The organism is Sphingomonas kyeonggiensis (genome assembly GCF_030812785.1).
Taxonomy (GTDB): domain Bacteria; phylum Pseudomonadota; class Alphaproteobacteria; order Sphingomonadales; family Sphingomonadaceae; genus Sphingomonas; species Sphingomonas kyeonggiensis_B.
Genome location: NZ_JAUSTJ010000001.1, coordinates 444,875 through 502,545 on the forward strand (window position 1 = coordinate 444,875; position 57,671 = coordinate 502,545).

General features: G+C 65.5%; 49 protein-coding genes and 1 tRNA gene (2 of these 50 running past the window's edge). 22 read left to right on the forward strand and 28 right to left on the reverse strand.

Annotation, left to right across the window (positions count from 1 at the left end; all coding sequences use genetic code 11):
* Together J2W22_RS02170 and J2W22_RS02175 are read right to left on the reverse strand one after the other, a co-directional pair.
* Positions 1-1,921: the 5' portion of a response regulator gene (locus J2W22_RS02170; protein ID WP_307116627.1), read on the reverse strand. It extends 143 nt beyond the left edge of the window; only the first 1,921 of its 2,064 coding nucleotides appear in the window; its start codon is at positions 1,919-1,921; the stop codon falls past the left edge of the window.
* 13 nt (positions 1,922-1,934) lie between these two features.
* A complete protein-coding gene (locus J2W22_RS02175; RefSeq protein ID WP_307116628.1) occupies positions 1,935-7,310 on the reverse strand; it encodes a HAMP domain-containing protein in 5,376 nt (1,791 codons plus the stop codon).
* Between the two features lie 189 nt (positions 7,311-7,499).
* Here J2W22_RS02175 and J2W22_RS02180 point away from each other — a divergent pair, with 189 nt between their 5' ends.
* From J2W22_RS02180 to J2W22_RS02190, 3 genes are read left to right on the forward strand one after another with little or no spacing between them, the layout of a single operon-like run.
* Positions 7,500-7,871 carry a hypothetical protein gene (locus J2W22_RS02180; protein ID WP_307116629.1) on the forward strand — a complete coding sequence of 124 codons (372 nt, stop codon included), beginning with the start codon at positions 7,500-7,502 and terminating at the stop codon, positions 7,869-7,871.
* Positions 7,872-7,875: 4 nt separating this feature from the next.
* Positions 7,876-8,154, forward strand: coding sequence for a DUF5985 family protein (locus tag J2W22_RS02185; protein ID WP_307116630.1), 279 nt, complete (start codon positions 7,876-7,878; stop codon positions 8,152-8,154).
* Positions 8,151-8,414 (forward strand): DUF5985 family protein, encoded by a 264-nt coding sequence (locus J2W22_RS02190; RefSeq protein ID WP_307116631.1) that lies wholly within the window; start codon positions 8,151-8,153, stop codon positions 8,412-8,414. The genes J2W22_RS02185 and J2W22_RS02190 overlap by 4 nt, the downstream gene beginning before the upstream one ends.
* Before the next feature lie 94 nt (positions 8,415-8,508).
* Here J2W22_RS02190 and J2W22_RS02195 read toward each other — a convergent pair whose 3' ends face one another.
* From J2W22_RS02195 to J2W22_RS02215, 5 genes are all read right to left on the reverse strand, one after another.
* The gene (locus J2W22_RS02195) at positions 8,509-9,168 is read right to left on the reverse strand and encodes a hypothetical protein (protein ID WP_307116632.1); all 660 of its coding nucleotides are present in this window, start codon (positions 9,166-9,168) and stop codon (positions 8,509-8,511) included.
* Positions 9,165-10,631 (reverse strand): hypothetical protein, encoded by a 1,467-nt coding sequence (locus tag J2W22_RS02200; protein WP_307116633.1) that lies wholly within the window; start codon positions 10,629-10,631, stop codon positions 9,165-9,167. Before J2W22_RS02200 ends, J2W22_RS02195 begins: the two co-directional genes overlap by 4 nt.
* 5 nt (positions 10,632-10,636) lie before the next feature.
* Complete coding sequence (locus J2W22_RS02205) at positions 10,637-12,001, reverse strand: hypothetical protein (protein ID WP_307116634.1); 1,365 nt, start codon at positions 11,999-12,001, stop codon at positions 10,637-10,639.
* A 22-nt stretch (positions 12,002-12,023) separates the two neighbouring features.
* Positions 12,024-12,944 (reverse strand): ATP-binding protein, encoded by a 921-nt coding sequence (locus J2W22_RS02210; RefSeq protein WP_307116635.1) that lies wholly within the window; start codon positions 12,942-12,944, stop codon positions 12,024-12,026.
* 203 nt (positions 12,945-13,147) lie between these two features.
* Entirely contained in the window at positions 13,148-14,161 is a 1,014-nt protein-coding gene (locus tag J2W22_RS02215) for a hypothetical protein (protein WP_307116636.1), read from the reverse strand.
* A 50-nt stretch (positions 14,162-14,211) separates the two neighbouring features.
* Here J2W22_RS02215 and J2W22_RS02220 point away from each other — a divergent pair, with 50 nt between their 5' ends.
* The 8 genes from J2W22_RS02220 to J2W22_RS02255 all read left to right on the forward strand — a co-directional run bounded on the left by J2W22_RS02220 (position 14,212) and on the right by J2W22_RS02255 (position 22,188).
* Complete coding sequence (locus tag J2W22_RS02220; RefSeq protein WP_307116637.1) at positions 14,212-15,645, forward strand: caspase family protein; 1,434 nt, start codon at positions 14,212-14,214, stop codon at positions 15,643-15,645.
* A 137-nt stretch (positions 15,646-15,782) separates the two neighbouring features.
* Entirely contained in the window at positions 15,783-16,493 is a 711-nt protein-coding gene (locus tag J2W22_RS02225) for a vWA domain-containing protein (protein WP_307116638.1), read from the forward strand.
* A 1-nt stretch (position 16,494) separates the two neighbouring features.
* Entirely contained in the window at positions 16,495-17,448 is a 954-nt protein-coding gene (locus tag J2W22_RS02230; protein ID WP_307116639.1) for a PP2C family serine/threonine-protein phosphatase, read from the forward strand.
* Positions 17,439-18,773, forward strand: coding sequence for a protein kinase domain-containing protein (locus J2W22_RS02235; RefSeq protein ID WP_307116640.1), 1,335 nt, complete (start codon positions 17,439-17,441; stop codon positions 18,771-18,773). The genes J2W22_RS02230 and J2W22_RS02235 overlap by 10 nt, the downstream gene beginning before the upstream one ends.
* Positions 18,766-18,993, forward strand: a complete 228-nt coding sequence (locus J2W22_RS02240) for a hypothetical protein (RefSeq protein WP_307116641.1) — start codon at positions 18,766-18,768, stop codon at positions 18,991-18,993. Before J2W22_RS02235 ends, J2W22_RS02240 begins: the two co-directional genes overlap by 8 nt.
* Positions 18,994-19,024: 31 nt before the next feature.
* Positions 19,025-20,020, forward strand: a complete 996-nt coding sequence (locus tag J2W22_RS02245) for a hypothetical protein (protein WP_307116642.1) — start codon at positions 19,025-19,027, stop codon at positions 20,018-20,020.
* A gap of 15 nt (positions 20,021-20,035) precedes the next feature.
* On the forward strand, positions 20,036-20,806 hold the full coding sequence (locus tag J2W22_RS02250; protein WP_307116643.1) for a hypothetical protein: 771 nt from the start codon (positions 20,036-20,038) through the stop codon (positions 20,804-20,806).
* A 2-nt stretch (positions 20,807-20,808) separates the two neighbouring features.
* A complete protein-coding gene (locus J2W22_RS02255) occupies positions 20,809-22,188 on the forward strand; it encodes a type IV secretory system conjugative DNA transfer family protein (RefSeq protein ID WP_307116644.1) in 1,380 nt (459 codons plus the stop codon).
* A gap of 324 nt (positions 22,189-22,512) precedes the next feature.
* Here J2W22_RS02255 and J2W22_RS02260 read toward each other — a convergent pair whose 3' ends face one another.
* Positions 22,513-22,812 (reverse strand): hypothetical protein, encoded by a 300-nt coding sequence (locus J2W22_RS02260; protein ID WP_307116645.1) that lies wholly within the window; start codon positions 22,810-22,812, stop codon positions 22,513-22,515.
* Here J2W22_RS02260 and J2W22_RS02265 point away from each other — a divergent pair.
* Positions 22,796-26,974, forward strand: a complete 4,179-nt coding sequence (locus J2W22_RS02265; protein ID WP_307116646.1) for an RHS repeat domain-containing protein — start codon at positions 22,796-22,798, stop codon at positions 26,972-26,974. The genes J2W22_RS02260 and J2W22_RS02265 overlap by 17 nt on opposite strands.
* A gap of 348 nt (positions 26,975-27,322) precedes the next feature.
* Here J2W22_RS02265 and J2W22_RS02270 read toward each other — a convergent pair.
* From J2W22_RS02270 to J2W22_RS02285, 4 genes are all read right to left on the reverse strand, one after another.
* Positions 27,323-27,399, reverse strand: a tRNA-Arg gene (locus J2W22_RS02270).
* 52 nt (positions 27,400-27,451) lie between these two features.
* Entirely contained in the window at positions 27,452-28,117 is a 666-nt protein-coding gene (gene nth, locus J2W22_RS02275; protein WP_307116647.1) for an endonuclease III, read from the reverse strand.
* On the reverse strand, positions 28,114-28,842 hold the full coding sequence (gene dapB, locus J2W22_RS02280; protein ID WP_307116648.1) for a 4-hydroxy-tetrahydrodipicolinate reductase: 729 nt from the start codon (positions 28,840-28,842) through the stop codon (positions 28,114-28,116). Before dapB ends, nth begins: the two co-directional genes overlap by 4 nt.
* Before the next feature lie 40 nt (positions 28,843-28,882).
* The gene (locus tag J2W22_RS02285; protein WP_307116649.1) at positions 28,883-29,290 is read right to left on the reverse strand and encodes a hypothetical protein; all 408 of its coding nucleotides are present in this window, start codon (positions 29,288-29,290) and stop codon (positions 28,883-28,885) included.
* A 92-nt stretch (positions 29,291-29,382) separates the two neighbouring features.
* Here J2W22_RS02285 and J2W22_RS02290 point away from each other — a divergent pair, with 92 nt between their 5' ends.
* Positions 29,383-30,090 (forward strand): NAD-dependent deacylase, encoded by a 708-nt coding sequence (locus tag J2W22_RS02290; protein WP_307117972.1) that lies wholly within the window; start codon positions 29,383-29,385, stop codon positions 30,088-30,090.
* On the opposite strand, the gene J2W22_RS02295 is transcribed toward J2W22_RS02290, so the two are convergent.
* Together J2W22_RS02295 and J2W22_RS02300 are read right to left on the reverse strand one after the other, a co-directional pair.
* Positions 30,081-30,548 carry a hypothetical protein gene (locus J2W22_RS02295; RefSeq protein ID WP_307116650.1) on the reverse strand — a complete coding sequence of 156 codons (468 nt, stop codon included), beginning with the start codon at positions 30,546-30,548 and terminating at the stop codon, positions 30,081-30,083. The two genes, J2W22_RS02290 and J2W22_RS02295, sit on opposite strands and share 10 nt — an antisense overlap.
* Before the next feature lie 44 nt (positions 30,549-30,592).
* A complete protein-coding gene (locus tag J2W22_RS02300; RefSeq protein ID WP_307116651.1) occupies positions 30,593-31,231 on the reverse strand; it encodes a TetR/AcrR family transcriptional regulator in 639 nt (212 codons plus the stop codon).
* Positions 31,232-31,361: 130 nt separating this feature from the next.
* Here J2W22_RS02300 and J2W22_RS02305 point away from each other — a divergent pair, with 130 nt between their 5' ends.
* The gene (locus J2W22_RS02305) at positions 31,362-33,710 is read left to right on the forward strand and encodes a TonB-dependent receptor (RefSeq protein ID WP_307116652.1); all 2,349 of its coding nucleotides are present in this window, start codon (positions 31,362-31,364) and stop codon (positions 33,708-33,710) included.
* A gap of 75 nt (positions 33,711-33,785) precedes the next feature.
* Complete coding sequence (locus J2W22_RS02310; protein ID WP_307116653.1) at positions 33,786-35,048, forward strand: spinster family MFS transporter; 1,263 nt, start codon at positions 33,786-33,788, stop codon at positions 35,046-35,048.
* A gap of 154 nt (positions 35,049-35,202) precedes the next feature.
* Here J2W22_RS02310 and J2W22_RS02315 read toward each other — a convergent pair whose 3' ends face one another.
* Complete coding sequence (locus tag J2W22_RS02315; protein WP_307116654.1) at positions 35,203-36,771, reverse strand: peptide chain release factor 3; 1,569 nt, start codon at positions 36,769-36,771, stop codon at positions 35,203-35,205.
* Between the two features lie 80 nt (positions 36,772-36,851).
* Positions 36,852-37,730, reverse strand: a complete 879-nt coding sequence (locus J2W22_RS02320; protein WP_307116655.1) for an aldose 1-epimerase family protein — start codon at positions 37,728-37,730, stop codon at positions 36,852-36,854.
* A gap of 105 nt (positions 37,731-37,835) precedes the next feature.
* Between J2W22_RS02320 and J2W22_RS02325 the strand changes: the two genes are divergently transcribed.
* Positions 37,836-38,708: an NAD(P)-dependent oxidoreductase gene (locus J2W22_RS02325; protein WP_307116656.1), complete on the forward strand. Its 873-nt coding sequence runs from the start codon at positions 37,836-37,838 to the stop codon at positions 38,706-38,708.
* A gap of 70 nt (positions 38,709-38,778) precedes the next feature.
* Here the strand turns inward: J2W22_RS02325 and J2W22_RS02330 are convergent, their stop codons facing one another.
* From J2W22_RS02330 to rpmI, 8 genes are all read right to left on the reverse strand, one after another.
* Positions 38,779-39,513: an SDR family NAD(P)-dependent oxidoreductase gene (locus J2W22_RS02330; RefSeq protein ID WP_307116657.1), complete on the reverse strand. Its 735-nt coding sequence runs from the start codon at positions 39,511-39,513 to the stop codon at positions 38,779-38,781.
* A gap of 131 nt (positions 39,514-39,644) precedes the next feature.
* The gene (locus tag J2W22_RS02335) at positions 39,645-40,076 is read right to left on the reverse strand and encodes a hypothetical protein (protein ID WP_307116658.1); all 432 of its coding nucleotides are present in this window, start codon (positions 40,074-40,076) and stop codon (positions 39,645-39,647) included.
* 4 nt (positions 40,077-40,080) lie between these two features.
* A complete protein-coding gene (gene pheT / locus J2W22_RS02340) occupies positions 40,081-42,492 on the reverse strand; it encodes a phenylalanine--tRNA ligase subunit beta (RefSeq protein WP_307116659.1) in 2,412 nt (803 codons plus the stop codon).
* Positions 42,489-43,589 carry a phenylalanine--tRNA ligase subunit alpha gene (pheS, locus tag J2W22_RS02345; protein ID WP_307116660.1) on the reverse strand — a complete coding sequence of 367 codons (1,101 nt, stop codon included), beginning with the start codon at positions 43,587-43,589 and terminating at the stop codon, positions 42,489-42,491. Before pheS ends, pheT begins: the two co-directional genes overlap by 4 nt.
* A gap of 54 nt (positions 43,590-43,643) precedes the next feature.
* Positions 43,644-44,633 carry a hypothetical protein gene (locus J2W22_RS02350; protein WP_307116661.1) on the reverse strand — a complete coding sequence of 330 codons (990 nt, stop codon included), beginning with the start codon at positions 44,631-44,633 and terminating at the stop codon, positions 43,644-43,646.
* Positions 44,630-46,339, reverse strand: a complete 1,710-nt coding sequence (locus J2W22_RS02355; RefSeq protein ID WP_307116662.1) for an Hsp70 family protein — start codon at positions 46,337-46,339, stop codon at positions 44,630-44,632. The genes J2W22_RS02350 and J2W22_RS02355 overlap by 4 nt, the downstream gene beginning before the upstream one ends.
* A gap of 98 nt (positions 46,340-46,437) precedes the next feature.
* The gene (gene rplT, locus J2W22_RS02360; RefSeq protein ID WP_307116663.1) at positions 46,438-46,803 is read right to left on the reverse strand and encodes a 50S ribosomal protein L20; all 366 of its coding nucleotides are present in this window, start codon (positions 46,801-46,803) and stop codon (positions 46,438-46,440) included.
* Positions 46,804-46,818: 15 nt separating this feature from the next.
* Positions 46,819-47,022 carry a 50S ribosomal protein L35 gene (rpmI, locus tag J2W22_RS02365; RefSeq protein WP_056616276.1) on the reverse strand — a complete coding sequence of 68 codons (204 nt, stop codon included), beginning with the start codon at positions 47,020-47,022 and terminating at the stop codon, positions 46,819-46,821.
* A 264-nt stretch (positions 47,023-47,286) separates the two neighbouring features.
* Between rpmI and J2W22_RS02370 the strand changes: the two genes are divergently transcribed.
* Complete coding sequence (locus J2W22_RS02370; protein ID WP_307116664.1) at positions 47,287-49,395, forward strand: AsmA family protein; 2,109 nt, start codon at positions 47,287-47,289, stop codon at positions 49,393-49,395.
* Between the two features lie 28 nt (positions 49,396-49,423).
* On the opposite strand, the gene J2W22_RS02375 is transcribed toward J2W22_RS02370, so the two are convergent.
* Positions 49,424-50,914, reverse strand: a complete 1,491-nt coding sequence (locus J2W22_RS02375) for an alpha/beta hydrolase family protein (protein WP_307116665.1) — start codon at positions 50,912-50,914, stop codon at positions 49,424-49,426.
* 189 nt (positions 50,915-51,103) lie between these two features.
* Here J2W22_RS02375 and J2W22_RS02380 point away from each other — a divergent pair, with 189 nt between their 5' ends.
* Entirely contained in the window at positions 51,104-51,511 is a 408-nt protein-coding gene (locus tag J2W22_RS02380) for a hypothetical protein (protein ID WP_307116666.1), read from the forward strand.
* 186 nt (positions 51,512-51,697) lie between these two features.
* Here the strand turns inward: J2W22_RS02380 and hisN are convergent, their stop codons facing one another.
* The gene (gene hisN, locus J2W22_RS02385; RefSeq protein ID WP_307116667.1) at positions 51,698-52,495 is read right to left on the reverse strand and encodes a histidinol-phosphatase; all 798 of its coding nucleotides are present in this window, start codon (positions 52,493-52,495) and stop codon (positions 51,698-51,700) included.
* 66 nt (positions 52,496-52,561) lie between these two features.
* Here hisN and J2W22_RS02390 point away from each other — a divergent pair, with 66 nt between their 5' ends.
* The 4 genes from J2W22_RS02390 to J2W22_RS02405 all read left to right on the forward strand — a co-directional run bounded on the left by J2W22_RS02390 (position 52,562) and on the right by J2W22_RS02405 (position 56,718).
* The gene (locus J2W22_RS02390; RefSeq protein WP_307116668.1) at positions 52,562-53,629 is read left to right on the forward strand and encodes a phospholipase A; all 1,068 of its coding nucleotides are present in this window, start codon (positions 52,562-52,564) and stop codon (positions 53,627-53,629) included.
* A 27-nt stretch (positions 53,630-53,656) separates the two neighbouring features.
* Positions 53,657-54,208, forward strand: a complete 552-nt coding sequence (locus J2W22_RS02395; RefSeq protein WP_307116669.1) for a peroxiredoxin — start codon at positions 53,657-53,659, stop codon at positions 54,206-54,208.
* Positions 54,209-54,406: 198 nt separating this feature from the next.
* Positions 54,407-55,336, forward strand: coding sequence for a GGDEF domain-containing protein (locus J2W22_RS02400; RefSeq protein WP_307116670.1), 930 nt, complete (start codon positions 54,407-54,409; stop codon positions 55,334-55,336).
* Positions 55,337-55,866: 530 nt separating this feature from the next.
* On the forward strand, positions 55,867-56,718 hold the full coding sequence (locus tag J2W22_RS02405) for an SDR family oxidoreductase (RefSeq protein ID WP_307116671.1): 852 nt from the start codon (positions 55,867-55,869) through the stop codon (positions 56,716-56,718).
* Between the two features lie 165 nt (positions 56,719-56,883).
* On the opposite strand, the gene J2W22_RS02410 is transcribed toward J2W22_RS02405, so the two are convergent.
* Entirely contained in the window at positions 56,884-57,498 is a 615-nt protein-coding gene (locus J2W22_RS02410; protein ID WP_307116672.1) for a YbhB/YbcL family Raf kinase inhibitor-like protein, read from the reverse strand.
* A 156-nt stretch (positions 57,499-57,654) separates the two neighbouring features.
* Positions 57,655-57,671 carry the end of a glutathione S-transferase family protein gene (locus tag J2W22_RS02415; RefSeq protein WP_307116673.1) on the reverse strand. It continues 655 nt past the right edge of the window, so the window shows 17 of its 672 coding nt (coding positions 656-672); its start codon lies beyond the right edge, outside the window; it ends in the stop codon at positions 57,655-57,657.

Here is a 57,671-nt window from a genome sequence, read left to right on the forward strand (position 1 = left end):
GCACGCGCAACTGGCGCACGAGCTCGGTGCCCGAAAGGCGCGGCATCGCGAAATCGCTGAGCACCAGATCGAAGGCATCGGGGCTCGCCCGCACCATGTCGAGCGCGGCGGCGCCTTCGCAGGCTTCGGAGACGTGGTGGCCCATGTCCTGCAGCATGGCGAGGGTGGTGGCACGCACCCCGTCATGATCGTCGACCAGCAGAATCCGCATGGCGGATTGGGCCGCCACGACGGCGGCCGCCCTGGAGCGCTTCGCGGCGCGATTCGCCACGCGGTCGGCGGCCGGCAGCCAGATCTCGACGCGGGTGCCGACGCCCAGCTCGCTGCTGAGCCGGAGTGCGCCGCCCGATTGCTTGGCGAAGCCATAGACCATGCTGAGGCCCAGGCCGGTGCCCTTGCCCACCGCCTTGGTGGTGAAGAACGGCTCCATGACCTGCTCGATCTGGTCGGCGGCGATGCCGCATCCGGTGTCGGACACGGTCAGCACGACATAGCGCCCCGCCCCCAGCTGGATGCCCGAGACCTCCTCGGATGCGTCGATCCGGCAATTGCGCGCCTCGACGGTGACGGTGCCGCCGTCGGGCATCGCGTCGCGGGCGTTGATGACGAGGTTCATGATCGCCAGCTCGAGCTGGGCGCTGTCGGCGAACACCCGGTCCAGCCCCTTGTCGTGCTGCCAGACCAGCTCGACCAGGCCGCCCAGCGTATGCGCGAGCAGGGTGCCGACCGCCTCGGCCAGATCGGCCACGTCGATCGCCGCGGGCTGGAGCTTCTGGCGCCGCGAGAAGGCGAGCAGATGCCGCACCAGCTCCGCGCCCTGCTCGGCAGCGTGGCGCGCCATCTCGACCAGCTTGCGCTGTTCCGGATCGAGCGGGATCCGCCGCTCGATCATGCCGAGCCCGCCGAGGACGGCGGCGAGCAGGTTGTTGAAGTCGTGCGCGATGCCGCCGGTCAGCTGGCCGATCGCGTCCATCTTGCGGATATGGTCGAGCTGGCTCTCCAGCTCGCGCCGGTCCGAGATGTCGAGCAGGGTGCCGGCATATTCGAGCGGGGCGCCGGCCCCGTCGCGCACCAGCACGGCCTGGTCGAGGAAATGGCGATACTCGTCATTGGCGCAGCGCCAGCGATATTCCACCGAATGCGCCCCGCCCTGGGAACGCATCGCCAGCGCGACCAGCACGCGCTCGCGGTCCTCGGGATGCAGCCGGTCGGCCCAGAGCCCCGGCGTGCTGCGCACCGCGTCGAGCGTATAGCCGGTCAGCGCCTCGAAATTGCCGCTGGCATATTTGGGCACGCGGACATCGGCGCCGACTTCCTCAAGATAGAGGACGATCGGCAGCGAGGCGATGATCGCCGCCTGGCGCTGCTCGGCGACGCGCAGCTGCTGCTCGGCATGGAGCCGCTCGGCATTGGCGCGCAGATTCTCGTCGAGCAGGCGCTGCTGCTGCTCGGCATTGCGCTGCACTTCCTTGCGCATCGCGTACAGGTCGACGAACACCGCGACCTTGGAGCGCAGCACGGTCGGCTCGACCGGCTTGAACACATAGTCGACCGCGCCCATCGCATAGCCGCGCAGCAGATGCTCCATCTCCTTGTTGACTGCGGATAGGAAGACGATCGGCACGCGGCGGGTCTGCTCGCGCTCGCGGATCAGCCGGGCGGTCTCATAGCCGTCGATCCCGGGCATGTAGACATCGAGCAGGATCACCGCGAACTCGGTGCGCAGCAGGTGGCGCAGCGCCTCGTCGCCCGACTTGGCGACGACGATCTCGGCGACGTCCTCGAGCACGTTGGCGATGGCGATCAGGTTGCGCTCGTCGTCGTCGACCACGAGCACCCGCACCGGATCGACCGGCAGCGGATCGGGCATCGGCGCATCCGCGACGGAGCCCATGACGATCGCCGGCGAGATCGGAACCACCCGTGGCGCCATCTCAGCCGCGCTCCACGACGATCAGGTCGGCCGAGTGCTTGGCCTCGCGCGAGCGGGCGATCCACACCCGCAGCAGCGCGAGCAGGAGGTCGATGTCGACCGGCTTGGCGATATAGTCCGAGGCACCGGCATCGAGGCATTTCTGCCGGTCGCCCTTCATCGCCTTGGCAGTGACCGAGATCAGCGGCAGCGCCGCCAGCGCCGGCCGCTGGCGGATCTGGCGCATCGTCTCATAGCCGTCCATCTCGGGCATCATGATGTCGATCAGCGCGATATCGATCCCCGGCGTCTGCTCGAGGATGACGATACCGTCGGCGCCGCGCTCGGCATGGAGGACCTCGACGCCGTAGCTCTCCAGCACGCTGGTCAGCGAGTAGATGTTGCGGATGTCGTCATCGACGATGAGGATCCGCGCGCCGGCCAGCTCGGGCACCGTGCGCAATGCCGCATCGGCCTCGGGCACCAGCTCGACCACCGTCTTGCGGCGCCCCTCGATCGTCGCGGCGAGCTGCTTGAACACCGCCGCCAGCGCCTCGCCCTCGGCCGGCTTCTCGGTGACGCCGGTGGCGCCGAGATCGATCGCCTGGGCGAGCTTGTCGGCGCCCGAGATGACGTGGATCGGCATGTGCCGGGTCTGCGGATCATGCTTGAGCAGGTCGAGCAGCACGAAGCCGTCGATATCGGTCAGGCCCAGGTCGAGCGTGATCGCATCGGGCTGGAGCTTGCGCGCCAGCGACAGCGTGCCCGCGCCCGCCGCCGAGATCACGCCCTTCAGCCCCTGGCCATGCGCGATGTCGAGCAGGATCGAGGCGAAGGTGGGATCGTCCTCGACGATCAGCACGAAGGGCGCGCCCTCCAGTGTGTCGCGATCGTCGCTGAGCTCGAAGGTGGCGGGCAGCGCCGGCGGAGCGAGCGCGCCGCTATTGTCGTAGCGCGGCTGGCTTCCAGGAGCAGGCAGCGTCGCCGGCGCGATCGCCTGGGGTGGCACGAACAGGGTGAAGGTCGAGCCCTTGCCGGGGATCGAGCGCACCTGCAGCTCGCCGCCGAGTAGCCGGGCGATCTCGCGGCTGATCGAAAGGCCGAGGCCGGTGCCGCCATATTTGCGGCTGGTGGTGCCGTCGGCCTGCTGGAAGGCCTCGAAGATCAGCTTCTGCTTGTCCTTCGGAATGCCGATGCCGGTATCGGTGACGGCGATCTCGACCGCGCGGTCCACCCCGCGCAGCACCGGATGGTTGGTGCTCCACCCGCTTTCCACCGTGCGCACCGACAGGGTGACCGAGCCCTGCGAGGTGAACTTGAAAGCGTTGGAGAGCAGGTTCAGCACGATCTGCTGGAGGCGCTTCTCGTCGGTGCGGATCGTGGCGGGCAGGCTGCCGTCGAACTCGACGTTGAAAGCGAGATTCTTGTCGGCGGCGAGCTGGCGGAAGGTCCGCTCCATGTGCTGGCGCAGGGCCTGGAGCGGCATCTCGCCGATCTCGATCGACACCGTGCCCGACTCGATCTTGGACAGGTCGAGGATGTCGTTGATCAGGTTGAGCAGGTCCGATCCGGCCGAGTTGATCGTCCGGGCGAAATCGACCTGCTTCTCGTTGAGATTGCCCTGCGGATTGTCGGTGAGCAGCTTCGACAGGATCAGCAGCGAGTTGAGCGGCGTGCGCAGCTCGTGGCTCATGTTCGCCAGGAACTCGGACTTGTACTTGGAGGTGAGCGCGAGCTGCTCGGCCTTCTCCTCAAGCGCGCGGCGGGCCATCTCGATCTCGAGATTCTTGGCTTCCACCTGCTTCTTCTCGTTCTCGAGCAGCTGGGCCTTCTCCTCCAGCTCCTCATTGGTGTTGTGCAGCTCTTCCTGCTTGGTGGTCAGCTCGGTCTGGCGCGCCTGGAGCTCCTGGGTCAGCAGCTGCGACTGCTTGAGCAGGCCCTCGGTGCGCATCGTCGCGGCGATCGTGTTGAGCACGATGCCGACCGATTCCATCAGCTGGTCGAGGAAGCTCTGGTGCGTCTCGTTGAACTCGCTGAACGAGGCGAGCTCGATCACCGCCTTCACTTCGTCCTCGAACAGGGCCGGGAGGATCGCGACGCTGGCGGGCCGCGCCTCGCCCAGCCCCGATCCGATGCGGATGAAGTCGCTCGGCACGTCCTCGAGCAGGATCGGCCGCTTGTCGGCGGCGGCCTGGCCGATCAGCCCCTCGCGCAGCTCGAAGGCCGGCTTCAGCGCCTCGCGCTTGCTGGCGCCGTAGCTGGCCGCCAGCTCGAGCACAGTATCGTCGCCGTCGCGATTGGTGACGTAGAACACGCCATATTGCGCGTTCACCAGCGGCGCGAGCTCGGACATGATCAGGTTCGACACGGTCGACAGGTCGCGCTCGCCCTGGAGCATGCGGCTGAAGCGCGCGAGATTGGTCTTGAGCCAGTCCTGCTCGGCATTCTTGAGCGTCTGATCCTTCAGGTTGCGGATCATCTCGTTGATGTTGTCCTTGAGCGCCGCCATCTCGCCCGACGCCTCGACGGCGATCGAGCGGGTGAGGTCGCCCTTGGTCACGGCGGTCGCCACGTCGGCGATCGAGCGCACCTGGTTGGTCAGGTTGGCGGCGAGCTCGTTGACGTTGTCGGTAAGGTCGCGCCACAGGCCCGAGGCGCCCGGCACGCGCGCCTGGCCGCCCAGCTTGCCCTCGATGCCGACCTCGCGGGCCATGTTGGTCACCTGGTCGCCGAACGCCGAGAGCGTGTCGATCATGAAGTTGATCGTCTCGGCCAGCGCGGCGATCTCGCCCTTGGCGTCCACGGTCAGCTTGCGCTTGAGATTGCCCTGCGCCACCGCAGTCACCACGTCGGCGATGCCGCGCACCTGGTTGGTGAGGTTGGTCGCCATCAGGTTGACGTTGTCGGTCAGGTCCTTCCAGGTGCCGCCGACGCCTGGCACCTGCGCCTGGCCGCCGAGCTTGCCCTCGGTCCCCACCTCGCGTGCCACGCGCGTCACTTCCGAGGCGAAGGAGTTGAGCTGGTCCACCATCACGTTGATGGTGTCCTTGAGCGCGAGGATTTCGCCCTTCACATCGACGGTGATCTTCTTGGAGAGATCCCCCTTCGCCACCGCCGTCGTCACATCGGCGATGTTGCGCACCTGGCCGGTGAGATTGTCGGCCATCAGGTTGACGTTGTCGGTGAGGTCCTTCCAGGTACCGGCGACGCCGCGCACCTGCGCCTGGCCGCCCAGCTTGCCCTCGGTGCCCACTTCGCGGGCCACACGGGTAACCTCCGAGGCGAAGGAATTGAGCTGATCGACCATGGTGTTGATCGTGTTCTTCAGCTCGAGAATCTCGCCCTTCACGTCGACGGTGATCTTCTTCGACAGGTCGCCCAGCGCCACCGCCGTCGTCACCTCGGCGATGTTGCGGACCTGGCCGGTCAGGTTCGCCGCCATCGCGTTCACATTGTCGGTGAGGTCCTTCCAGGTGCCGCCCACGCCGGGCACCTGCGCCTGGCCGCCGAGCTTGCCGTCCGAGCCCACTTCGCGCGCCACGCGCGTCACTTCCGAGGCGAAGCCGTTGAGCTGGTCCACCATGGTGTTGATCGTGTTCTTCAGCTCGAGGATCTCGCCGCGCACGTCCACGGTGATCTTCTTCGACAAGTCGCCCGAGGCCACCGCGGTGGTCACTTCCGCGATGTTGCGGACCTGACCCGTGAGGTTGGTCGCCATCGCGTTCACATTGTCGGTCAGGTCCTTCCAGGTGCCGGCCACGCCTTCCACCTGCGCCTGGCCGCCCAGCTTGCCCTCCGAGCCGACCTCACGCGCCACGCGCGTCACTTCCGACGCAAAGCCGTTGAGCTGGTCCACCATCGTGTTGATGGTGTCCTTGAGCGCGAGGATCTCGCCCTTCACGTCCACGGTGATCTTCTTGGACAGGTCGCCCTTGGCCACCGCGGTCGTCACCTCGGCGATGTTGCGGACCTGGCCGGTCAGATTCTCCGCCATCAGGTTCACATTGTCGGTGAGATCGGCCCAGGTGCCGGCGACGCCCGGCACCTGCGCCTGGCCGCCCAGCTTGCCCTCGGTGCCCACCTCGCGCGCCACGCGCGTCACTTCCGAGGCGAAGCCGTTGAGCTGATCGACCATGGTGTTGATCGTGTTCTTCAGCTCGAGGATCTCGCCCTTCACATCGACGGTGATCTTCTTCGACAAGTCGCCCTTCGCCACCGCGGTGGTCACCTCGGCGATGTTGCGCACCTGGCCGGTGAGGTTGCCGGCCATCAGGTTTACGTTGTCGGTCAAGTCCTTCCAGGTGCCGGCCACGCCTTCCACCTGCGCCTGCCCGCCCAGCTTGCCTTCCGAACCCACTTCGCGCGCCACGCGCGTCACTTCCGAGGCGAAGCCGTTGAGCTGGTCCACCATCGTGTTGATCGTGTCCTTGAGCGCGAGGATTTCGCCCTTCACGTCCACGGTGATCTTCTTGGAAAGGTCGCCCTTCGCCACCGCGGTGGTCACGTCGGCGATGTTGCGCACCTGGCCGGTGAGGTTGTCCGCCATCAGATTGACGTTGTCGGTCAGGTCCTTCCAGGTGCCGCCGACGCCCGGCACCTGCGCCTGGCCGCCCAGCTTGCCCTCGGTACCCACCTCGCGCGCCACGCGCGTCACTTCCGATGCGAAGGAGTTGAGCTGATCGACCATCACGTTGATGGTGTTCTTCAGCTCGAGGATCTCGCCTTTCACCTCCACGGTGATCTTCTTGGAGAGGTCCCCCGAGGCCACGGCGGTAGTCACCTCGGCGATGTTGCGGACCTGGCCGGTCAGGTTGGTCGCCATAGCGTTGACGTTGTCGGTCAGGTCCTTCCAGGTACCCGCGACGCCCTTCACCTTGGCCTGGCCGCCCAGCTTGCCTTCAGTGCCCACCTCGCGGGCCACGCGCGTCACTTCCGCCGAGAAGGAGCCGAGCTGCTCGACCATGGTGTTCACCACCTTGCCGATACGCAGGAACTCGCCGCGCAGCGCACGCCCGTCGATCTCGACGGCCATCGACTGGCTGAGGTCGCCCTTCGCCACCGCACCGATGACGCGCGCGACCTCGGCGGTCGGCTGCACCATGTCCTCGATCAGCTCGTTGAGCGCGCGCAGCTTCGCTTCCCAGCCGCCGGTGGCGCCCCGGACATGGCCGCGCTGGTTGATCTTGCCTTCCTTGCCGACGACTCGCGAGAGGCGTTCGAATTCGTTGGTCATCTGCTCCTCGAGCACGACGACCTCGTTGAACAGCATCGCGATCTCGCCATCGGCGCCGGGCAGATCATCCGGCAGCCGAACCGAGAAATCTCCGCGTCTTAGGCTACGGAGCGCAGATACGAGCCGGCGGCGGTCCAGCGTGTCGGGAGTAGTCTCTGCGTGCACCCAAGGCTCCAAGCATCTCCCACCCCGCTATCGTTCCACTGGACGGCCCCCAGCCGCTACCTCCTGATATAACAGAGAAATCGCCTTGGCTCGGAAAAAGATCAGACATCGAACCAAACTTGCCTAATCCAGATCAAGCGCTACGAAACCCGGGCCGGCGGGGGCCGACCAAGGAGTTATCGCGGGAAGATGCCCGCCCGGCACGACGTCTCCAGCTTCATCCGCACCACCTTCCGTTCGGTCTGGGCGCTCGAGCTGCTGTGCCTGATGCGCAGCGAGCCGGAGCGCGAATGGGAGCGCGGCGACCTGGTGTCGCGGCTGCGGGCCAGCGACCTCGTCATCGACCAAGGCCTGGCCGGGCTGACTGCGGCCGGCCTTGTCGTGATGCTCACGCCCGATCGCGCACGCTATCAGCCCGCCAGCGCCGAGCTCGACAGGCTGGCGCGCGAGGCCGAAGCGCAATATGCCAGCAGCCCGGACAAGGTGCGCCGCCTGATCATCCATGCGGCGCATGACAGTCTGAGCGCTTTCGCGGACGCCTTCCGCGTACGAAGGGATTGAGGCAATGGGGGATCTCGCTCCGGCCATCGTCTACATCCTCTGCTTCGTGACGAGCACCGCCTGCGCCTGGCTGCTCGGGCGCACCTGGCACCGCAGCCGCGCCCCTTTGCTGTTCTGGAGCGCGCTCTGCTTCGTGCTGCTCTCCGCCAACAACCTGTTCCTGATCCTCGACATGCTGGTCATCCACGACATCGACCTGTCGCCGGTGCGGGGGCTGCTTTCGCTTGGCGCGGTGGCGGTGCTGCTGTTCGGCTTCATCTGGAACCAGGAGGCGGAACGGTGAGCGCGCTCGTCTTCGTCTCCGGCGCGACCACCATGGGGCTATTCGCGGCGGCGCTGTTCTTCCTGCGCTTCTGGCGGAACACCGGCGAGGAGCTCTTCTTCTTCTTCGCCCTGGCCTTCGGGCTGCTCGGCATCGGCCAGATCCTGCTGGCGATCGGCGGCTGGCCCGAGGAGGACCGCAGCTGGCTCTATCTGATCCGGCTGGCCGCCTATCTGCTCATCCTGTTCGCGATATTGCGGAAGAATTTCTCCGCGCGCTGAGGGGGCGGTCCTAGGGGTTCTGGCCAGCAGCCGGCCGAAGGCGCGGGCAAACCGGCATCGCGTTGTTGGAATCGGGGCGATTGCCTTGCCTGAACTATGGAACGCGCCCAGGCCTATTTGCCTCTGCCTGGTTGGTTGATTTGCGCAGACGGATTTCGATACGGCGCCGCCTTTGATCCGAGGCGGCCGCTGATCCATCCGCGACTCTATCGCCAGGCGCGATCATCTGCGCTGCGGAAAGTGGCAGGATCGTTACGTTCTTCAGGCGCGGATCGCGCCGCAGGATTTGAACCACAGCGACGGCCCGCGCCAACGCCAAACCAGCATTGTCCGTTGAGTGAAGCTCGCCGATATCGAACCGCCCGTTCGATGCTGCGACTAGCTTCTTATCCAAATTACTCGTGCCACCCATGGGCACTTCATCGGTGTGTCCGATTACCTCAACGACATCAACGCCGTAGTCATCGATATTCTTTGAAAGTTTTGGAATGATGTCACTTATCAGGCTATTTCTGAAGTCGGAGCTCAAGGTAGCCCTTCCACTTTCGAAATAGTAGCCGCCAGCTTCGCTGAGGCTGAAGAATGGGGGCCATTGTCCCCTTTTTCCCTTAGCATCGGTTCGAGCGGATGTGGACCCACTCGATTCGAGCTTGTTGGCCAGCATCGCCATCATGACAAATAACAGCAGGACAACGCCGACCACCCCCGTCATCAGATCGGCGATCGAGATCCATTCGTTGGGCTTGTTCCTCACGCCGCGTTTCCGTTGGCAAGATCGCTATTGCCCGACATGGCAGTGTCGTTTCGCGTCAGAATGACAAGTTCCGCGAGAAGGCCATTTCCCTTCGCAATCTCGCCTTCGAGACGCCGCACGTCGCTTGTCTTGCAGATTTCGCCCAGTTCGGTGCGGTCGGACAAGCCGCGCAGGAATGTCCGGACCTCGTCGTTGACCTTCGCCATCTCGATGTTGCTTTTTCCGAACGCGACGACGTCGGTCCCGATACCGGCCATCGTGGCGAGCTGGCTGGTCAGCCTGGTATTCAGCTCCTGGATCGGCTTGTGCATCTTCTCAGCATTCTGGCTGAGCGTTTCCGACGCGATGTTGAAGTCGTCTATGGTTTTGGCCTGGGTCTTTGCGGTCTCTTCGAACGATACGCTCACCACCTTGATGACCGATTCCACACGACCCATCGTTGCCCCGACGGTCTTCCCCAGGTCGCCCATTGTCGACGAAATATCGACCGTCGATTTCTCGATCTTGCTCGACATCTCGGCGAGGTTCTTGTTGAAGCTGTCGTTCATCAGCTCGATCGCGGTGACGAGCTTGTCCTGCAGCAGCTCGACCACGGCCTGGAGATTGGCCGCGGTCACTCCGACCTGATCGGCGGCACTCGACATCCCTTTCGACGCGTGACCCATGTCTTTTGCCGATCCGGCGATCCTGTCCATGCTTTCGACATGGCTATCGACAAACTTCTTGAGCGAGGCCTGCGTGGCATGAGTGTTCTGCTTGATCGCGTCCAGCAGCGGATCCAGCACCTTGCCCAGCCGATCCGTCCCCGCGGAGATTTCGCGCGAGGCTGTCGATATCTCCGAACGAACGCGCCCTTCGACCGCGCTCTGCAATCCCTCGCGCTTTCGGCGGAGAGCATCGGCATCCGAGCGCATCTGCCCGATGCACCACATCAGCCGCTTGCCATTCCATCCCGCCCACGCAGCAACCGAGCGGACGAGAAGATAGCCGATGATGCCCCAGGTCGAGACCTTGAATTTGGTGCCCAGACTGTGAATGACTGCAGATAGTTGCCCGAACTGCTCGTTGTTCGGCAAATCGAACACCCTGGCAGCATCATTGAGCGCGACGCCAAGCCCGATGAAAGTGCCGAGCAACCCCACGATGAGCAATATGCTTGGCAGTGCGTCACAGAAGCACTCCGCCGGCATCGCCACGGCATCGCTCAAATCCTGGGGCGAGTTGTAATCGGCTTTGCTTTCCTTCCAACGCTGCTGCCAATGGTCCGGGCTGGCCGTGCGTCCGACCCATATCAACGCGCCCGTGACCGACAGGAGGATCAGCCAGAAAAAGCTGATCTGAACGGGATCCGACTGAGGCATCAGAAACCTGCCAATATCGGCGATGTCGATTGCCTTATGCACTGGCAATGCGCCGGCGCTCGACGCGGCAAGGGCGCCCATGGCTATCCCCATATCGAACATAGTCGTCACTCCTGCCCAGGCGAGCGGCGCCGGCTGTTCGGCTTTTTCTTCTTCGTCTTCGGGGGCGGGGGCGCCTCCGGTGCAGGCGCGGGTTCCTCCGCCGGAGGCGCAGGCCTCACCCGCATCATCCGGTCCTCGAACGATTTCTGGTAAATCAGCGCGAATTGCTCGATGAGCTGCTGATCCGCATCCGATAGCTCGGACCAAGCCCGGCCGTTCTGCGCGCAATCAATGATGATCCGCGCAACCCGGGGCGCGAGCTCCTCGCGACCTTCTTCCTGCAGGCCATCGCCTGGTTGTTCGAGAAACTGCAGGAAGCCTTCGGCAGAGTGGACGTATTTTTCCATCTCGAGCTTGCGGTCGAGCGCGGCCTGCATCGCTTCCTCGAGCGCAGGCATCTTTGCCTCGCGTTCCTGCATCTCCGCGGCCTGAGCTTCGGTCAGGCCCCAGCGGCGCTGCGTCCTGAGCTTGTTGTACGCGGTCTTGTTTGCGATTCGCGCGTCGTCTGCTGCGTGCCATGCCCGTCCCAGATCATCGATCTTGTCGTTCCAGGCGAGCAGCAGTTCCTCGAAGACGAACGGAAGAAGCTTCTGGCCCAGCCTCTCCTCCACGATCCGGTCGAGCTCACGCAGTTCCTCGGGCGTTACGTCTGGCTCTTCCTCGACCAGTTCGTGACAGAGATGAACGACCAGAAGGTCATCGTTGCTGATCGATTCGATCGCGTTGAGCTCGCCGATTTTCTTTTCGGACATTTCGAGCAGCTTGGCCGACGCTCGCAGACGCAGATAATGATCAAAATTGGTGATCGAATTGTCCCGGAATGCCTTCTCGGCCTTCGCGCGGGCCAACCCCAGTTCCAGCACCATCGCCGCGGCTTGCGTTGCACGCCGCTCGTCGTCGGGCAGGTCGGGGATATCGGCGGCCTCTTGCAAGCTCTTGCGATGCCGCTGCGCTTCATGCCAGCTTTCGGGCCGAAGATATTTGTCGACGATGTGCTTGGTCAGATCGATCGTCCAGCGAATCGCCGCTTCCACCGCATGCGCCAGTTGCGTACCGGCGAAGACCAGCGCGGCGGTGACCACACGATCCGCGAGATTCAATGCGTAGTGAATTTTGGGAAAGGGTACGGCCAGCAGTTTGACTGCCTTGATCAACGGATCGACGACGTTTTCGATGTGCGGATGTATTTTCCTCCATCCCCGTTTCACCGAATCCACGAACGCGTGGCCCTTGTCGGCGATTATAGTCAGACCGCCGACCACCACCGCCTTCACACCCTGGTAGACATAGCTGGCGGCCCGCGCCACGCTGGTCACCACGGCTGAAAACGCCCCGGCAAGGGCGTTTCCCACATCACGAAAGAAACCCATTTCCCGTCCCCCCGCATTTGATTCACTGAAGGCCAAGCAAATGCCCGGCGATGGTCGTTTCCTCGCCGGCAGCCGCCTTTGGCTTCGCGGCTTGCCCGCTGCCCCCAGTCCCCAGGCGGAGCTGCGCGATCGCGGCTTCGATGTGGCTGAAATCGAGTCGCGGCGGCATCTCCGCGCGTTCGGCATCAAGCAGCATGCGAGGCAGAGCGCGCCGGGTGCAGTTGAGGATGTCCCGGCCCGACAGCCCGGGCGAGCCCGCGGCAGCCTGCGCCAGCAACTCCGCCCGCGGTACCGCCAACGGTATCTTCTCGACGATGAACCGGTCCCACAATCGAAGACGCGCCGCTTCGTCGGGGAGCTCGAACGTTACCTGGTGGGTGATGCGGCTCTTGATCGCGTCATCATAGTCGCGCGCATAGTTGGTCGCGAAGATGACCAGCCCCTCATGCGCGCTAAGCTCGGTCATCATCGTGTTGCGCGTCGCATTCATGTCGCTGTCGATGCCCTGCGACACCGAAATGCGGCGGCCGAGCAGCGCATCAGCCTCGTCGAAGAAGAGCACCGCCTGCTCCTCGCGCGCGCGGCGGAAGGCCTTCTGCAGATTCTTCGACATCTGCCCCTTCAGGCTGCTCTCCAGATCGCCGATCGTGAGCGGGAGGAACGACATCTCCAGCTCACCCGCCAGCGCCTCCGCCGCGAGCGTCTTGCCCGTCCCCGGGGGACCGAAGAAGTTGACAATCGCCGTACTGCCCTGGTGGTCCACCGCAGCGAAATCCCACTCGTCATAGATGGTGCGATGAAAGCGCAGCAACGCGATGCACTCGCTGATCTGGCGATGCGTGCGCTCCGTCAGCACGACATCCTGCGCGAGGACGTGACGCGGCGCCCTGGTTTGATAGGCTGTATTGATCTCAGATAATGGATTGCGTTTATCGTCAACCATCATTCCGCCTTTGTTATGATTTCGTGCCTCTATGTTCTCAGAGCGAGAATCGCCGTCAGGCTGGCAAGAAAAGCCGCTCGATCAAATATCCATCCACATCTTTTCTCGAATTTCTGCACGAATGCCGCGATTTCGAGAGAAGCGGCGAGGAGAATAACCCATTGTGGATCATCCAGACTGCAGAAATTCTGGCGAACCCGTGCTCAGCAGCCCGGTATGCGATAACGGCGCGTCAGTAGCAGCGGAGAAAAGCCGCCTTCGGATAGCTTGAACAAGGTTTGCGGTCGCGAGAGGAGTTGGATCGTGGCGTCCAGCGACGGGGTGCTGGTACCCCAATGGCGGTTGGTCTGCTGCAGGAACCGCGTGACCGGCGAAGTGTCGCGCGGTTCGACCAGCAGGTAGGCGGTATATTCGCCGTCGATCTTCTCGACTTGGGATGGATAGCCCGGCAGCGGTCCAAAGAACCCCTGGTCAAGCGGGAGAGGCGACTGCGCCCAGCGGACGACATCGCCAGCCTTCTGGTTCCAGATACGATCGGGATTGGCAATCCGGAACCCGCGGCAATCGGGATTGCGCACGAAGAACATCCACCCGAACGAGGGTTCGGCCAGCGGCTGAGCCAGTCCGATCGTCATCGCATCGCCATAGGCAAAAGACATGATGGGCAGCGTGACGGTATCGACCGGCGCCGCGGCTGCCGGAAAGCGCGCGCGATCCCGTGATTGCCCGACATGGCGAAGCAGCCCCAGCGGGGTGGTCCGACTGCGAAACTCGTCGAACGAATTGAGTTGCAGGACGATGGCAGCATGGGCTCGGTCGAGCGCATCGTCCGGCGCCTGAAGACCGCGAAACGCGTCGGCGAAGAAATCGGTGAACGGGCGGTCCCAGTCCTCGGGACGAATCTGCGCGCCGATCGGTTCGTTGCTCCTGGCAAGTCTTGCGAATGCTGCGTTGAAATAATCCGACAGCCGCATGCGATCCTGCGTCGAGAGCAGGCGCTCGCCCTTTTTGACTTTCGAAATTGCCTCGCGCTGGGCCTGTTCGCCCAACAGATCGTGATAGAGCACGGACCCCAAGGTCGTGGGCGAGACGTTGAGGTTGCAAAACGCCCCCAGGCCTTCGAATTTGAGCGCCAGATCGTAAATCGCCGCCATAATGTCGTCCCCCGTTGCTTGCCGGACGATTGTCGGTGCGCGGCAATGAATTTCAATTGCCATTTCTTGCTGCGCTTGGTGTCTAGAACATGTTTCAAAGACCGGAGCGTGTCATGCTGGGTGCCGCACTGCTGATCGGAAACTCACGCTATGAGACGCTGCCGCCGCTGCACACGCCGGTGGGAGATGTCGATTATCTCGGTGAGCGCCTGCGCGAGATCGGTTTCGAGACGATCGTCGTGCGCGACGCCGGGCTGGCCACACTGAACCAGAGCATCTCGACTTTCCGGGAGACGGTTGACAGCCTCCCGCCGGAAAGCCGGGTGCTGCTGTATTTCGCCGGACATGGTGTCCAGGATTCGGGTGAGAATTACTTGCTGCCGATCGACGTCGATCCGCCACGCGCTGGAGGTAGCTGGGCGTTGCGCTCGCTTTCGCTCAGCGCATTGCTGACACAGGTCTGCTGGCGCGGAGACCAGCAGAAGCTGATCGCGCTCGACGCCTGCCGGGTAAGCGGCATTCCCAGCACGACACGCAACGGTGATCGCGGGCTGGTGGAAGCGCATCCCAATTCACACCGGCACGTGCACGAGACGATGATCATGTTCGCCGCCGCGCCGGGCGAGGTGGCCAGCGACGGCGGCAGCTCGGGGACAAGCCCTTTCTGTCGCGCATTATGGTCCGCCCTCGAACGCCCCTATCGCCCGCTTGGCGCCATTGGAGCGGAAGTCGCGCGGCTGGTGCGGGCGCAGGAGGGCCACCAAGTTCCGTGGGTACATCACAATTTCATCGACACCTATGAGTGGGATTTTGCGGGGCCGGCACCCGTCGTCACGCCACCGCCTCCCGTGCTTCCCAAGAAGCCGGCGGTGCAGCAGATCTGGAGCGATGATGCTGCCGGCCACAGGACCAACATCTTCATCCAGGTGACGCCGGGCCGCGAAGCCGATCTCGACCAGGCGCTGAACGCCGGGCCGATCCGGGATTTCAGGGAATATGGGACAATCGTGTTCTCATGCCCCGACGACGAGATGAACGAAGGAGTCGCGGCCCACATGCGCGAGCATTACGACCTTGAAGTCGTGATGCCCGAACGCACGACGCCGCGCGTCGCACCTTCGCCCCCGCAACCGCCCACCCAGCCGGCATCCTCGCAAGCGTCGTCGCCACCGCCCCTGTTGGCGGCGCTGCGCCAGCAAATGGGAAGGAGCCGCTGGAAGTGGATCGTGCTGCTGATCCCACCGCAGAATCGAATGCCATTCGCGGTATTCGCCGACAGGCTGCTCGACATCGACAAGAAGTTCGATCGGCCGCAGACGCGGGGCGTAATGGGCGATGTGCTCGACGCCCTGCTCGGCACGCACCTCAGCGCCTTCAACCTCGACACGCTCGCGCTATATGGGACAATCGTCGCCAAGGGCGAGGGTGCCTATATCCCGGCGGACGTCCAGACCAGGATGGCTCGGGAATATGGCGTCGCGTTCGACTGGGCGGACTGGTCGACGATGAACGGCGTAGCGGCGGACTGCCGGAGACTGCCGGGCTGACGGCAAGCCGCGGCAATAACACCATCTGCCCATTTCGACCAATCAGGCCCCGCCGATAGCGCGGGGCGGTTATCTCAAATGCCTTCGTATCGGCCAGGCCCCCATCCGGGAGCGCTGATCCTACGGAGTGATTTGTCATGGAATATGATGGCTTTTCCAACAACGACATCGTCCCGTCGATTCCCGCGATCGTCGAGGGGAACTACGAAGAGCGCACCGCAGTCACGCTGCTGCTCGATATCTCGGACTCGATGCGCGGTCGTCCGATTGACCAGATTCACCAGGGGCTCGAGAAGCTGAAGGCGCTGATCAAGCGTGATTCGCTGGTGGCGTCGAGAGTGTGCATTAGTGTCATTACCTTCGGCGGCAAGGGCCCGGAGCCGGTCACCCTGGTGCAGGACTTCATCGACGGAACCGACTTCGATCAGCAGATCACGCTTACCGCTGGCGGTCTGACGCCGATGGGTGGCGCCGTCGAGCTCGCGCTCGACAAGCAGGAGCAGTTCAAGAGGGACATGCGCGCCAGCGGTGGCACGTACAAGCGCCCCTGGATTGTCCTCATGACCGACGGCGCCCCAACCGACGATTACAAGGCCGTGGCCGCGCGCTGTGCCCAAATGGTGAGCCAGGGGAAGCTCCTGTTCTGGCCGCTTGCCACCGATGGCGCCGATCATGACGTGCTGCTGGAATTCGCCGGCCCCGATGGCCACGTATTCGACGTAGCCGGCGCGGACCTGAGCTCGATGTTCGAATGGGTCGGCGTGTCCGTCGCAAGTGCGTCATACTCGAGCGCCGACGAGGAGGTCCAGTTCACCGCCCCCGGGCGCATCATCACCGCGCGGGTGTGATATGGAACAGGCGCTCCAGGCCATCCGCGAAGTGCCCGCGCCCTTCCGGACCGACAGCCTCGAAACCGACGACTGGCGGGTGGCGGCATGTGCCGTGGCGGGCCCCGGGCATCACGCCCGGGGCCTTGGCTGCGACGACAGTTTCGCCTGGCAGACGCACGGCCAATGGCTCGTCGCGTGCGTGTCCGATGGCGCGGGCTCGGCCCCGCACGGCGCGATCGGCGCACGGATCGGCGCCCGCACGGTCTGCGACGTCGCCGCGTTGCTGCTGCCGGACGATCTCGCCACCCCGGACGATCAAGCCGCGGTCGAGCAGGCGATCGCGATCGGCGTCGGCGCGGCACGCGCCGCGGTGGAACGCGACGCCCGCGATCGCGGCGCGCATCTGCGCCAGTATCACGCAACGCTCGTCGGGATCGTCGCCAAGGGTACCGAGGCGCTGCTGTTCCATATCGGTGACGGCGCGGGCATGGCATTCGGGCGTGCGGCCGGCGACGGCGCCACCGCGACGCTTTCCCCGCCGGAGAATGGCGAGTTCAGCAACCAAACGACCTTCTTCACCTTGCCGCGCTGGCGCGACTATCTGCGCTTCACCAGCACCGGCGGGTTCGACATGGCAGCATTGATGACCGACGGCGTGACGCCGTTCGCGCTCGATCGCGGCGAGCAGCGGCCAGTCGCCGGATTCGTCGATCCGATCTGTGCGACGCTCGACAAGGTCGCGGCCCCGATCGGCGCACTGGCCCTGCACGCGCTGCTCGATCGCCCGGACGTGCGGGCAGCTTGTGACGACGACAAGACCATCCTGTGGCTTGCGCGCATCGGCGCGGCACCGGTCGAGGCGGACCCGAGCGCGGCGGCGCCGGCGCGGCGGCCAAAGATCGACGCCGTCACCTATGTGCTGCACCGGCGACGACGCTGCCGGCGCGCGCGGAGGGCCGCATCATGTGGCTGACGCTGCATACCCACCGCGCCGACGGCAGCCGCCGGGCGGTCCAGATCGACGAGCGCGCGCCGCTGGGTCGCGGAGGGGAGGGCCTGGTCTATCCGCTGCGCCACGACCCGCACTATGTCGTGAAGATGTTCGCCCGGCCCGATGCCGTACGCGAGGCTAAGATCCGGGCGATGATCGCGGCGCCCCCCGCGGTCAACCGCGACGGGCATCTGCACCTCGCCTGGCCCGAAGCGATCGTGACCGACACCAACGGTCGGTTCCTGGGCTATATGATGCCGCGCATCGACATGCGCCGCAGCGTGCCGCTCGACTGGTACCTGCTTCCCGCCCAGCGCAAGGCCGAGCGGCTGCGCGGCGACAGCGAGACCGATCTCGGGTTTCGCCTGACGATCGCACGCAACATCGCGGCAATCCTGGTCGCGATCCATGCAGCCGGGCATGCATTGGTCGACCTCAAGCCCCCCAACATCCTGGTCGATCGCGAGCACGGAACCGTGGTGATCGTCGATTGCGACGGTTCGCGCATCTTCGAACCCGGTCGCATCCACCCCGCATTGGTCGCGACCGAGGAGTATCTCGCGCCCGAATTCCACGGCCGGGTGAAGCAGGCCGATGCCCGGCAGGACCGGTTCGCGCTGGCGGTGATCGTCTTTCGCCTGCTCAACGACGGGCTCTATCCGACCAATGGGACGCCGCTCGATCCCGCCGCCCCGGCTAGCCATATCGGCCGGATCAAGGCGGGCCTGTTCACCGTGAACCCGGCGGCGGCCATGAAACCGCACCCGGGCAGCATCCAGTCGTTCCTGGCCGACGAGACGATCGACCTGTTCCGTCGCGGCCTGTCGGCGGCAGGGTTGTTGCGGCCTGCGCCGTACCATTGGCAATGCCATCTCGAACAGCTGCTGAAACGGGTCCGGCCGTGCCGCGCGGGGCGACATGCGATGCTTCCCAAGGGCTGTCCGTGGTGCGGCGAGATACCGATGGCGCCCAGGCCGGCGCGTTCGGTCGTGTCGCCACCCGTGGTGAAGACGGTTCGCGCCACGCCGCCATCGCCAGCGAACGCGATCGGAGCAGCATGGGTGCGCCTGAACAAGGCTACCAAGGCTGGCGCGGCGACCATTGCGAAGACTGCCGTCATCGCCGCCGCTGCGCTGGCCATGGCGGCAAGCGAGCCGGGCGGACCGCTGGCCGGCAAGCTTTCCGAAAACGCGGCCACCACCGACGACAGTTGCCGTCGCGCGTCGCTGCACACCGGCAATCAGCAGCAAGCGACATGCCCGCCGATCGTGCCTAGCCCGGCTGCGAAGGAGAAAGCCAATGCGTAGGATTTCCAGCGACGGCTGGCAGCAGCTGTCTGACCATCTCGAAACCGAAAGCCGGCGGCGCAAGGGGATGCCGGGCGCAATGTTCGGCGCCGCGATGGGCGCGGCGCGCACGATGGCACGAGCGCCTGGCGGCCGCGTCGATGTCGCGCTGATCCTGACGGCCGCAATTGTCGGGCTCGCTTATGGCGCCGCCGATCTCGACCGGATCGATATCGATTGAGCGCCATTCCGCACATTCAAGGAAGATCGCCATGCAGAACCCGATCCACCCCAGACCCACAACGCACGCGATGAACCAGCGGCCGCAACCCGCACGGATCCCGCACCCGGCGCAGATCGCACCGCCCGCGCAAGCCGCACCGGCCGGGCATGCCGCCGGGCCGCAGCGCAGCCCGGCGGGCCGCTACCCCCTCCCCAGATTCACCATCCAGCAGGTGCAAACCACCTTGTTTCGCCGGCTGCTCGGCTATGCCCTGCTGTTCGGTGCGGCGATCTTCCTGCTGCTCGCGCTCGCCGCCCTACGCAGCAACGAAGTGCACAGCCTGGCGCCGCTCGGCGTCGGGCGGATCGTCGACGAGGCCGGGCGGAACGGATGGGGGATCGCCGGACTGCTGTCGGCACTCGAGAACATGCACTGCGCGGTCGGGTGCGCGATCTTCGGACTGGCAATGGCGCTTGGCGCCATTCCGCCCGCATCCCCGCTGCCGGGGGAGGTCATCAACCTTCGGCGGCGTGGCGACGCGCGGCTTCACTTTCCGGCCCTTGCGGGCGGCCTGCTCATCTTCTGGTTCGGACTGGCAATATCGCTGGGCGGCATTCCGCTGGTCGGCGGACTTGCCGAGGCGGTGGGGATGAGCCTGGCCGCCTGGTCGAGCTGGCGGGTGTTCGTGCCCGAGGCCCGGCACCTGCTGACCGTCATCACCGATACCGACATGGGCTGGTCCAATCGTATCCTGGTGGAAGGCGGCAAGTTCATCCGCAACGGCGTACGCACGATCCGCCCCGACATGGCGGTGCACGCAATCGTCATCACGCCGCTCTGGCTGCGCATCTTCGGGACGGGGCACCTGACCATCGCCTTCACCCAGTCTGACGGCAGCCGCGGTGCGGTGATGCTGCGCGCGGCGGGGCCGCTGCGCGAGCTCAGCGATGTCGCCGGCTATATCAACGGCCGCTGGCAGCGCGCGCTTCGCCCGACAAACCTTCAGGGCATGCAGCAGCCGCTGCGGCCCGCCGACTATCTCTGACCAAGAGAGGCCGATATGTTCAGACAGATCTGGGCAGTCCTGACAAACGATCCAGCAGCGCGCGCGGACCATTTCGACCGCAACAGCCATCAGCAGCATCAGTTGCCGGACCACATGCCCGACCAGGCCAGCGTCCAGTGCCTGGTGGACGACAATCTGACGACCTGGCTCGACGATCCGGGCTTCCAGGAGGCCAATGCGGTGCTCGGTCTGCACGAGGCGGATTCGCAATCATGGCGCGGCATCCCTGCGCAGCCCTTTCTCGACACCGGCAACCAGGAGCCGACCGCCCCGGCCAGCACGCTGTCCGCCATCGACCCGGACGACCACTCCCATCCATCATACCAGCTGATAAGGACCGATGCAGACCATCGCGCGTCGCCATCATCAACTTATGATAACATCAACCCGCGAGACAGCATGACCGGGCATTTCGCGAGCGACGTGCTCCCGCACATGGTGTGGGGCGGCGGATATGCGAGCTACGACATGTCGAATGGCGAGGACCTTTCCGAGGTCGACCGCAACGACGTCCACGCCAACGTCTATCCGTGCCAGAATGGCGTGTTCATCGGCGGGCCTGATTTCCACGGGATCGACGACCCGGTTTCCGCCGCGGGCCAGCTCTCGGCTGAGTCCGGCGCCTCGGTGCCATATACGGCAGTCGAGATGCCGGCGGTCACCACCGCATATGACGCCAGCAACTGGGACGACGGCAGCTGCTCTGCCGATTATGGTGGCGGCTCGTGCGATACGGGCGGGTTTGACGGCGGATCCGGCGACTGACGATGGCACAGCTTTGTCCGGGTTCGCCGATCGCGCGGCAGCACGCGCTGATCATGGCGCGGCGCGGCGCCTCCCGGGAGACGGTCGGGTTCCGCGCGCCCGACAGCGCCGTCGAGACCGGGGCGTGTGAAGAGCTGTTGCTCGACCGCAGCCCCGGCCACGCGCTCATCGTTGGGCCCAGCGGATCGGGCAAGACGCGCAACGTCGCTATTCCCAACTGCCTCTGGTACCTGGGCTCGCTCTTCGCTCTGGACATCAAGGGCGAACTCGCCGAGACGACGGTGCGCCGCCGCCGGGAGCTGGGACAGCAGGTCCATGTGCTTGACCCTTTCGGCATCACCCATTTCGTCGGCGCCGGCATCAATCCGCTCGATCTTCCGGACCCGGCAAGCCCGGAATTCGAAGCCGATTGCTGGATGATCGTCCGGCTGCTCACCGCCGGGCAGATGAGTCTACAGGACCGGTTCTGGGATCAGAGCGCGGAGGCGCTGCTGGCGGCGGTGATCGCCTATCACATCGAATTCATGCCGCCTGAGAATCGCAACTTGGCGGCGGTGCGGACATTCCTATGCAACCCTGACCTCAGCTATCAGATCGAGACGCTGCTCCAGCGACCGGAACTCGCTGCATCACACGGGCTCGCGGCGGACGAGTTCCGCAATTTCCTGGGGCATGAGGGCGAAAAGGTACGCACAAGTATCCGGTCGACCGCAATGCAGCACCTGTCGATCTTCAACGGCAGCCAGATCGTCAACGCGACTTCGACCTCAACTTTCGATCTCGACGCGATCACTCGGGGCGAGCGGATCTCGATCTATCTCGTTGTCCCGCCGCACAGGCTCGAGTCCTTTGCGGCGCTGGTCCGTTTGTGGATCGCGGTGGTGATGACGCAGATCATGCGACGCACCAGCGCGCCCGATCTCCCGACGCTGTTCCTGCTCGACGAGGTCGCGCAGTTGGGCAGTTTCCCGCTGCTGCGAACCGCAGTCACGCTTCTGCGCGGTTATGGCGTCCGCTGCATGATGTTCGTCCAGGACGTCTCGCAGCTCCGCCAGCTCTTTCCAAGCGACCATGCGACGATCGTCAACAATTGTTCTACCGTCGCGACGCTGGGGCACGCGTCCTACGCCATGTCACGCGAACTCTCCGACCTGCTGGGCGATATCTGTGCGGACGACCTGTTCGCGATGGACGGCGACACGATTGCGGTGCGGCAATTTGGCCAGCGCACCGCACGATCAAAAAGGGTCGACTATCTCAAGGACGATCTGTTCGCGGGTCAGTTCGACCGGCCGCGGATGGCACCGATCGGTCCCACTGGCCCCGGGGAACACCACTCGGACGCGCTGGTCGGCATGAACCCCGCATCGCTGCGTGGTTGAGGAATACCATCTTGTTCGAACAGGACAGGCCTTGATGCTTCAAACGAAGCATTGCGCACTATATGCCTTCGTTCCGGTGCAATCTCCATATTGGGAATTCCGTAAATCCCGGCATGATGATGACAGACGGCATTCCTAGTCGTTGTTGTAAACGTCTCGGGGGTATATGCGTAAGCTATTAGCCGGCGGGCTTGCTCTGGGCATTCTGTCCGCTTCGTATGCCTTGGCCACAGAAACTGTGACCTATTCTTACGATGCGAAGGGTCGCCTGGTGAAGGTAGAGCGCTCGGGCACTGTGAACAACAGTGTCAAATCCGAATACGCTTACGACAAGGCCAATAATCGGAAGAACGCCAAGGTGACGGGGTCGCTGAACTCCGCGCCGTAAGTCGCGGCGAAGTTTCCTCGATATCGCAGATCGATGCCTCTCCAGACCGCCCAAGGCATCCGATTTCGTTCCCCTTTCGAGATAGAGATTGGTCCGGCGATAGTCGGCAGCGCACACTCAGCGCCGGGCGCTTTGATGTCCGCGCCACCTCGCCCGGGCACCGTATAATACAGCAGCATTTCCACCGAAATATCAAATAAGTATCTCTTGGAGGTATTGATGGCCTGCTTTGACATGCAGAAGTTTCGTTCGGTGCTTTTGATTTCGACGGTCTTGTCCACCGGCGTCATGGGCATGGCGGCCAAGGGACAAACTGTCGCGCCACCGCCTCCACGTGAGTCGATCGACGCCAACGGCGTCGACTTGTTTCTAGGAACGATGAACGCCGAAACCAACAAGCTGCAAATGGGATCCGGCGAGAATAGCGCATCCTTCTATCTCATGTTCAAGGGCAATATTGGCTGGTCCGATAACGTCGCATCACGAATAACGATCTATGGCACGCGTGCAGTAGTGCTCTGGCTCGGCAGGTCATATGAATTCATAAATGGTCCTTCATATGCCCCGACCGCAGCAGACGGGACTGTGCTGACGAAGAATGGGAACATATATTCCTTTACAGCAGCTGACGGCACGGTCGTTCGATTTGACGCGACATTGGCCATCAATGGCCCACCTAATTTGGGGGCTCATATTCTGGATGCTACTAGTCCGAACGGATACAAAATAACATACCAATATGAACTGAAGAAATACCGCAAGCGCGTACAAACTCCGGACGGCCCAGATTTTGTAGATGTCGATGTATATCGAATGAAATCTGCCACCTCTTCCTCTGGATATCTGACAGAATTTACCTATCAGGTCGATTCACCAGGTTCCAATGGAGCTGCCTTCTATAAATTTTATTCGGTGGCCAGCACCAAGCAGACAAATACGCTAGCTGCCGCCTCGCCGTCTCAGACGATGACGACTACTATCGATAGCACCGGACAGCTGCTCACTATTGTCGATCCCATGGGGCGCCAGTCCACCTATCGTACCCAGAGTGGTATCTATCTGGCAGGTATCCAAGGAGCCGGCCAGTCCAGCGAGAGCGTAACCGTCACCTATGATGGTTCGAACCGCGTCTTCAGTGTGACGAACGCTTCGGGCACGACAACGTACACCTACAGCGATAGTGGCAATAGCCGGACCACTACCGTCACGAATTCGCTCGGCAACGCCGTGACCTATGTCTTCGACATTGCACTGCAAAGGATGCGATCGAGCAAAGACTCGCTGCAGCGCCTGACCCAATGGGATTATGACGCATCGGGGCGTGCCACCAAGGTGACGGCGCCCGACGGCAATTACACGCAGTATAGCTATGACACGCGCGGCAATGTCATCGAGACCCGGGAAGTCGCCAAGTCGAATTCCGGGTTGGCGGACATCGTGACTACCGCGGGATATGACGCATCTTGCACCTCCCCCGCCAAATGCAATCGGCCGAACTGGACCAAGGATGCAAAGGGCAATCAGACCGACCTCACTTATAATGTGACGACTGGCCGGCTTCTGACCCTTGCAGCCCCCGCCGCCGCCTTGGGGGGCATTCGCCCAACGACTACCTATGGGTATACGGCAGCTGGCGGCGTGCAGATGGTTAGCAGCATTTCTGCGTGCCAGACGGCCGCATCGTGCGCGGGCACGGCCGATGAGTTGAAGAAGACGATCGCCTATAACGCCAATGGCCTTCCGACCTCGATCGCGATTGGTGCGGGCGATGGCTCCCTGGCGGCAACCACCACCATCGCGTATGACGCGATAGGCAATGCCACAAGCGTGGACGGGCCGCTTGCCGGAACCGCGGACACCATAGTGTATCGCTACAATGCCGATCGCGAACTGGTCGGCGTGGTATCGCCGGATCCGGACGGAGCGGGGCCGCGGAAACCACGCGCGGAGAGATTGGTCCGCGATGGCCGAGGCCGGGTGACCCTTGCCGAGCAGGGCAACGTAAATAGCCAGAGCGACGCGGACTGGACTGGGTTTGCAAGCCAGCAGCAGCTCGCAATCGACTACGATATTGGCGACCGCACGACAAAGCGGACCGCGAGCGCGGGCGGGGCCGTCTATCAGGTAACGCAATACGGGTACGATGCCGGCGGTCGGCCGGAGTGCACCGCATTACGGATGAACGCTGCCACATGGGGCTCGCTGCCGGCGTCTGCGTGCACGCCCGGGACTGCCGGCACAGCCGGACCCGACAGGATCACCCGCAACAGCTATGACACCGCCAACCAGCTCACCAAGGTGCAGACCGCCTATGGGACTGCCGATCAATCGGACGAGGCGACGAGCACCTATACGAACAACGGTAAGATCGCGACGGCAACCGACGGCGAAGGCAACAAGACCAGCTACGAGTATGACGGGTTCGATCGCCTGTCCGTGACCCGCTTTCCGGTCAACGCCGCAGGCGCCGCAACCAGTTCGGCCACCGACTATGAGCAACTCGGCTACGACCCCGCAGGCAACGTGACGAGCCGCCGCCTGCGCGACGGGCAAACCATCACTTATGGTTATGATGACCTTGGCCGAATTGCCAGCAAGACGACGCCGAACAACGCATATCTCGATTGGGATGTGGCCTATAGCTACGATCTGCTCGGACGGCTGAAAAATGCGACCGGCAATGGCTATGCAGTCAACGCCTTCATCTATGACGCCCTTGGGCGGGTGGTCGACGAGCAGAACTACAATGCCGGCACGCTTCACGCTTATGATCTCGCCGGACGGCAGACGCGGCTCACCTGGAGCGATGGCTCCCATGTCGACTATGACTACAGCGTCACGGGCGAAGTAACCGCTATCCGGGAGAATGGCGCGACCTCGGGCACGGGCGTACTGGCGAGCTACACCTATGATGACCTGGGCCGACGCACCGGCGTAACGCGCGGCAATGGCACCACCACCAGCTATGGTTATGACGCGCTCTCACGCCTTGGGTCGCTGACTCAGGATCTGGCCGGAAGCGGCTATGACTTCACCAACGGATTCACCTATAATCCGGCCAATCAGATCGCATCGCTGACGCGCTCCAACGATGCTTATGCCTGGGGCGGGCATTACAATGTCGATCGCCCCTATGCGATCAACGGCCTGAATCAGGTGACGGCTGCCGGGGTGACGCCGCTGGGCTATGACGGCCGCGGAAACCTGACGAGCTCTGGCGGCTCCAGCTACGACTATACTTCGGAGAACCGCATGTCGTCCGCGCCGGGCGTCACGATGGTTTATGAACCGGCCGGCGGACAGCTGCTCCAATATTACACCGGCCCTGCCGGAGATACGCGTTTCGCTTGGTCGGGCAGCCAGATGACGGCAGAGTATAATTCCACCAGCGGCACGATCCTGCGGCGCTATGTCTGGGGGCCCCGCACCGACGAGCCGGTAGTGTGGTACGAGGGGTCCGGGACTGCCGACCGGCGTTGGCTTCACGCGGATGAACGTGGCTCCATCGTTGCAGTTACCAATGCCTCGGGCAGCGTCATCGGCGTGAACAGCTATGACGAGTACGGCATTCCTGCTGCAGGCAATATCGGCCGCTTCCAATATACCGGGCAAGCGTGGCTACCTGAGCTCGGAATGTATTATTACAAGGCTCGTTTCTACTCCCCCACGCTGGGCCGTTTCATGCAGACCGACCCAATCGGGTACGGCGATGGGATGAATTTGTACAACTATGTGGGAGGGGATCCGGTAAATCTCACAGATCCAACCGGATTGGACGCCAGATGCAAAGACGGCACCGAAGTGAAGGCCAGCGATACGCGAGACGATTCATGTCAAGACCATGGGGGCTATGACGAAGAATCTTTCTCAAATGGAGGCGGCACTCACAGCTACGGCGGAATCAGTGGGAGCCTGACGTTCGGCATTCCTAGCGGTAATTTCGGGCTCGTCTCGTCAGCCCTGGGTGGGTCGGGCTCCGCGGGTGTAAAATTGCCGAAACCCCAGGATGGATATCGTTGCCTGGAGTCCGCAGTGGCCTTCGGGCAAGGATTGAAGGATTGGGCGAAGACAGCAAACTCCTATGGCACGAACATCGCAATCGTAGCCGGCGCAGCTGTGATTATACCTGGCGGGCAAGCCTTTGCGCCCGAGCTGGGCATCCTCTCAGGTATATCTTTTGCCGTTGGTGGCGTGCTTGATATCGCCGGCTCGACGGTTATTGCCGTTGAGACGGGAGATTACAGGGGATATGGCTTTGATGCAGCGTCAGCTATTCTTGGCCAGATCACAGGCACTGGGCACGCCGTTACAGATGCAGCGGGGGCAAAAATAATTGATACCATGAGCGGCGCCGCTCAGGAAGCCAATGGCATTAGCCCTAAGTGCCCAGGAGCATAGCGATGACAGAACTTAAGAGAATCCATCTCTTAATTTGTATAATGTTTGCAATAGCACTATCAGCTAATCTTTACAGGATTAGCATCCTGCTTGGCTGGATTGCTTTGGCGATTGTTATATTAGGCTCAGTATGGGCTTGGAAGAAATTTGCCAACTAGGGAGATTTCGCGATCTTGCAGGTCGCAGAAACTCGGGCGCTATCTCACCAGAAATCGTTGGAGCCATTGACTGTGGCATGATTTCAGGTCTGCCGCATGCGATGGTCAACTCGAACATAGACCGGCCGAATCGTGAGCGCCGACGGCGTTCTCCGTACGGCCATGCTGGCATCGCGCTAAGGCAGAAAGCTGGCGCACCCGACAGGATTCGAACCTGTGGCCTCTGCCTTCGGAGGGCAGCGCTCTATCCAGCTGAGCTACGGGTGCCTGGAGCCAGAACAGGGCGCCTAGCAAAGCATTTGCGGCGGCGCCAGCCCCCTCAGTGCGCGGAATCCGTCTTCGGCTTTTTCGGCGCGGGGGTCTTGGGCTTGTAGGGACACAGATCCTCGACCACGCAGCGCCAGCATTCCGGCGTGCGCGCCTTGCAGGTGTAGCGGCCGTGCAGGATCAGCCAGTGATGCGCGTGCAGCCGGAAGGGCTGGGGCACCACCTTCTCCAGCTTCTTCTCCACCGCCAGCACCGTCTTGCCCGGCGCCAGCTTGGTGCGGTTGCCGACGCGGAAGATGTGCGTGTCGACCGCGAAGGTCTCCGCCCCGAACGCAACGTTCATCACCACGTTCGCAGTCTTGCGCCCCACGCCCGGCAGTTGCTCCAGCGCCTCGCGGTCATTGGGCACTGCACCGCCGTGATCGCGGATCAGCGCCTCGGACAGCGCGATCACGTTCTTCGCCTTGGTGTTGAACAGCCCGATCGTCTTGATGTGCTGCTTGAGCCCCTCCTCGCCCAGCGCGACCATCTTGGCCGGCGTGTCGACCTCGCGGAACAGCGCACGCGTTGCCTTGTTCACCCCGGCATCGGTCGCCTGGGCCGAGAGCACCACCGCGACGAGCAAGGTATAGTCGTTGACCGATTCGAGCTCGGTCTCGGGATGGGGATTGTCCGCGGCAAGGCGCGAGAAGAACTCGAAGACGTCTTCGCGCTTCACCCGCCCAGCACCTGGTCCATCGTGTAGCGGCCCGCCGGCTTGTCCGCGAGCCACAGCGCCGCGCGCACCGCGCCGCGCGCGAAGATCGCCCGGTCGTCGGCGCGGTGGGTGAGCTCGATCCGCTCGCCATTGGTCGCGAAGACGACGCTGTGGTCGCCCACCACCGATCCGCCGCGCAGGCTGGCAAGCCCGATGGTACCGGTGGCGCGGGGCCCCACCGTGCCGGCGCGGTCGGTCACCTCGGCCTCGGCAAGCGTCGTGCCCATGCCGGTGGCGGCGGCATTGCCGAGCATCAGCGCGGTGCCCGAGGGCGCGTCGGCCTTGTGGCGGTGGTGCATCTCGACGATCTCGATGTCCCAGTCGGCACCCAGCTGCTGTGCCGCCTCGCGCACCAGCCGCTGGAGCAGCCCGATGCCGAGCGAGGTGTTGCCGGTCTGGAGCACCGCGATCTCCTGCGCCGCCGCATCGATCAGCGCGTGATGCTGGGGCGAGAGCCCGGTCGTGCCCACCACGATCGGCTTGCCGGCGGCGCGCGCGGCGGCGAGGTGCACCTCGAGCGCCTGGGCGGCGGAGAAGTCGATCAGCACGTCCGCTTCGGCTGCAATAGCGCCGGGATCGTCCTGGGCGTCGGCGCCGCCGGCAATGCGTGCGCTCATCTCGGGCGCCACCGCCGCGATCGCCTGCCCCATTCGGCCGAGGCTGCCATAGATGCCGATGCTGGTCATGCACGCTCCTCTGGCACAGCGGCGGGAGCGCGCAATAGGGTTATTTCGCGTCCTCGTCCTGCTTCTTCGGCTTCTTGCCCAGCGCGATGGTGGCGGTGGCCATCAGTCCCACGCCCTTGGCGCCGGGCAATTCGCGCTGCACCGCCACCACACTGCCCTTGCCGCCGCCGGGCAAGCGGAAGTCGGGACGCAGCGGCTTCTCGGCCCAGCGCGCCTCGTCGAGCGCGGGCAGGCGCATACCGTTCGGATTGCCGCAAACGGTGATCGTGTCCCCACCTGGCCGGCAGGGCCGCTTCGGCACCATCGCGGCGTCGCCCGCCTCGTCGGGACTGGGAAAGATCGGCGCCCGGTCCTGCGGGGCGAGCGCGGCGAGGAGGAAGGCGGTGAGCACGGTCCGAGTGAACCGGTGATTTGCGGCACCGGCGTGGCAAATGCCCGGAAACGACACGAATACACTCCGGCGCCGCGATCGTGCTTCGAGACAGCGCGTCAGCGTTGCGCGCGGTGGCGGCGGGCGTGGTTCATGCCTATCCTGCCGCCATGCGCACCCTCCACAACATCGTCATCCTCACCGGCGCCGGGCTTTCGGCGGAGAGCGGCATCGCCACCTTCCGGGGGCCGGGCGGGCTATGGGAGGGGCATCGGGTCGAGGATGTCTGCACGCCGGAGGCACTCGCCCGCGATCCAGAGCTGGTCCACCGCTTCTATGACGCGCGCCGGGCGAAGCTGGACGAAGTCGTGCCCAATGCCGCGCATGGTGCGCTCGCCCGGCTCGACGCCGAATGGCACGGCGGACTGCTGATCGTCACCCAGAATGTCGACGATCTGCACGAACGCGCGGGCGCGAACCGTATGCTCCACATGCACGGCGAACTGAAATCCGCGCTCTGCGCGGCCTGCGGCGACAATGGGGAATGGGAAGGGTCGCTGCCGCCCGATAGCGAATGCCCCGATTGCGGCAGCCCGGCGCTGCGCCCCGACATCGTGTTCTTCGGCGAGATGCCCTATCACATGGAAGTGATCGAGCAGGCGCTGGCCGATGCCGACCTGTTCGTCTCGATCGGCACCTCGGGCGCAGTCTACCCGGCCGCCGGCTTCGTCCAGACTGCCCGCTATCACGGCGCGCAGACGCTTGAGCTCAACCTCGATCCCAGCGCCGGGAGCAGCTGGTTCGGCGAGACCCGGCTCGGCCCGGCCGGCACCCTGGTTCCCCTATGGGTGGAGGAGATGCTCGCCGCTCAGGCGTGACCGACGACATGGAGATGCGGCGCGCGGCTGTTCACGAACACTTCCTCGCGCGCCACCGGCGACCAGGGCAGCCAGCGGAACCAGGTATAGATGGTCCGCCACTGCTCGCCTGCCGGCACCTGGAGCAAGGTCTTGTAGGGCCGCTTCGCCCTGGGCCAGTAGAACAGGTGCAGGCGGACCTCGCCGCGCACCAGCCCGTCCAGCGTGTCGACGAACCTGGCCTCCGCATCGGGATCGGCATCGAGATGGAATTCGGCGGTGAACAACTCGCTGCGGATCAGCAGCAGGTCGCGCGACCAGACCAGCTTCAGCGCGATGCGAAGACCGTATTGGACCGGCAGTTCGAGCTCGAGATAGTCCGGCCCGGCATCGGCGCCGCGCATGCGCAGGCCGTGGCGCTCGGCCAGCACCGTGAACAGCGCCCTTGCCCGCGCCACATGCCAGTCGCTGAAATCCATGGCCCCAAGATGCGGTACCATGCCCCGCATCGCAATGGCGGGTCTTACCTATCCGTGCCAATTCCGCGCGCGAGCAGCTTCGCGACCGTGTCGGCGATCGCTTCGGGATCCACGTCCTCCTGCCAGACGCTGTAGCGCAGGCCCAGGAACACGTTCATCCCCATGATCGCCCAGGCATGGATTTCGTTCACATCCTCGCGCACTTCGCCCCGCTCGGCCGCTGCCTGGAGGCGCTTGGCAATGCGCTCGGCGGTGGTCGCATAATGCATGCGGAAGCTTTCGGGATCGACGAACTCGGCCTCGTCGATGATCCGGTAGATCTCCTTGTGCTCCCGCGCGAAGCGGATGAAGGCGAGCAAGGCCGCCTGCTCCGCCGCGATCTGGCCGCCGGTCGCGCCCTTGATCGCCGGCGCGACATGCTCGCGCACCTGCTCGCTCATGTCGCGGACCAGCGCGCGGAACACGTCGTCCTTCGAATCGAAATAGGTGTAGAAGCTGCCCAGCGCGACGCCCGCCCGGCGGGTGATCCCGCTGATCGAGCCTTCGTGGAACCCCTTGGCGCCGAATTCCTCGGCCGCAGCATCGAGGATCAGGCGCAGCGTGCGCCGCCCGCGCGCGGTGCGCGGCTCCTTGCCCGCGCTCGCGGCTTCGCTGCCCTGCAGGTCCGATGCTGTGGCGTTCATGCCACGGACCCTAACCATTGCATCTCCCCCTGTCGATCCAAGTTGAAACTTGGTTCAGGTTTCAGTATAGGCTCGGGCAACAAGGTGCAACCCGCGATCAACGACGGGTTCGAGGAGAGGGGATAACTGCATGTCACGCCTGAATTGCGCGCGTTCGATTCTGTTCGCGGGCGCTGCCCTTGCTGCAATCACCGCCGCCCCTGCCATGGCGCAGGATGCTGCCTCCGCCGCTCCGGAAGCGCAGGACAGCGCGCTTGCCGACAGCGGCGAGATCGTCGTCACGGCCCGCCGTCGCGAAGAGAAGCTGCTCGACGTGCCGACCGCGGTGACCGCGCTCACCTCGGCCCAGCTCAACCAGGCCGGCGCCGTCGACCTGACCGACCTGCAGATCGCCTCGCCCAACACCACGCTCAAGGACGCGCGCGGCACCAACTCGACGCTCGCCGCCTTCATCCGCGGCGTCGGTCAGCAGGATCCGGTTCCCGGCTTCGAAGCGGGCATCGGCATCTATCTCGACGACGTCTATCTCAACCGTCCCCAGGCGGCGGTGCTCGATATCTATGACGTCGAGCGGATCGAAGTGCTGCGCGGGCCGCAGGGCACGCTCTATGGCCGCAACACGATCGGCGGCGCGGTGAAGTACGTCACCAAGAAGCTCGAGGATCGCCCGACCCTGTCGGTCCGCGGCAATTACGGCTCGTACAACCAGGCGGACGTGATCGTCAGCGCCTCCACTCCGATCGGCTCGATGCTCAAGTTCGGCATCTCGGGCGCCAGGCTGACCCGCGACGGCTTTGGCGAGAACAAGAATCTCGGCATCGAGAACTACAACAAGAATGTCTGGGCCGGCCGCGCCACGCTCGAGTTCGAGACGCCCGACGAGAAGATGTCGGTGCGGATCACCGGCGACTACACCCATGACAAGTCGAACGCCCGCAACGGCCACCGCCTGTTCCCTGGCCTGCTGACCGGATCGCCGGTGCTGTCCAACGTCTTCGACACCAATGCCGGGCTCAACAGCCCGAAGAACAATGTCGAGGCGGGCGGCATCTCGATGACGATCAACGCCGATGTCAGCGAGCATATCACGCTGCGCAGCATCAGCGCCTATCGCGAGGACACGTCCTACACCCCGATCGACTTCGATTCGACGCCCTCGGTCGATGTCGACGTGCCGGCCTACTACAAGAACAACCAGACCAGCCAGGAATTCCAGGCGCTGGTCCATGGCAGCAAGCTCAACGGCATCCTCGGCTATTATTATCTGGGCGCCAAGGCGACGACCGGCTTCGGCGTGCTGCTGTCGACCACGCTCGCCGGCTTCAACGCCTATACCGCAGGCGATGTGCGCACCGAGACCCACTCGATCTATGGCGACTTCACCTATGACATCACGCCGGCACTGAGCCTCACGCTCGGCGGCCGCTACACCTGGGATCAGCGCAAGTCCTATGTCTTCAAGGCCAGCTATCTCGGCCTGACCCCGGATTTCGGCGGCACCCCGATCCCGGTCGGCGCGCCTTCCACCGATTTCCGCGGCACCGCCAATTTCAAGCGCTTCACCCCGCGCGCCACGCTCAGCTTCAAGCCGAGCGCCGACCACATGGTCTATGCCTCCTATTCGGAAGGCTTCAAGGGCGGCGGCTTCGATCCGCGCGGCTCGGGCACCTCGGCGCCGATCAGCAACCCCGCCGCCGGCCGCACCTATCAGGACATCTACAATTATCTCTCCTTCGATCCGGAGACGGTGAAGAGCTATGAAATCGGCTGGAAGGGCGCGGCGTTCGACCGCCGCCTGAACTGGTCGCTCGCCGGCTTCTATTCGGACTATTCGAACGTCCAGATTCCCGGCTCGGTCGGCTGCCTGATCAACAACGTCCAGAGCTTCTGCGGCATCACCACCAACGCCGCCAAGGCCGACATCAAGGGCGTCGAGCTCGAGACCAACGCGGTGCTGGCGCGCGGCTTTGCCGGCCCGGGCTCGAGCTTCTTCTTCAACGGCGCGGTCGGTTACATCGACGCCAAGTACAAGCGCTTCATCGGGCCGACCGGCGTGGACGTCTCGGCGGTGCGCGTGTTCCAGAACACGCCGGACTGGACGCTGGCCGGCACGCTCGGCGCCTCGCTGCCGGTCGCCGGCGGCGATCTCAACGCCACCACCACCGTCTCCTATCGCGGCCTGACCCACCAGTTCGAGACGGCCAGCCCGTTCCTCGACCAGCCGGGCTATACCCTGCTCGACGCGCACCTGGTCTACACCTTTGGCGACGGGCGCTACTCGATCGGCATCCACGGCAAGAATCTGACCGATGTGCGCTACAAGACCGCCGGCTATCAGTATATCAACAGCCGGATCGACGGCACGCCGATCCTCACGCCTGCCGGCGGCTACACGCCGACCCTGGGCAAGGAAGGCGTCGCCACCGCCTTTTACGGCAATCCGCGCCAGATCTTCGGGTCGTTCAGCCTCAAATTCTGAGTACGCTGCACTGCACCTAAATTCCGGAGTCGGACGTCCCTTGACGTCCGGCTCTTTTGATGCCGAGGTATGGTAATGAACGCTTCCGCCGCATCCCCCGCCAGCCGCCCCGGCTATCCTGGTCTCGTGCTGGCGATGCTGCTGCTCGTCTACACCTTCAACTTCCTCGACCGGCAGATCCTCGGCATCCTCGCCAAGCCGATCATGGAAGATCTGCAGCTCACCAAGACCGAGTTCGGCGCAATCGGCGGGCTGGCCTTCGCGGTGCTCTATTCGGTGCTGGGCGTGCCGCTTGCCTATCTCGCCGACCGGACCAGCCGCTCGGGCGTGATCGCCGGCGCGCTGGCGGTGTGGAGCCTGTTCACCGGGCTGTGCGGCCTGGCGACCGGCTATTGGCAGCTCTTCCTGTTCCGCCTCGGCGTCGGCGTCGGCGAGGCGGGCGGCGTCGCACCGTCCTATGCGGTGATCAGCGACTATTTCCCGCCGGAGCGCCGCGCCCGCGCCCTCGCCATCTATTCACTCGGCATCCCGATCGGCCTGGCGCTCGGCACGTTGCTCGGCGCCTATATCGCGGCTCTGGTCGACTGGCGTGCGGCGTTCATCACCATGGGCGTGATCGGCATCCTGATCGCGCCGGTATTCCGCTGGGTGGTCCGCGACGTGCCGCGCCCCGCCGTCGCCAAGGGCGAGACCACGCCGGTCAGCGCGGTGTTCGGCATCCTCGCGCGCAAGCCCGGCTTCTGGCTGCTCGCCTTCGGCGCCTCGTGCAGCTCGCTGTGCGGCTATGGCCTGGCGCTGTGGACCCCGCTGGTGCTGATGGGCAATTTCGGCTTCGACCTGGTGACCACCGGCCAGTTCATGGCCTCGCTGCTGCTGATCGGCGGCACCGCCGGCGTGTTCGCCGGCGGCTGGTTCGCCGACCGGCTCGGCAAGGGCGACCGCGCCTGGTACGCCTGGCTGCCCGCCATCGCATGGCTGGTCACTGCGCCCCTGTTCGCGATCGGCTTCCTGACGCCCAATCCGTGGATCGCCTGGCCGCTGCTGATCATCCCCAACGGGCTCAACATCCTGTGGCTCGGCCCGGTGACCACCGCCGTGCAGCACATGGTACCGCAGCACATGCGCGCCACCGCATCGGGCAGCTTCCTGCTGATCAACAACCTGATCGGCATGGGGCTCGGCCCGCTGCTGATGGGCTTCCTGTCCGAGGAACTGAAGACCAGCTACGGCGCCGACGCGCTGCGCTACGGCGCGGTATTCTGCCTGGGCTTCTATGTAATTGCCGGCATTCTTGCGCTGCTCGCCGCCCGGCACGTGCGCAAGGGCTGGGTCGACTGAGCCACCCTAGGTAGTTTTCCGACTCGGCGCTTTCCTGAATCGCGCAGATTCCGAATTTGCACGATCATGCAAATGCGTTCCGAGGGGATGCCTTTACGGGACGGCCGGGCGGGGATGGGACCGCCCGGCCACCCCCGCCAGAAAGCAAAGAGCCTCAACGCTCCCGCGTCGCCGCGAACTTCACCTTCGAATAGCGATCGGCGACATAGCCGACCTCCCAGTTCGACTTGGCCATGAACACCGGGTTCCCGTCACGGTCCTTGGCCATCGCGCCGCGGTTGAGCGACATGAACTCGGCCAGGTCCTTGGGATCCTCCGCCGTGATCCAGCGCGCCGTCTCGAACGGCGCCACTTCCAGCCCCGCCGCAACCTTGTACTCGGCATCGAGCCGGCTGAGCAGCACGTCGAGCTGCAGCTGGCCGACCACGCCGATGATCCAGTTCGATCCGATCTCCGGATAGAAGACCTGGGTCACGCCTTCCTCGGCCATGTCGTCCAGCGCCTTGCGCAGCTGCTTGGTCTTGGTCGGATCCTTGAGCGCGACGCGGCGCAGGATCTCGGGCGCGAAGTTGGGCAAGCCGGTGAAGCGCACATCGGCCTTCTCGCTCAGCGTATCGCCGACACGCAGCACGCCGTGGTTCGGAATGCCGATGATGTCGCCGGGGAAGGCCTCGTCGGCCAGCTCGCGCTCGCGGGCGAAGAACAGGATCGGCGAGTGGATCGCGATCGGCTTGCCATGCCCGGTCGGGGTCAGCTTCATGCCACGCTTGAAGGTGCCCGAGACCAGCCGCATGAACGCGATGCGGTCGCGGTGGTTGGGATCCATGTTCGCCTGGACCTTGAACACGAAGCCGGTGACCTGCCCGGCATCGGGCGAAACCGGCGCCGGCTCGGCGGGCAGCGCATGCGGCGGCGGCGCATGCGTCGCGATCGCCTCGATCAGCGAATCGACGCCGAACTCCTTGAGCGCCGATCCGAAATAGACCGGAGTGAGGTCGCCGTGGCGATAGGCCTCGCCGTCGAACGCCGGATAGCCGGCCTGGGCCAGCTCGACATCCTCGCGCAGCTTGGCGAGATTCTCTGCCGAGATGATTTCATCCAGTTGCGGATCGTCGATGCCGCTGGTCTGCACCACCTTGCCATGGAATTCGCGGCTGTCGCCCTCGGGCAGCAGCAGGCGGTTGGTGGCGAGGTCGAAGATGCCCTCGAAGGTGCCGCCCATGCCCACCGGCCAGGTCATCGGGCACACGTCGAGCGCGAGCAGATCGGCGATCTCGTCGAGCGTCTCGAACACGTGCCGGCCTTCGCGATCGACCTTGTTGACGAAGGTGATGATCGGCACGTTGCGCAGCCGGCAGACCTCGAACAGCTTGCGCGTCTGGCTCTCGATGCCCTTGGCGACGTCGATCACCATCACCGCCGAATCGACCGCCGTGAGCGTGCGATAGGTATCTTCCGAGAAGTCCTCGTGGCCCGGCGTATCGAGCAGGTTGAAGGTCACGCCGCCCCGCTCGAAGGTCATCACCGAGCTGGTCACCGAGATGCCGCGCTGCTGCTCGATCTTCATCCAGTCCGAGCGCGCGCGCCGCGCCTGCCCGCGCGCCTTCACTTCGCCGGCAAGATGGATCGCGCCGCCGAACAGCAGCAGCTTTTCGGTCAGCGTGGTCTTGCCCGCGTCGGGGTGCGAGATGATGGCGAAGGTACGGCGGTCTGAAACTGGCATGGTGGCGCGCCCTTTAGAGCATCGCAGCGAAAAGTGGGAACCGGTTTTCGCGTCCGCGATGCGTCAACCAAAGACGCGCCTCAATCGGCCAGCGTCACTCGCATCGTGAAGGTCTTCGCTTCGCCCGGTGCAAAGCGCTGCATCAGCGGCTTGTCCCAGATCTCGCCCTCGAACCCATAGGGGTCCGCGATCCCGTGCCAGGGCTCGATGCACAGATAGCTGGCACCCGGCTTCATCCACAGCCCCAGCGCCGGCGTGTCGGGAAAGTCGCAGACCAGCTGCGGTCCGCCCAGCGCACCATAGCGAAGCGACTGGCTGCGCACCGGATTCCACACCAGCGCATCGCGTTCGAACAGCTCGTCATACAGCTCGAGCACCCGGCCATCGACCGGGCTCTCCCAGCCTTCCGCATCCATCCAGCCGCCCTTGACGATCGCCGCCAGCTCGCCCGGCTCCTGGTCCGCGAAGACGATCTGGTGCTCCTCCTTCGCCGCGCCATAGGGCAGCGGCCAGGCAAAGGCGGGGTGGAAGCCGAAGCTCGCCGGCATGTCGGCATCGCCAGTGTTGGTGACTTTGATGTCCATCGAAAGCGTCGCGTCGCTGAGCGAGAAGGCCGCATCGAGCGTAAAAGCGAAGGGATAGACCGCGCGCGTCGCGTCATTGTCGACCAGCCGCAGCACCACCCGGTCCGCCGACTGCTCGACCAGCACGAAGTCCTGCTTCCGCGCAAAGCCGTGCTGGGGCAGCGCATAGGTCTTGCCGTCCAGCCGATACGCATCGTCCATCAGCCGCCCGACGATCGGGAAGAGCAAAGGCGCACGTCCCGTCCAGAAGGCCGGATCGGCGTCGGTCATCAGCTCGCGCCCCTCGGCATCGGTGAGCGACGACAGCTCGGCCCCGAAGGGATTGATCGCCGCGCCCAGTTCGTCCGACGCAATGCGAATCCAATTGTCAGCCACGCTTGCCCTCCGGTCCTGCCACCCTATCTGCCGCTAGCACGGCGCCAGCGTCGGCAACAATCTGCGGCGCGGCGATCGGTCGCGCGGGTCCAACGGAGCAGCTTCATGGAAATCGGCGTCATCGGTCTCGGCCATATGGGCATCGGCATTGCCCGCAACATCGCCAAGGCGGGGCACCGGCTGACCGTATGGAACCGCGATCCCGCCAAGGCCGACGCGCTGGTCGCCGAAGGCGCCGTCCGTGCCGCCAGCCCCGCCGAGGCCGCGCGGGGCGATGTGGTCGTGACCATGCTCGCCAACGACGCGGCGGTGGAAGCGGTGACCTTTGGCGAGAAGGGCATCCTGACGGCGAAGTCCCCGGCGATCCACGTCTCGATGAGCACCATCGCCCCCACTTTGGTCACCCGGCTCGATGCGGCGCATCGCGAGGCAGGCATGCGCTTCCTCTCCGCGCCGGTGTTCGGCCGGCCCGATGTCGCCGCGGCAGGCGCGCTCAACATCGTGGCGGCGGGCGATGCCGACCTCATCGCCGCCTGCCAGCCGCTGTTCGAGGCGATCGGCCAGCGCGTCTTCCCGGTCGGCGACCGCCCGGAGCAGGCGAACATCGTCAAGCTCTCGGGCAATTTCATGATCCTCGCCGCGGTCGAGAGCTTCGCCGAGGCGATGGCGCTGGGCGAGAAGAACGGCGTCGCCCCGGCCACTTTCGTCGAAGTGATGACCGAGACCTTGTTCGGCGGCCGCAGCCACCGCGTCTATGGCGAGATCCTCGCCGAGCAGCGCTTCCGCCCGGCGGGCTTCACCGCGCCGCTCGGCCTCAAGGACATGAACCTGGTCTCGGCCTTGGCCAATGACAGCCGCGTGCCGATGCCGCTGCTCGGCGTGATCCGCGACCATCTGCTCAGCGCGATGGCGCGCGAAGGCGAGGATCTCGACTGGTCCGGCCTCGCGCTGGCGGTGCGGGCGGACGCGGGGCTCTAAGGTCTCGCCCCGCTTCCAACTCCCCTCCCTGCACGGGAGGGGAGTTTGAAGGCCAATTCGGCCTAGCAATTCACCCCTCGCGGTGCACCGCAAAGGCCTGCCAGCTCTGGTTGACCGGCATCAGCTCGAGGCTGTTGATGTTCAGGTGCGGCGGCAGGGTCGCCACCCACAGGATCGTCTCGGCGATGTCCTCGGCGGTCATCGGGTTCACGCCGCCATAGAGCTTGTCGGAGACTTCCTGGCTGCCGGTGCGCACCAGGGTGAACTCGGTCTCGACCATGCCGGGCTCGATCGAAGTGACGCGCACCCCGGTGCCGTGCAGGTCGGCGCGCAGGTCGAGGCTGAGCTGGCGGACGAACGCCTTGGTCGCCGCATAGACGTTGCCGCCCGGATAGGGATATTTCGCCGCCACCGACGACAGGTTGATGATCGCGCCCTTGCGCGCGACCAGCATCGGCAGCAGCTTGTGGGTGATCGAGACGAGCGACGTCACGTTGGTGTCTATCATCGTCTTCCAGTTGGAGAGCGACGCCTCCTGCGCCGGCTCCAGCCCGAGCGCGAGCCCGGCATTGTTCACCAGCAGGTCGATCTCGCGGAAGTCCTCGGGCAGCGAATCGAGCGCCGCGTCACGCGCCGCCTCGTCGCGGATGTCGAAGGCGAGGGTACGGACAGTGTCGCGCTCCAGCGTCGCCAGCCGCTCGGCGCGCCGCCCGGTGGCGACGACGTTCCACCCGGCATCGGCAAAGGCATGGACGCAGGCCTCGCCGATCCCTGCAGTTGCGCCGGTGATGAGTGCGGTGGGCATGCCGATCCTCCAAGTCCGTCATCCCGGACGTGTTCCGGGATCCACTGTGCCGCAGGCGACAGCCTCACGGCGATGGCGGAGCCCTTGCCGCGCAGTGGACCCCGGCACAAGGCCAGGGTGACGAAATAAAGCTATCCCTTGTCGCCGCGCCACGGCTCTGCGTCTTCCTCGTCGACCGACCGCGCCTCGCCCCGATGCCAGCGCTCGCCGTCCCAGCGATCCTCACGCGAATCATATTGAACCAAGGTACCCGGCGGGCAGCCCAACTCGGCGAGCTGTTCGCGAATCAACGCGAGGCCCATCTCCAGTTCAGTCACATCGGCATCGATCATCGAATAGACGACGCGGCCGTCATCCTCGTCGTCCGCCTCGTCATATTCGCGGACCTGCCAGCCGCCGCCGGCGCTGCCGAGCCCCGACATGCGAAGCTCGGCATCGATGTACAGCGTGAAGCGCTCATGCCGCTCGAACGGATCGAGATCGCCCGGGATCTGGATCGGAGTCGAGATGTCGCCCGGATACTCGTGCAGGGCGTTGAACCCGTCGAGGAACCGATCGATCATCCCTTTATCCCCGCAGCACCGCGCCCAGCTTGGCCGCCGCGGCGACCACCTTGTCGGCGACTGCCTTCAGCTCCTCGTCGGTGAAGCTCTTCTCGCCCGGCTGGAGCGTGACTTCGATAGCGAGGCTCTTCTGCCCCTCCGGCACGCCGGTGCCGGTGAAGACGTCGAACAGCCGCGCATCGACGATCACCGCCTTGTCCGCGCCCTTGACGGTGCGGACCAGGTCGCCCGCCGCCAGCGCCACCGGCACCAGGAAGGCGAAGTCGCGCGTCACCGCCTGCAGCGCCGGCGGCGTGTATGCCGTGCGCATGAAGCCGGTGCCGCCGCGCTTGCCGGGCAACGCATCGAGATAGAGCTCGACCGCGGCGACATCGCCGTCGAGGTCGAACGCCTTGAGCACGCTCGGATGGACCATGCCGAACGCCGCGAGCACGGTCTTCGGCCCCAGGCGCAGCGTCGCCGACTGGCCCGGATGCCAGACGTCGCCCGCCTCACCCATCACCTGCAGGTTCGCCACCGGCGCGCCGGCAGCCTCGAGCAGCGCCAGCGCCTCGGCCTTGGCGTCGAACGCTGTGAAGGCCTGGGCCTTGCCGCCCTGCCAGCCGCGCGGGGTCTTCGCGCCCGCCAGCAGCACGCCGAGCGTCACGCGCTCACCGTCCGCCAGATAGCGGCGACCAAGCTCGAACAGGCGGACCGAAGTCGCGCCGCGCTTGAGGTTGCGCTCGGCAGCACCGAGCAGGCCCGGCAACAGCGACGGGCGCATGACCTTCATGTCCTCGCTGATCGGATTGGCAAGCGTCCAGGCACCACCGCCGAACGGCGCCGCCTCGGCCTCGGAGACGAAGCTCCAGGTCACCGCCTCGTTGAGCCCGCGCGCAGCAGCGTTGCGGCGCAGCTTGCGCTCAATCTTCTGCTCGGACGTCGCGGTCGGCCTGGCCACGCCCGGCACGCGCGACAGCGGCGTCGAGGGGACATTGTCGATTCCTTCGATGCGGATCACTTCCTCGACCAGGTCAGCCGGGCCGTCGACATCGCGGCGCCAGCTCGGCGCAGTGACGCGCAGCGCGTCGAAACCATCGGCCAGCTCGACCGGATCGCCATTGCCGTCGAGCGGCTGGACGGTGAAGCCCAGGCTCTCGAGGATCTCGACCTGACGCGCCGCGGGCACGGCGAGGCCGCCCAGCGTCTCGGCCAGCTTGGGATCATAGCCGGTGGTCACGCCCACCTTGGGCAGCGTGCCGGCGCGCGTCACTTCGCTCGCCTTGCCGCCGCACAGCTCGATCACCAGCCGCGTCGCGATCGCGATGCCGTCCTCGAGGAACTGCGGATCGACGCCGCGCTCGAAGCGCGAGCGGGCATCGCTGGTCAGCATCAGCTTCTGGCCGGCCCGGGCGATATGCTCGGGATCGAAATAGGCGCATTCGATCACGACATCGGTGGTGGTGTCGGACACGCCGGTGTCCTCGCCGCCCATGATGCCGCCGATATCGTGCACGCCGTTTTGGTCGGCGATCACGGTGATCGTTTCGTCGAGCGTGTAGGTCTTCTCGTTGAGCGCCAGCACCTGCTCGCCGGCCTTCGCCTTGCGCACGGTCAGCGCGCCCGAGAGCTTGGCCTTGTCATAGACGTGGAGCGGACGGCCGAGGTCGATCATCACATAGTTGGTGATGTCGACCAGCGCCGAGATCGGCCGCTGCCCGATCGCCTTCAACCGGCGCTGCATCCACTCGGGCGACGCGCCGTTGGTGACGCCGCTGACCGTCTGGCCATAATAAGCCGGGCAGCCCTCGGGCGCTTCGATCTTCACTTCCGGACCCGCGCCCTCGCCCTGCACCGGCTCGGCGTCGAGCGGCTTGAGCGTACCGAGGCCGGCTGCCGCCAGATCGCGCGCGATGCCGCGCACGCCCATGCAGTCCTGGCGGTTCGGGGTGATCGAGATGTCGAACACCGGATCGTTGAGATCGGCATAATCGGCGAACGCCGTGCCGACCGGCGCATCCGCCGGCAGCTCGATGATCCCGTCATGATCGTCGCCGAGCTCGAGCTCGCGCGTCGAGCACATCATGCCGTTCGATTCGACGCCGCGCACCGCGGCGACCTTCAGCGCCATGCCGTTCGCCGGCACCACCGCGCCCGGGGTACCGAGCACCCCGACCAGGCCCGCGCGCGCATTGGGCGCGCCGCAGACGACCTGGAGGACCTGCTCGCCGGTATCGACGGTCAGCACCTGCAGCTTGTCGGCCTGGGGATGTCGCTCGGCGGTCAGCACCTTGGCGACGCGGAAGCCGTTCAGCTTCTCGCCCGGGTTCTCCACGCCTTCCACTTCGAGGCCGACGCGGGTCAGCGCCTCCTCGATGTCGGTCAGCGAGGCACTGGTATCGAGATGCTCCTTGAGCCAGCTCAGGGTGAACTTCATGCGCCCACTCCCCCGCTCAGCGTGGGCACATCGAGCGCCGAGAAGCCATAATGCTTGAGCCAGCGCAGATCGCCGTCGAAGAAGGCGCGCAAGTCGTCCATCCCATATTTGAGCATCGCCAGCCGGTCGACGCCGGTGCCGAAGGCGAAGCCCTGCCATTCGTTCGGATCGAGGCCGCAGCTCTCGATCACCTTGCGGTGGACCATCCCGGAGCCGAGCACTTCCATCCAGCCGCCATTATCCGACTTGCGCGGATCGCCGCCGATCACGCGCTTGCCGTTCTGCCAGGTGAAGCCGACATCGACTTCGGCGCTCGGCTCGGTGAACGGGAAATAGCTCGGGCGCAGCCGCAGCACGATGTCGTCGCGCTCGAAGAAGGCCTTGAGGAAAGTCTCGAGCGTCCACTTCAGGTGGCCGAGCGTGATCCCCTTGTCGATCACCAGCCCCTCGATCTGGTGGAACATCGGCGTGTGCGTCGCATCGCTGTCCGAGCGATAGACGCGGCCCGGCGCGATGATCCGGATCGGCGGCTTGTTCGCCACCATGGTGCGGATCTGCACCGGCGAGGTGTGGGTGCGCAGCAGATATTTCTGGCTGCCGTCCGCCTCGCGCGGGAAATAGAAGGTGTCGTGCATCGCCCGCGCCGGATGCGTCTCGGGGATGTTGAGCGCGGTGAAATTATGCCAGTCGTCCTCGATCTCGGGACCGGTGGCGACCGCGAAGCCGAGATCGGCGAAGATCTCCGCCAGTTCGTCCATCACCTGGCTGACCGGATGCACCGAGCCCGCGGGCACGCTGTCGACCGGCAGTGTCATGTCGATCGTCTCGCTGGCGAGCCGCGCATCGAGCGCCGCCTTTTCCAGCGACGTCTTGCGCACCGCCAGCGCCTCGGTCACCGCCTCGCGCAGTCCGTGGATGCGCGGCCCCTGCGCCTGGCGCTCCTCGGGGCTCATTCCGCCCAGGGTCTTGAGCAGGCCGGTGATCGCCCCCTGCTTGCCGAGCGCATGCACGCGCAGCGCTTCTACGGCGTCTAGCCCTGCGGCTGCCTCGATGGAGCCGAGCAGGTCGGTGCGAAGCTGGTCAAGATCGGTGCTCATGCTCAGCCCCAAAGCAAAAGGGCGCGCCCGGCGCAATGGCCGAGCGCATTCCACCTACTTCTTGTTGGCGTTGACCAGCGCCGGAACCAGGAAGATCAGCGCCAGGCCGTGCGTGGCGACGACGAGGCCGAGGCCGAGCAGGGTCGCCACCGTGAAGAACAGCACCTGGCCGACAAGATCGAGCTTGTAGCGTCGGGCGAAGCGGACGAACTTCGCCCAATAGATGCGCCGTGCCTGGCCGAAACGGGCGGGCAGCGCATTGTTGCGCCGTGCAATCAGCGCTTCCCACGCTTCAAGCGACTGGGGCGGCAATTCCTGGAGCACGGTTGGATATTCGCTCCGCACCATCGCCAGGAATCGCTCGACCAGTGCCACCTGCGATCCGCGCGGCTTGGTGCCGCGCTGGATGAGACGGAAGGGCATCGCATAGATGCCCTTGCCGTCGTTCAGGTCATTGACCAGCTGGCAGTCCATATAGCGGCCGACCACCGCGCGAATCGCGGGATGACAGTCCCATTTCTGGTAGCGCTGAATCCAGTCGAAGCGCCGCAGCGCCGGCAACAGCAGCGCGTTGCTGCGGGGGATGCCCGACAGGATCACCTGCACCGCCCATTGCTCGACTCGCGCCGCGTGGTCGATCTGCTCCATCTCGGGGCCGTTCAGCAGCCGTTCGGCGCGCAGCCCTACTTCCGCAAAGATCGCCTCGCGCGTCTGGTCGCCGAAGATCAGGGCCTGGATCGCCTCGACATCCTCCACCCAGCCGGGGCGCGCTTCGAGTTCGGGCTTCGGCTCGGGTTCCGGGACAGACGATTCCGCGCGCGGCTCCGGTTCGGGACCATCCCCCGCCAGCGCAGGTTCCGGCACGCGCGCCGCGACTTGGGCCGCGTGCATCCGCGCCGCGTCGAATGCCTGGCGCAGCGCGATGAAGGCACCGGGATCCTGGTCCACGTCGATCGCCTTGAGCGCGCGCGCATAGGCGCGGCGGATCTCGCCATCGTCGCTGGTGCGGGCGATCCCCAACAGCCCCCAGGGAGAGGCGCTCACAGGAAGCGCTCGCCTTCGAGCAGGTCGAGCGCCGCCTCGACCTGCTGTCGCAGGTCGTCGATCGCATGCGGCTCCTGCCGTTCGAGCACCGCTTCGAAGGCCAGGATCATTTCGCCGATATGCTGCCGGCGATCGCCGAGGAAATTCTCGTAGCAGCGCTCGGCGCGCGCCAGGGTCGCGGCGTTTACCGCCTCGTCGCGCGGATGGACCTTGAGCTCGGCGAGCGCGGCCCGGCGCGCCTCGATCTCCTCGGGCGAGTCCCCGCCGTCGCCGCTGCTGATCACCACCTGGCGGGCGAGCCCGCTCATCGGCACGTTGACGTCGACCTCGAGCAGCCCGCTGGCATCGTAGCTGAAGCGTACATCGACGGCGACTTCGCCCGCCGGCCGCGGAGGTACGGGCACCTGCACCTGGCCGAGATGGACATTCTCCGAAACGTCGCGCGCCTCGCCCTGGAAGATGTTGATCTCGACCTGCTTCTGCTGGTCGATCATCGTCTGGAAGCGATGCATGCGGCTCGCGGGGACGACGGTGTTGCGCTCGATGATCGGCGCGAACACACCCGAAACCATCCGGCCGGCGGGATCGCGCATCGCGGTATCGATACCCAGCGTGAAGGGGCAGACGTCGGTAAGGCGGATCTCGTCGAGCGCCGCGTCGCGCGCCTTGAGCCCCGCCTGCACCGCGGCACCCAGCGCCACGGCATGGTCGGGATGCAGGCTGTGGTTGGGGAAGCGCCCGAACATCCGGGTGACCGCACGGCGCACCGCCGGCATGCGGGTAGCGCCGCCCACCATCACCACGTCGCTCAAGCCACCGACCGCGATGTTGCTGTCCCGCAGCGAGCGCAGCACCGGATCGCGCATCCGCTGGAGCAATGGCTCGACCGCTTCGTCGAACGCCGCGGCCGAGATCCGGTGGCCGTACGCCTGGCCTTCCCAGACGATCTCGAACGAAGCCTCCTCCGCCTCGCTCAGCGCGCGGCGGCTACGCTCCGCAGCGGCACGCAACACCTCGTGGAACAGCGATTCCTTGCCGCGCGCGGCCAGCTTCTCCTCGGGGTCGATCGCCGCGCGGGCGATCCTGGCCATCACATCGTTGAAATCCTCGCCGCCCAGCCGATTGTCGCCGGCCGATGCCCGCACCTCGATCACGCCGTCGAACACCTCGACGATCGACACGTCGAACGTGCCGCCGCCCAGGTCGAAGACCAGGAAGGGCTCGCGGTCGCCCCGCTCATGGATGCCATAGGCGAGCGCCGCCGCGGTCGGTTCGTTGACCAGCCGCTCCACCTTCAGGCCCGCCAGCTCGCCGGCGCGCCGCGTCGCCTTGCGCTGCTGGTCGTTGAAATAGGCGGGGACGGTGATCACCGCGCCGGTCACCTTCTCGCCGGTGAAGCGCTCTGCATCGGCCTTGAGGCTGGCGAGCACCAGGGCCGACAGGTCCTCGGCCGAATAGGCGCGCCGGCCCAGCGTGTAGCGCTTGCGGGTGCCCATGTGGCGCTTGAACGCGGTGGCAGTCGCCTCCGGATGGGTCGACTGGCGCTCGCGGGCCGCCAGCCCGACAAGCAGCGCCCCGTCCTTGCCCAGGCTCACCGCCGACGGCGTCAGCAGGTCGCCCAGCGCGTTTGGAATGAGCTGCGGCGCGCCGTCGCGAAAACAGGCGATGGCGCTGTTGGTCGTGCCAAGATCGATACCGACAATCATGATTCCCCCTGTGAGGGGGTTAAGCCGATGCCGTAACAAAAGAAAAGGGGCCGCGGATCGATGATCCGCAGCCCCTCTTCAATCGGGTTGCTGCTGCCTCAGGCGGCCTGGGGCAGAGCCGCCTTCGCCTGCGCGATGATGGCGGTAAAGGCTTCGCCTTCGTTCATGGCGATATCGGCCAGGACCTTCCGGTCCAGCTCGATGCCGGCGAGCTTCAGCCCGTGCATGAACTGCGAATAGGTCAGGCCCTCGGCGCGGACACCGGCGTTGATGCGCTGGATCCACAGACCACGGAAGGTCCGCTTCTTAACCTTGCGGTCGCGATAGGCGTACTGGCCGGCCTTTTCGACGGCCTGACGGGCGATGCGGATCGTGTTCTTGCGACGACCGCGATAGCCCTTTGCCTGCTCAAGAATGTTCTTGTGCTTGGCCTTGGTGGTCGTACCACGCTTAACTCGTGCCATTTTCCAGGGCCTCCCTTACTTCAGGCCGTACGGCGCCCACGCGATAACGCGGGCGGTATCGGCGTCGGCGAGCACGGAGGTGCCGCGGTTCTGGCGGATGTACTTCGCGTTGTGCGAAATCAGGCGGTGGCGCTTGCCGGCGACTCCGTGCTTCACCTTGCCAGTGGCGGTGAGCTTGAAGCGCTTCTTGACGCCGCTCTTCGTCTTGAGCTTGGGCATTTTCGTCTCCTTATGGTTCGACGATTGCGGACACGCGCGGCAGCCCATTCAGCCGGCGCATCCCTACGATCGCGGAAAGCGCGCGCCCTAGCGGAAGAGTCGGGAGAGCGCAAGATGAGTCTCGGGACTCCCCTTCCGCTTGCGGGAGGGGTCGAGGGAGGGGCTGTTATAATCAGCGTCCGAGCGAGTTATCCCCTCCCCTAACCCCTCCCGCGAGCGGAAGGGGAACGGGAACCCCATGGCGTTGCGGGGCTTTTCCTCTCCATGGCAGACCGGGACACGCCCATCACAGCCGCCGATACGGCCCCGCCGCCCGCAGGTTCCCCGGCCAAACCGATTCGCGCGCTCGGCACCCCGATCGCCAGCATCATCGCCGTCGTCGCCACGATCCTCGGCCTGCTGGTCCTCGCCTGGACGATCCTGTTCGTCACCAAGGGCCGCTTCCTCAAGCACAGCTTCGAGCGCATCGTCGCAGGGCAGACCCACCGCGAGGTGAAGATCGCCGGCGACTTCCAGCTCTATCTCGACCCGTTCAACGTGAAGTTCGTCGCCGAGCGCATGACGATCTCCAACCCGGCATGGGCCGGCAAGGGCAATTTCTTCGAGGCCCGCCGGATCGATTCGCGCATCTCCACCTGGTCGCTGATCACCGGCAACCGCCGGATCAACTGGCTGAGCCTGGAGAATGGCCAGGTCGACCTGCAATGGGACAAGGCCGGCAAGCGCAACACATGGACGTTCAGCGAGGAGAAGGGCGAGCCGCTCGACCTGCCCGCGATCCGCCGCGCGCTGCTCCAGGGCACGCTGATCCGCTATGCCGATCCGCGGATGCAGATCGAGGCCGCGATCCGCGTCCACACCGTCGAGGCCAGGGACACCCAGTTCGCCTCGACCATCTCGTTCGACGGCAGCGGCACCGCGCGCGGCACCCGCTTCGTGCTGAACGGCGCGCTGCTCACCCCCAATGCCACCGTCTCGGGCGGCAGGAACCAGCTCAAGCTCCATGCCGAGGGCGTGCGCACCCAGCTCGACGTCTCGGGCACCCTGCCCGGCGCGACCGAGATCGAGGGCGCCGACCTGCACATGGACGTGCGCGGCCAGAACCTCGCCGACATCTTCATGCTCGCCGGCATCGCCGTGCCCGACACGCGGACCTATCGCCTGCGCTCGGCGCTCACCAAGCAGGGCAATGAGTGGCGCTTCACCGGGCTGAAGGGCCGGTTCGGCGATTCGGACCTGTCCGGCAAGATGACCGTGAAGATGACGCGCCCACGCATGCTGCTCACCGCGCAGCTCGCCACCGACACGCTCGACATCGTCGATGCCGGCCCGTTCATCGGCTACAATCCCAACACGCTGGCGGCCAAAGGCGCGGCCGGCGCGATCACCCAGGTCTCGGGCACCCCGCGCATCCTGCCGGATGCCAGGCTCCGCGTGGACGCGCTCAGGAACTTCGACGCCAGGGTCCATTGGACGGTGCGCGACGTGCGCGCGCCGAGCTTCCCGGTCTCCAACATCGAGCTGGGGCTCTATCTCGACAACATGCTGCTCAAGCTCAGCCCGCTCAACTTCAGCATGGCACGCGGCACGGTCAGCTCGGACATCACCATCAACGCCCGTCGCCAGCCGGTCTTCACCGATTACGACGTGCGCCTGTCGCCCACCCCGATGGGTACCTTGCTCGCCGGCTTCGGCGTCGAGCAGAGCGGCACCAGCGGCACGATCAAGGCGCGGGTGAAGATGACTGGCTCGGGTGACAGCGTGCGCGAATCGCTGGCCAATTCGAACGGCCGCATCGCGGTGATCCTGCCGCGCGGCAGCATGTGGACGCGCAACATCCAGCTGTCCGAGATCGACATCGGCACCTTCGTCCAGAAGATGTTCGAGAAGAAGCTCAAGGAGCCGGTGCAGATCAATTGCGGGCTGGTCGGCTTCACCGTGCGCGACGGCATCGCCGCGGCAGACCCGATCCTGATCGACACGCAGAAGAACGTCGTCCTCGGCCGCGGCGGGTTCAGCTTCAGGAACGAGAGCATCGACCTGGCGATCCGCGCGGACAGCAAGAAGTTCAGCCTGTTCTCCGGCCAGTCGCCGGTCGGGCTGAACGGCTATTTCGCCCGGCCGGGCCTCGACGTGATCTCGCCCGAACTGGTGGCGCGCGCCGGCGTGGGCCTCGGCCTCGGCGTCTTCGCCAGCCCCTTCGCGGCGATCATCGCCTTCGTCGATGTCGGCGATGCCAAGGCGGCCGATTGCGGTCCGGTCCTCGAAGGCGCCCGCGCGGTTTCCCAGCGCACCAGCAAGGGCAAGCCCCGCGACGATGTCGGCCGTGGTACCACCGCCAAGTCGGAAAGCGGCAAGCGCGACAAGGACTGAGCGCCTTCGCCGGGGAGAGGATCCAGGCCTAGCGGCGCAGCCGGGCCGCTAGCCAGTCGCCGATCAGCGTCACCACCTTCGGCTCCGAAACCGCCGGCATCTTGCGCTCGGCCTTGCCCAGGTCGCCGGTCTTCGCGTCCTGGAAGATGTGGTTCATGCCGGGCACCACGATAACCGTCGCATCGCGATTGCCGCGCAGGGCCGCCTGGGCAGCCGGCATGCTCAGCGGCGTCGACACGGTCTCATCCTCGCCGGCATAGAGTGCCAGCACCGGCGCGCGAACTGCGGCGAGCGTGGCGTCGGTCGTCACGCCATACATCGAGAGCATCGCGGCATCGTCCATCACCTCGACGGCACCGCCAGCCTGTTCTGGGCTGAAGCCGGCCGCGACGAATGTCTCGATCAGCCGCCCCCGCGCGACCTCCGCCACCGCCGGCGGCGCCTTGCTCACGCGCGCGTCGAGGAAAGGGCGTGCCGCCGCGACGATCCGCGCGGTCGCATCGGGCGCCACGGCCCCCTTCGCCAGATTGCTGCGCAACCCCTCGAGAAAGGGTTCGCCCCTGGCACCGACCGGTCCCGCCAGCATCACCACCGCGGCAATACTGGGATCGCGCGCGGCCAGCGCCGGGCCGATCACCCCGCCCTGGCTCAGCCCAAACACCGCGATCCGCGTACCATCGATATCGCCGCGACGGCGCAGCCAGCCGATCACCGCGGCAGCATCGCGCTCGAGCAGCGGCAGCGTATCGAGGAATGCCCCCGTCGATTCGCCCGCGCCGCGCTTGTCATAGTCGAGCGTGGCGATACCGTCGGCGAGCAGCCGATCCTGGACCAGCGGGAAAATCCCGCGCAGCGACGGACCACTTCCGTTCAGCAGCAGCAGCACCGGAAACGGCCCGTCGCCATGCCGCATCGGCAGGCGCAGCGTCGCCGCCAGCGTAACCCCGGGCTCGGTGGGGATCGGAAAGTCCTCGGCAAGCTGCACGGGGCGAAACCCGGCAAAGGCCCGCGAGACCCGCGCCGCATCCGCAGTTCCCGGCGCGAAGAGCGCCGGCCCCAGCGCTACCTCCGTGCCCGCCTTGCCCAGTTGCACGGTCAGGCGCTGCGATCCCGCCTCGAGATCGGCAGGCGCGACGCCGGTCAGGGTGAAACGCTGCCAGCGCGTCGTCAGCCGGATCTGGCTACTGGCAAAGGCGCGATAGGGCGCCGTGCTGTCCCGCAGCGCCACCGACACCGCGATCGGGCGCGCGGCGCGGGCCCAGAAGGTCGCGCTGAGCCGCTCCCCCGCCTTGCGCGCCAGCGGCACCGGCATCCCCGCCCCGCTCGACCAGTCCTCGCCGGGCGTCGCGGGCGGCGCGACCCGGAGCGCCCCGCCACCGGGCACGCCGGCATCGCGCAGATAGCCATGCCGTGTCCCATAGACCGCCCACCGGGCGACCTCAACCGGCTCTATGTGCTGCGCGAGCGCGGGAGCGGCGAATGGCAATGAAAGCAGAAGCGCCAGAACGGCACGCAGCACGGCTTTCATCCTCGGCTCTCCCCCGCTTTCCGGGCCAGCATCCAGGACAAGGCCGAGCGCGGCAAGGGCTAACCTATCCCCTTGCACCGGTACCCCGGCACCAACCCCAGAACGACCCGCAAACCGGATTGACGCCCCCGTGGCGATGCCGGAACTTCGCCCCGCTGAAACCGGCATTGGAGGGTAACGATGGGCGCCAAATTGCTGCTCACGGCCATTGCCGGCCAGTTCCTGGTCGCCATGGCATCGGGCATACCCAAGGCGTATGCGGCACCCGCGCCGATGTGCGGAGTCGGCATCGTCGAAACCGCGATGTGCATGGATTGGTGGATGAAGCGCGCCGAGCATGATTCGCTCGTTGCCAAAGCGCGTGGAGGCGATCGCGAATCCGCCGGCACGCTTGCGCTCTTCCATTCCATGACCGGAGAAGACCGCACCTCGCACCGCTGGGCGGTCCTCGCCGCCGAGCGCGGTCATTGCCTGTGGATCGGAGCGCTTGTCTCCCGAGCCCAGGACCGAGGCGACCGCACCGCGCTGCGCAAGTGGAACGCGCGCTGGCGCTGGAACCGCTGCAAACCCGCTGCTCTTGCAAAATAGGATTCCGCCTGCTTGGCTTTCGCGGCCGGATCGCCCTCCGGCCGCTCTTTAAACTGTTGGAAATATAGGAAAGGCCGCGCGCAAGAATACTGCGAGATCGCGCGCCTTTCCGGGAAAAGTGTCAACCCAAGGCGCCGTCAAAACCCGCTTTTGGCCTGTACTTCGTGTACTTTGGCGAGTCGCGGCTCAATGCCCGTGTTGGTGATCCCCGCGACAGGCCAGCGCCTCGAGGATGTCGTCGATCCGCGCCGGATCGCCCGCCGCGATCACCTCGCCATTGCTGCCCGCGTGGAGGGGGTCACCCTGCCAGTCGCACATCCGCCCGCCGGCGCCCTCGACGATCGGCACTAGCGCGGCGAAGTCGTGCAGCTTGAGCCCCGCCTCGACCACCACGTCCATCCAGCCGCTAGCGACGCAGCCATAATTATAGCAGTCGCCGCCCAGCACCACGCTCATCACCGCGGCATCGAGATGCTCGAAGGCGTGGAGCTGGTCATCGCCGAACAGCGCCGGGCTGGTGGTGGCGAGGATCGCCTGGTTAAGCTCGCGGCAGCGGCGCGTCTCGGCGGGCTTGCCGTTGAACAGGGTCGGCCGGCCGGCGACGCCGAGCCAGCGCTCCTTCGTCACCGGCTGGTCGATGATGCCGAGCAGGGGCCAGCCCGCCTCGACCAGCGCGATCAGCGTGCCGAAGATCGGGCGGCCCGCAATGAAGGCGCGGGTGCCGTCGATCGGATCGAGCACCCAGACGCGGCCGCTGGTGCCTTCGCGCACCCCGAATTCCTCGCCCTGGATGCCGTCCATCGGCCGTTCGGCGATGATCAGCTTGCGCATCGCTTCCTCGGCGGCGCGGTCGGCCAGGGTGACCGGGGACTGGTCCTCCTTGGCCTCGAGCCCGTGCTCCGAGCGGAAATAGGGAAGGATCGCGGCGCCCGCGGCATCGGCAAGGCGTTCGGCGAGGGTGATGTCTGCGGCGGTTACTGGCATGGCGCCCGCCCTAGACTTCAGATTCTGACTCGCCAAGGTCACAAACCCCTGCCACTCCACCCGCCGATGACCTTGCGCCGCCTGCTGATCCCCGCCGCGCTGCTCGCCGCCACGCCCGCCGCGGCGCAGAGCCTGCGTGCCGTGCCCGCCCAGCCCGCCTCCGAGACCGAGGCGCTGCGCGGCGTGGACGTGTTCCTGATCAACGAAGGCGAGGTGCCGGTCACCGATGCCGGCCCGCGCCAGATCGAGATCACCGCGGTCGACGGCACCCGGCTGGTGCTGGAGCGCGCGCCGGGGCCGCCGCCCACCGTCGCCCCACACGGCTTCGCCAAGGCGCGCTACGTACCGGTCAGCGTCGCCGGCCGCGCGGTGCCGCCGTCCGAACAGCATGCCGCCGCCGACATCCCCGAGGGCGAAACGGTGGTGCAGAGCGCGACCGGCAGCTCGGCGGCATTCGCCGACCGGTTCGAGGCGCATGAGCCGATCTATGGCGCGTTCGGGCTGAAGGATGCCGGCGGCAAGCTGCAGGTGAGCTTCGCCTTCCGCCCGTTCAGCGAGAAGGCGCCGCTCAAGCTCGGCAATCTCCGCTTCGCCTATACCCAGACGATGTTCTGGGCGCTGAACCAGCCCTCCGGGCCCTTCCGCTCGACCAATTACAGCCCCGAGATCTACGCCGACGTCCCCGTCGACGAGACCACCAGGGTCGCGCTCGGCTATCGGCACGATTCGAACGGGCGCGGCGAACTCGATTCGGTCGATACCAACCGCGTCTATCTGCGTGCCGAGAAGACGTTCGACCTGGGCGGCGACTGGCATCTCGATGTCGCGCCCCAGGCCTGGTTCTATGTCGGCCAGATCCGCACCGCGCCCGATGTGAAGGACTATTTCGGCTATACCAGCCTCACCGCGGCGATCGGCCAGCGCGACGGGCTCAAGCTGTCGCTCACCGGCCGCGGCAATTTCGAGACGGGCAAGGGCGCGGCGGAATTGTTCGTCTCCTACCCCCTCGCGCGGATTGCCAAGGGCGTGGGCTTCTATATCTTCGGCCAGGCGTTCACCGGCTATGGCGAGGCACTGGACGATTATCGCAAGAACGACACCCATGCCCGGATCGGCATCGCCCTCACCCGCTGACCGGAAAGACCCCCAAGGAGCATCGCCATGCGCAAGTTTCTGATCGCAGCAGCCGTCACCACCCTGGCGCTCGGCATGCCGGCCACCGCCGCGCTGAACACCGGCCAGGTCGCCCCCGATTTCACCGCGCCCGGCGCGATGGCGGGCAAGCCGTTCACAGTGAACCTCAAGGCCGCGCTCAAGAAGGGCCCGGTCGTCCTCTATTTCTTCCCCGCCGCCTTCACCGAGGGCTGCAATGCCGAAGCCCATGCGTTCGCCGAGGCGCTGCCCGACTTCCAGAAGGCCGGCGCGAGCGTGATCGGCATGACCGCAGGCAACATCGACAAGCTCGAGGCCTTCTCCGCCGAAAAATGCGCGGGCAAGTTCGCCGTCGCCGCCGCCAGCCCGACGATCGTCAAGGGCTATGACGTGCAGCTGACCAAGCCGGACGGTACCGCCACCAAGATCACCAGCCGCACTTCCTATGTGATCGCGCCGAACGGCAAGATCATCTTCGCCCATTCGGACATGAGCCCGGCGGGACACATCCGGCTCTCGCTCGAGGCGGTCCAGAAGTACAAGGCCGCGCACAAGCACTGATATTTTCAGGACTCCGCAGGCTTTGCTCACCGGATGTTAGCAGTTGCGCCCTAATTTGCCCGGCGAGATGATCTTGAGGGACATCGTCGGGCCAATTTTGGTGAGGCAGTGAAGCACATGGTCGCGGCCAAGGCCGTCCGGGCAGCAAGCGGTTCTCAGGCCGCGCGTGACCTGTACGACCGAATCGGGGAATTTCTGGTGGACCAGCGGCTGGATCCCGATCCGGCCAACTATGCGTTCGCCTATCAGCTCCTCGCCAATCCCGACGGTCCGCTGGCCCGCGCGGTGCACGCGCTGACCGATGGCGGCGTGCGCCTCACCCGACGGGATATCGAATCCCTCGGCTGCGACGCCCCCGCCCCCGGCGCCGCGACGATTGAGAAGGCCCAGGGCCTGGTCGCCCAGACCCAGATGCAGGTCGAGGGCTTCCAGGACATGGTCACCGCAATGCGCGCGGAGACCAAGGACTTCGGCCGCGACCTCGCCGCCAGCGCCCAGGCGATGCGCAGCTCCGGCGGCGACGGCCTCGAGATCAGCCGGCTCACCGCGACGATGCTTGAGCGCGTCCGCACTGCCGAGGAGCGGCTCGAAAGCGCCAATCGCGAAGCCAGCGAGCTGCGCACCAAGCTCGAGGAAGCCCGCGACAACGCCCGCAAGGACCCGCTGACCGGCCTGCCCAACCGCCGCGCCTTCGAGGAAGCCTATGCCGCCCAGGCCGGGGCCGGCGCCAGGATCTGCATGGCGGTATGCGACGTCGACCACTTCAAGTCGGTCAACGACCGCTTCGGCCATGTCGTCGGCGACCGGGTGCTCAAGGCGCTCGGCGAGGCGCTGTCGGACACCTGCAAGGGCCATCTCGTCGCCCGCTATGGCGGCGAGGAGTTCGTCGTGCTGTTCACCGGGCTCGACCTAAAGGGCGCCCGTGAGGTGCTCGACCGTGCCCGCCTCGCCGTCTCGGCCAAGCGCTACCGGCTGCGCGAGACCGATGCGCCACTCGGCGAGATCACCTTCTCCGCCGGCCTCAGCCCGGCCCAGCAGGGCGAAGTGTTCGGCACCGTGTTCCACCGCGCCGACCAGCTCTGCTACGCCGCCAAGAATGGCGGCCGGAACTGCGTCCGCGTCGACTGACCGGAATCGGACAGTTACTGTCCGCCTTTGATTAGGAAAATACGCCATAGCTTGGCGTGAAATTTCCCAACCACACGTAACTTTCTAACGCATCCTCAGCAAAATCAAGCACTTAGAAAATTGGCACGCTCCCTGCAATTCATCTGGCATCGGCAGCCGGATGGTCCGGCAAGCCGAACGAACACAGGGAGTTACTATCATGGCCGTCCGTATCAGCTCGTTCCAGCACAGCGTTGCCGTCATCGGCGCAGTCGTCCTCAGCTATGGCATCCTGCTCTTCTCGTCCTCGGCCTTCCCGGTCATCGCATGATCGCCGGCGGACTCGACGGAAGGGAGAGGATAAGCATGACACGTAGCCTGATGATCGGTGCGGCATCCTTCGCCATCACCGCAATGACGATCGCCACGGTCGGCCTGCAGGGTTTCAGCCACTTCGGCTGAGCCCTGCCGAGCCGCCCGGCGGCGGCCACCAGCGGCGGAACTCGGCCCGCCCCGACAGGTTTCCCAAGGTATCCCAGGAGGATACCGAGATGAGCGAAACCGCCGAGATGATCCACGAAGACGCGCTGCCCGGACAGGAGTGCGCGCTCGAACCCAAGCCAGACTGGCAACCCCGCTATCCCGGCTCCGGCCGCCTCCGGGGCAAGGTCGCCGTGATCACCGGTGCCGACAGCGGCATCGGCCGCGCCGTCGCCGCGCTCTATGCGCGCGAGGGCGCCGATATCGCGATCCTCTATCTTTGCGAGCATGACGATGCGGCGAAGACGGCGAACATCGTGCACGGCGAGGGGCGCGTAGCGCTGACCCTTGCCGGCGATGTCGGCGACAAGCGCTTCTGCGATTCCGCCATCGCCCGGGTGATCGAGAAGTTCGGCCGGATCGACGTGCTGGTGAACAATGCCGGCGAGCAGCATCCGGACAAGGACATCACCGACATCACCGAGGCGCAGCTGCGCCGCACCTTCCAGACCAACATCTTCGGGATGTTCTTCCTCACGCAAGCAGCGCGCCCGCACCTGAAAAAGGGTGCGGCGATCGTCAACTGCACCTCGGTCACCATGTACCAGGGCTCGAAGGAGCTGCTCGACTATTCGAGCACCAAGGGCGCGATCACTGCCTTTACCCGCAGCCTCTCGGAGAACCTGGTCGGCGAGGGCATCCGGGTCAACGCCGTGGCGCCGGGGCCGATCTGGACGCCGCTGAACCCGATGGGCGGCGCCTCTCCCGAGAAGCTCGCGCATTTCGGGGAGAACACGCCGATGGGCCGGCCGGGCCAGCCGAACGAAGTGGCACCGGCCTTCCTGTTCCTCGCCTGCGAGGATGCCAGCTACATGTCCGGCCAGGTGCTCCATCCCAATGGCGGGACGGTGGTGAACGGCTGAGCAGGACGCTCAAAGTACACGAAGTACACGCCAAAGCGCGTTTCCCGCGCGGCGAGCGACAGGATGCTGCGCGGATAGGAAATTTTCTTTCCAACAAGTCAAAGAGCGGCCGGGACCCAGGACCCGGCCGCTCGACGGCATCATGCGAAATCCTATTTTGCAAGCTCAGGCCGTCGCCCCCGCCCCTACCGGGCCGAGCGGCGCTTCCTCGCCGCGCGAATAGGTGCCGGTGAGCAGGCCGGCGGCGATCACCCGGCCTTCCATCTCGCGCAGCACCGCGCCGCGGCCGGGATTCTCGCCCGGATCCTCGCCTTCGCTTAGCGCGAAGATCTGGAAGGCATAATTGTGCGCGCCATGCCCATTGGGCGGATCGGGCGGCAGCCAGCCTTCGACGAAGCGGCTGTTGCGACCGACATCCTCGCCCTCCGCATGGCCCTCGCCATCGGGCGCGATCTCGCCTTCCTTCAGGTCACCGCCCAGCGGCAGGCCCCAGACGATCGCATGCACCACCGGCTGGGGCGTCGGCGCATCGGCATCCTCGACGATCAGCACCAGCCGCGCCGTGCCCTCGGGCACTCCGGTCCAGAACAAGGGCGGCGACACGCCCTCGCCATCGGCGGTGAAGCGCTCGGGCAGGCGCGCGCCATTGGCGAAGGCCGGGCTGGACAGCTGGATCACGCCCTCGGCGGCAAGCTCGGGCCGGACGATCGCCAGCTTGTCCGCACCGGCGCGAAACGGGCTCAGCGCCTTGCCGAGCCAATGGGGAAGATGTTCGAGCATGGCTTTCTCCTCGGCTGCTGAACCGATGAAAGCGCGGGAGGCTCCCTCCACCCGTCATTCCCGCGAAGGCGGGGATCCAGGGTTACTTCGCGCAACGCCCTTGGCTCTGGATCCCCGCCTTCGCGGGGATGACGACAAGAAAGACGACGGGCATCGTTACAGGTCCAGCTTCT

What these genes read in the sequence shown, in the direction of transcription:
- J2W22_RS02180 (WP_307116629.1), top strand. Translation starts at nt 7,500, where the DNA reads ATGCCCGCCCGGCACGACGTCTCCAGCTTCATCCGCACCACCTTCCGT.
- J2W22_RS02185 (WP_307116630.1), top strand. Translation starts at nt 7,876, where the DNA reads ATGGGGGATCTCGCTCCGGCCATCGTCTACATCCTCTGCTTCGTGACG.
- J2W22_RS02200 (WP_307116633.1), bottom strand. Translation starts at nt 10,631, where the DNA reads ATGTTCGATATGGGGATAGCCATGGGCGCCCTTGCCGCGTCGAGCGCC.
- J2W22_RS02205 (WP_307116634.1), bottom strand. Translation starts at nt 12,001, where the DNA reads ATGGGTTTCTTTCGTGATGTGGGAAACGCCCTTGCCGGGGCGTTTTCA.
- J2W22_RS02210 (WP_307116635.1), bottom strand. Translation starts at nt 12,944, where the DNA reads ATGGTTGACGATAAACGCAATCCATTATCTGAGATCAATACAGCCTAT.
- J2W22_RS02215 (WP_307116636.1), bottom strand. Translation starts at nt 14,161, where the DNA reads ATGGCAATTGAAATTCATTGCCGCGCACCGACAATCGTCCGGCAAGCA.
- J2W22_RS02220 (WP_307116637.1), top strand. Translation starts at nt 14,212, where the DNA reads ATGCTGGGTGCCGCACTGCTGATCGGAAACTCACGCTATGAGACGCTG.
- J2W22_RS02225 (WP_307116638.1), top strand. Translation starts at nt 15,783, where the DNA reads ATGGAATATGATGGCTTTTCCAACAACGACATCGTCCCGTCGATTCCC.
- J2W22_RS02230 (WP_307116639.1), top strand. Translation starts at nt 16,495, where the DNA reads ATGGAACAGGCGCTCCAGGCCATCCGCGAAGTGCCCGCGCCCTTCCGG.
- J2W22_RS02235 (WP_307116640.1), top strand. Translation starts at nt 17,439, where the DNA reads ATGTGGCTGACGCTGCATACCCACCGCGCCGACGGCAGCCGCCGGGCG.
- J2W22_RS02240 (WP_307116641.1), top strand. Translation starts at nt 18,766, where the DNA reads ATGCGTAGGATTTCCAGCGACGGCTGGCAGCAGCTGTCTGACCATCTC.
- J2W22_RS02245 (WP_307116642.1), top strand. Translation starts at nt 19,025, where the DNA reads ATGCAGAACCCGATCCACCCCAGACCCACAACGCACGCGATGAACCAG.
- J2W22_RS02250 (WP_307116643.1), top strand. Translation starts at nt 20,036, where the DNA reads ATGTTCAGACAGATCTGGGCAGTCCTGACAAACGATCCAGCAGCGCGC.
- J2W22_RS02255 (WP_307116644.1), top strand. Translation starts at nt 20,809, where the DNA reads ATGGCACAGCTTTGTCCGGGTTCGCCGATCGCGCGGCAGCACGCGCTG.
- J2W22_RS02265 (WP_307116646.1), top strand. Translation starts at nt 22,796, where the DNA reads ATGGCCTGCTTTGACATGCAGAAGTTTCGTTCGGTGCTTTTGATTTCG.
- J2W22_RS02260 (WP_307116645.1), bottom strand. Translation starts at nt 22,812, where the DNA reads ATGTCAAAGCAGGCCATCAATACCTCCAAGAGATACTTATTTGATATT.
- dapB (WP_307116648.1), bottom strand. Translation starts at nt 28,842, where the DNA reads ATGACCAGCATCGGCATCTATGGCAGCCTCGGCCGAATGGGGCAGGCG.
- J2W22_RS02290 (WP_307117972.1), top strand. Translation starts at nt 29,383, where the DNA reads ATGCGCACCCTCCACAACATCGTCATCCTCACCGGCGCCGGGCTTTCG.
- J2W22_RS02295 (WP_307116650.1), bottom strand. Translation starts at nt 30,548, where the DNA reads ATGGATTTCAGCGACTGGCATGTGGCGCGGGCAAGGGCGCTGTTCACG.
- J2W22_RS02300 (WP_307116651.1), bottom strand. Translation starts at nt 31,231, where the DNA reads ATGAACGCCACAGCATCGGACCTGCAGGGCAGCGAAGCCGCGAGCGCG.
- J2W22_RS02305 (WP_307116652.1), top strand. Translation starts at nt 31,362, where the DNA reads ATGTCACGCCTGAATTGCGCGCGTTCGATTCTGTTCGCGGGCGCTGCC.
- J2W22_RS02310 (WP_307116653.1), top strand. Translation starts at nt 33,786, where the DNA reads ATGAACGCTTCCGCCGCATCCCCCGCCAGCCGCCCCGGCTATCCTGGT.
- J2W22_RS02315 (WP_307116654.1), bottom strand. Translation starts at nt 36,771, where the DNA reads ATGCCAGTTTCAGACCGCCGTACCTTCGCCATCATCTCGCACCCCGAC.
- J2W22_RS02325 (WP_307116656.1), top strand. Translation starts at nt 37,836, where the DNA reads ATGGAAATCGGCGTCATCGGTCTCGGCCATATGGGCATCGGCATTGCC.
- J2W22_RS02330 (WP_307116657.1), bottom strand. Translation starts at nt 39,513, where the DNA reads ATGCCCACCGCACTCATCACCGGCGCAACTGCAGGGATCGGCGAGGCC.
- J2W22_RS02335 (WP_307116658.1), bottom strand. Translation starts at nt 40,076, where the DNA reads ATGATCGATCGGTTCCTCGACGGGTTCAACGCCCTGCACGAGTATCCG.
- pheT (WP_307116659.1), bottom strand. Translation starts at nt 42,492, where the DNA reads ATGAAGTTCACCCTGAGCTGGCTCAAGGAGCATCTCGATACCAGTGCC.
- pheS (WP_307116660.1), bottom strand. Translation starts at nt 43,589, where the DNA reads ATGAGCACCGATCTTGACCAGCTTCGCACCGACCTGCTCGGCTCCATC.
- J2W22_RS02355 (WP_307116662.1), bottom strand. Translation starts at nt 46,339, where the DNA reads ATGATTGTCGGTATCGATCTTGGCACGACCAACAGCGCCATCGCCTGT.
- rplT (WP_307116663.1), bottom strand. Translation starts at nt 46,803, where the DNA reads ATGGCACGAGTTAAGCGTGGTACGACCACCAAGGCCAAGCACAAGAAC.
- rpmI (WP_056616276.1), bottom strand. Translation starts at nt 47,022, where the DNA reads ATGCCCAAGCTCAAGACGAAGAGCGGCGTCAAGAAGCGCTTCAAGCTC.
- J2W22_RS02370 (WP_307116664.1), top strand. Translation starts at nt 47,287, where the DNA reads ATGGCAGACCGGGACACGCCCATCACAGCCGCCGATACGGCCCCGCCG.
- J2W22_RS02380 (WP_307116666.1), top strand. Translation starts at nt 51,104, where the DNA reads ATGGGCGCCAAATTGCTGCTCACGGCCATTGCCGGCCAGTTCCTGGTC.
- hisN (WP_307116667.1), bottom strand. Translation starts at nt 52,495, where the DNA reads ATGCCAGTAACCGCCGCAGACATCACCCTCGCCGAACGCCTTGCCGAT.
- J2W22_RS02390 (WP_307116668.1), top strand. Translation starts at nt 52,562, where the DNA reads ATGACCTTGCGCCGCCTGCTGATCCCCGCCGCGCTGCTCGCCGCCACG.
- J2W22_RS02395 (WP_307116669.1), top strand. Translation starts at nt 53,657, where the DNA reads ATGCGCAAGTTTCTGATCGCAGCAGCCGTCACCACCCTGGCGCTCGGC.
- J2W22_RS02405 (WP_307116671.1), top strand. Translation starts at nt 55,867, where the DNA reads ATGAGCGAAACCGCCGAGATGATCCACGAAGACGCGCTGCCCGGACAG.
- J2W22_RS02410 (WP_307116672.1), bottom strand. Translation starts at nt 57,498, where the DNA reads ATGCTCGAACATCTTCCCCATTGGCTCGGCAAGGCGCTGAGCCCGTTT.